The 57,294-nt window shown below is 64.9% G+C and carries 49 protein-coding genes and 1 pseudogene (1 of these 50 cut by a window edge); 18 read left to right on the top strand and 32 right to left on the bottom strand.

Annotated elements, in window-relative coordinates:
* Nucleotides 1–476: the 3' portion of a hypothetical protein gene (locus AC0L30_RS25845; protein ID WP_473405553.1), read on the top strand. The gene continues 637 nt to the left of window position 1, outside the view; the window shows 476 of its 1,113 coding nt (coding positions 638–1,113); its start codon lies off the left edge, out of view; the stop codon is at nt 474–476.
* Nucleotides 477–584: 108 nt separating this feature from the next.
* On the opposite strand, the gene AC0L30_RS25840 is transcribed toward AC0L30_RS25845, so the two are convergent.
* The 3 genes from AC0L30_RS25840 to AC0L30_RS25830 all read right to left on the bottom strand — a co-directional run bounded on the left by AC0L30_RS25840 (nt 585) and on the right by AC0L30_RS25830 (nt 4,560).
* Nucleotides 585–1,772 carry a pyridoxal-phosphate-dependent aminotransferase family protein gene (locus tag AC0L30_RS25840; RefSeq protein ID WP_473405552.1) on the bottom strand — a complete coding sequence of 396 codons (1,188 nt, stop codon included), beginning with the start codon at nt 1,770–1,772 and terminating at the stop codon, nt 585–587.
* A gap of 107 nt (nt 1,773–1,879) precedes the next feature.
* The gene (locus AC0L30_RS25835) at nt 1,880–2,620 is read right to left on the bottom strand and encodes a thermonuclease family protein (protein WP_219683391.1); all 741 of its coding nucleotides are present in this window, start codon (nt 2,618–2,620) and stop codon (nt 1,880–1,882) included.
* A 212-nt stretch (nt 2,621–2,832) separates the two neighbouring features.
* Nucleotides 2,833–4,560: a hypothetical protein gene (locus tag AC0L30_RS25830; protein ID WP_473405551.1), complete on the bottom strand. Its 1,728-nt coding sequence runs from the start codon at nt 4,558–4,560 to the stop codon at nt 2,833–2,835.
* Between the two features lie 426 nt (nt 4,561–4,986).
* Between AC0L30_RS25830 and AC0L30_RS25825 the strand changes: the two genes are divergently transcribed.
* Nucleotides 4,987–5,835 (top strand): caspase family protein, encoded by an 849-nt coding sequence (locus AC0L30_RS25825; RefSeq protein WP_007598997.1) that lies wholly within the window; start codon nt 4,987–4,989, stop codon nt 5,833–5,835.
* Nucleotides 5,836–6,087: 252 nt separating this feature from the next.
* Here AC0L30_RS25825 and AC0L30_RS25820 read toward each other — a convergent pair whose 3' ends face one another.
* From AC0L30_RS25820 to AC0L30_RS25810, 3 genes are all read right to left on the bottom strand, one after another.
* Nucleotides 6,088–6,975 (bottom strand): efflux RND transporter periplasmic adaptor subunit, encoded by an 888-nt coding sequence (locus AC0L30_RS25820; protein WP_354170276.1) that lies wholly within the window; start codon nt 6,973–6,975, stop codon nt 6,088–6,090.
* A 323-nt stretch (nt 6,976–7,298) separates the two neighbouring features.
* Nucleotides 7,299–8,423: a lactonase family protein gene (locus AC0L30_RS25815; RefSeq protein WP_473405550.1), complete on the bottom strand. Its 1,125-nt coding sequence runs from the start codon at nt 8,421–8,423 to the stop codon at nt 7,299–7,301.
* A 121-nt stretch (nt 8,424–8,544) separates the two neighbouring features.
* Entirely contained in the window at nt 8,545–8,676 is a 132-nt protein-coding gene (locus AC0L30_RS25810; RefSeq protein ID WP_354127119.1) for a hypothetical protein, read from the bottom strand.
* Between the two features lie 138 nt (nt 8,677–8,814).
* Here AC0L30_RS25810 and AC0L30_RS25805 point away from each other — a divergent pair, with 138 nt between their 5' ends.
* Nucleotides 8,815–8,991, top strand: a complete 177-nt coding sequence (locus AC0L30_RS25805) for a hypothetical protein (RefSeq protein WP_473405549.1) — start codon at nt 8,815–8,817, stop codon at nt 8,989–8,991.
* Nucleotides 8,992–9,087: 96 nt separating this feature from the next.
* Nucleotides 9,088–9,210 (top strand): hypothetical protein, encoded by a 123-nt coding sequence (locus AC0L30_RS25800; RefSeq protein WP_007599008.1) that lies wholly within the window; start codon nt 9,088–9,090, stop codon nt 9,208–9,210.
* 70 nt (nt 9,211–9,280) lie between these two features.
* Here AC0L30_RS25800 and AC0L30_RS25795 read toward each other — a convergent pair whose 3' ends face one another.
* The 10 genes and pseudogenes from AC0L30_RS25795 to AC0L30_RS25750 form a co-directional block, all read right to left on the bottom strand.
* Nucleotides 9,281–9,640, bottom strand: a complete 360-nt coding sequence (locus AC0L30_RS25795; protein ID WP_219683375.1) for a hypothetical protein — start codon at nt 9,638–9,640, stop codon at nt 9,281–9,283.
* Between the two features lie 201 nt (nt 9,641–9,841).
* Nucleotides 9,842–10,759, bottom strand: coding sequence for an MBL fold metallo-hydrolase (locus tag AC0L30_RS25790; protein WP_473405548.1), 918 nt, complete (start codon nt 10,757–10,759; stop codon nt 9,842–9,844).
* Between the two features lie 127 nt (nt 10,760–10,886).
* Nucleotides 10,887–11,668: pseudogene (locus AC0L30_RS25785) on the bottom strand (3-hydroxybutyrate dehydrogenase).
* Between the two features lie 34 nt (nt 11,669–11,702).
* Nucleotides 11,703–12,875: a patatin-like phospholipase family protein gene (locus AC0L30_RS25780; RefSeq protein WP_473405547.1), complete on the bottom strand. Its 1,173-nt coding sequence runs from the start codon at nt 12,873–12,875 to the stop codon at nt 11,703–11,705.
* A 32-nt stretch (nt 12,876–12,907) separates the two neighbouring features.
* The gene (locus AC0L30_RS25775; RefSeq protein WP_473405546.1) at nt 12,908–13,705 is read right to left on the bottom strand and encodes an acetoacetate decarboxylase; all 798 of its coding nucleotides are present in this window, start codon (nt 13,703–13,705) and stop codon (nt 12,908–12,910) included.
* Between the two features lie 78 nt (nt 13,706–13,783).
* Complete coding sequence (locus tag AC0L30_RS25770) at nt 13,784–14,989, bottom strand: NAD(P)/FAD-dependent oxidoreductase (RefSeq protein ID WP_473405545.1); 1,206 nt, start codon at nt 14,987–14,989, stop codon at nt 13,784–13,786.
* A gap of 104 nt (nt 14,990–15,093) precedes the next feature.
* A complete protein-coding gene (locus AC0L30_RS25765) occupies nt 15,094–15,384 on the bottom strand; it encodes a hypothetical protein (protein ID WP_007599017.1) in 291 nt (96 codons plus the stop codon).
* A 98-nt stretch (nt 15,385–15,482) separates the two neighbouring features.
* Nucleotides 15,483–16,442 carry a helix-turn-helix domain-containing protein gene (locus AC0L30_RS25760; protein WP_473405544.1) on the bottom strand — a complete coding sequence of 320 codons (960 nt, stop codon included), beginning with the start codon at nt 16,440–16,442 and terminating at the stop codon, nt 15,483–15,485.
* Between the two features lie 342 nt (nt 16,443–16,784).
* On the bottom strand, nt 16,785–19,448 hold the full coding sequence (locus tag AC0L30_RS25755; protein WP_473405543.1) for a bifunctional diguanylate cyclase/phosphodiesterase: 2,664 nt from the start codon (nt 19,446–19,448) through the stop codon (nt 16,785–16,787).
* Nucleotides 19,449–19,587: 139 nt separating this feature from the next.
* Nucleotides 19,588–20,289: a hypothetical protein gene (locus AC0L30_RS25750; RefSeq protein ID WP_473405542.1), complete on the bottom strand. Its 702-nt coding sequence runs from the start codon at nt 20,287–20,289 to the stop codon at nt 19,588–19,590.
* Nucleotides 20,290–20,472: 183 nt separating this feature from the next.
* On the opposite strand from AC0L30_RS25750, the gene AC0L30_RS25745 reads away from it, so the two are divergent.
* Nucleotides 20,473–21,456 carry a LysM peptidoglycan-binding domain-containing protein gene (locus AC0L30_RS25745; RefSeq protein WP_473405541.1) on the top strand — a complete coding sequence of 328 codons (984 nt, stop codon included), beginning with the start codon at nt 20,473–20,475 and terminating at the stop codon, nt 21,454–21,456.
* A 314-nt stretch (nt 21,457–21,770) separates the two neighbouring features.
* Nucleotides 21,771–23,054, top strand: coding sequence for a Spy/CpxP family protein refolding chaperone (locus tag AC0L30_RS25740; protein WP_473405540.1), 1,284 nt, complete (start codon nt 21,771–21,773; stop codon nt 23,052–23,054).
* 102 nt (nt 23,055–23,156) lie between these two features.
* Here AC0L30_RS25740 and AC0L30_RS25735 read toward each other — a convergent pair whose 3' ends face one another.
* Both AC0L30_RS25735 and AC0L30_RS25730 read right to left on the bottom strand, forming a co-directional pair.
* Nucleotides 23,157–25,604: an adenylate/guanylate cyclase domain-containing protein gene (locus tag AC0L30_RS25735; RefSeq protein ID WP_473405539.1), complete on the bottom strand. Its 2,448-nt coding sequence runs from the start codon at nt 25,602–25,604 to the stop codon at nt 23,157–23,159.
* A 286-nt stretch (nt 25,605–25,890) separates the two neighbouring features.
* Nucleotides 25,891–27,969, bottom strand: a complete 2,079-nt coding sequence (locus AC0L30_RS25730; RefSeq protein ID WP_473405538.1) for an AsmA family protein — start codon at nt 27,967–27,969, stop codon at nt 25,891–25,893.
* A gap of 235 nt (nt 27,970–28,204) precedes the next feature.
* Here AC0L30_RS25730 and AC0L30_RS25725 point away from each other — a divergent pair, with 235 nt between their 5' ends.
* Entirely contained in the window at nt 28,205–28,879 is a 675-nt protein-coding gene (locus AC0L30_RS25725) for a Crp/Fnr family transcriptional regulator (RefSeq protein ID WP_007599026.1), read from the top strand.
* A 5-nt stretch (nt 28,880–28,884) separates the two neighbouring features.
* Here AC0L30_RS25725 and AC0L30_RS25720 read toward each other — a convergent pair whose 3' ends face one another.
* The 6 genes from AC0L30_RS25720 to AC0L30_RS25695 form a co-directional block, all read right to left on the bottom strand.
* The gene (locus AC0L30_RS25720; RefSeq protein WP_473405537.1) at nt 28,885–29,229 is read right to left on the bottom strand and encodes a type II toxin-antitoxin system RelE/ParE family toxin; all 345 of its coding nucleotides are present in this window, start codon (nt 29,227–29,229) and stop codon (nt 28,885–28,887) included.
* Entirely contained in the window at nt 29,166–29,453 is a 288-nt protein-coding gene (locus tag AC0L30_RS25715; protein ID WP_219683390.1) for a hypothetical protein, read from the bottom strand. Before AC0L30_RS25715 ends, AC0L30_RS25720 begins: the two co-directional genes overlap by 64 nt.
* Before the next feature lie 56 nt (nt 29,454–29,509).
* The gene (locus AC0L30_RS25710) at nt 29,510–32,659 is read right to left on the bottom strand and encodes an efflux RND transporter permease subunit (RefSeq protein ID WP_219683364.1); all 3,150 of its coding nucleotides are present in this window, start codon (nt 32,657–32,659) and stop codon (nt 29,510–29,512) included.
* On the bottom strand, nt 32,659–33,588 hold the full coding sequence (locus tag AC0L30_RS25705; RefSeq protein WP_007599035.1) for an efflux RND transporter periplasmic adaptor subunit: 930 nt from the start codon (nt 33,586–33,588) through the stop codon (nt 32,659–32,661). The genes AC0L30_RS25710 and AC0L30_RS25705 overlap by 1 nt, the downstream gene beginning before the upstream one ends.
* 158 nt (nt 33,589–33,746) lie before the next feature.
* Nucleotides 33,747–34,418, bottom strand: a complete 672-nt coding sequence (locus AC0L30_RS25700) for an OmpA family protein (protein WP_007599036.1) — start codon at nt 34,416–34,418, stop codon at nt 33,747–33,749.
* A 145-nt stretch (nt 34,419–34,563) separates the two neighbouring features.
* The gene (locus AC0L30_RS25695) at nt 34,564–36,072 is read right to left on the bottom strand and encodes a caspase family protein (protein WP_473405536.1); all 1,509 of its coding nucleotides are present in this window, start codon (nt 36,070–36,072) and stop codon (nt 34,564–34,566) included.
* A 374-nt stretch (nt 36,073–36,446) separates the two neighbouring features.
* Between AC0L30_RS25695 and AC0L30_RS25690 the strand changes: the two genes are divergently transcribed.
* Nucleotides 36,447–37,253: an N-acyl homoserine lactonase family protein gene (locus AC0L30_RS25690; protein ID WP_473405535.1), complete on the top strand. Its 807-nt coding sequence runs from the start codon at nt 36,447–36,449 to the stop codon at nt 37,251–37,253.
* On the opposite strand, the gene AC0L30_RS25685 is transcribed toward AC0L30_RS25690, so the two are convergent.
* Nucleotides 37,254–37,796 carry a MarR family winged helix-turn-helix transcriptional regulator gene (locus AC0L30_RS25685; protein ID WP_007599039.1) on the bottom strand — a complete coding sequence of 181 codons (543 nt, stop codon included), beginning with the start codon at nt 37,794–37,796 and terminating at the stop codon, nt 37,254–37,256.
* Nucleotides 37,797–37,906: 110 nt separating this feature from the next.
* On the opposite strand from AC0L30_RS25685, the gene AC0L30_RS25680 reads away from it, so the two are divergent.
* From AC0L30_RS25680 to fahA, 5 genes are all read left to right on the top strand, one after another.
* Entirely contained in the window at nt 37,907–39,535 is a 1,629-nt protein-coding gene (locus tag AC0L30_RS25680; RefSeq protein WP_473405534.1) for an FAD-dependent oxidoreductase, read from the top strand.
* A gap of 8 nt (nt 39,536–39,543) precedes the next feature.
* Nucleotides 39,544–39,783, top strand: a complete 240-nt coding sequence (locus tag AC0L30_RS25675) for a DUF2783 domain-containing protein (protein ID WP_354170315.1) — start codon at nt 39,544–39,546, stop codon at nt 39,781–39,783.
* Between the two features lie 25 nt (nt 39,784–39,808).
* The gene (locus tag AC0L30_RS25670; protein WP_473405533.1) at nt 39,809–40,771 is read left to right on the top strand and encodes an MBL fold metallo-hydrolase; all 963 of its coding nucleotides are present in this window, start codon (nt 39,809–39,811) and stop codon (nt 40,769–40,771) included.
* A complete protein-coding gene (hmgA, locus tag AC0L30_RS25665; RefSeq protein WP_473405532.1) occupies nt 40,768–42,114 on the top strand; it encodes a homogentisate 1,2-dioxygenase in 1,347 nt (448 codons plus the stop codon). Before AC0L30_RS25670 ends, hmgA begins: the two co-directional genes overlap by 4 nt.
* Before the next feature lie 231 nt (nt 42,115–42,345).
* Nucleotides 42,346–43,620 (top strand): fumarylacetoacetase, encoded by a 1,275-nt coding sequence (gene fahA / locus AC0L30_RS25660; RefSeq protein WP_473366031.1) that lies wholly within the window; start codon nt 42,346–42,348, stop codon nt 43,618–43,620.
* Nucleotides 43,621–43,743: 123 nt separating this feature from the next.
* On the opposite strand, the gene AC0L30_RS25655 is transcribed toward fahA, so the two are convergent.
* Nucleotides 43,744–44,055 carry a DUF1272 domain-containing protein gene (locus AC0L30_RS25655; RefSeq protein WP_473405531.1) on the bottom strand — a complete coding sequence of 104 codons (312 nt, stop codon included), beginning with the start codon at nt 44,053–44,055 and terminating at the stop codon, nt 43,744–43,746.
* 74 nt (nt 44,056–44,129) lie between these two features.
* A complete protein-coding gene (locus tag AC0L30_RS25650) occupies nt 44,130–44,609 on the bottom strand; it encodes an Lrp/AsnC family transcriptional regulator (RefSeq protein WP_007604464.1) in 480 nt (159 codons plus the stop codon).
* 121 nt (nt 44,610–44,730) lie between these two features.
* Here AC0L30_RS25650 and hppD point away from each other — a divergent pair, with 121 nt between their 5' ends.
* On the top strand, nt 44,731–45,846 hold the full coding sequence (hppD, locus tag AC0L30_RS25645; RefSeq protein WP_473405530.1) for a 4-hydroxyphenylpyruvate dioxygenase: 1,116 nt from the start codon (nt 44,731–44,733) through the stop codon (nt 45,844–45,846).
* A 188-nt stretch (nt 45,847–46,034) separates the two neighbouring features.
* On the opposite strand, the gene AC0L30_RS25640 is transcribed toward hppD, so the two are convergent.
* The 4 genes from AC0L30_RS25640 to AC0L30_RS25625 form a co-directional block, all read right to left on the bottom strand.
* Complete coding sequence (locus AC0L30_RS25640; RefSeq protein ID WP_473405529.1) at nt 46,035–47,144, bottom strand: CaiB/BaiF CoA transferase family protein; 1,110 nt, start codon at nt 47,142–47,144, stop codon at nt 46,035–46,037.
* A 208-nt stretch (nt 47,145–47,352) separates the two neighbouring features.
* On the bottom strand, nt 47,353–48,153 hold the full coding sequence (locus AC0L30_RS25635) for an FAD binding domain-containing protein (RefSeq protein ID WP_473405528.1): 801 nt from the start codon (nt 48,151–48,153) through the stop codon (nt 47,353–47,355).
* Nucleotides 48,154–48,166: 13 nt separating this feature from the next.
* Nucleotides 48,167–50,509, bottom strand: a complete 2,343-nt coding sequence (locus AC0L30_RS25630; protein ID WP_007599057.1) for a xanthine dehydrogenase family protein molybdopterin-binding subunit — start codon at nt 50,507–50,509, stop codon at nt 48,167–48,169.
* 84 nt (nt 50,510–50,593) lie between these two features.
* Complete coding sequence (locus tag AC0L30_RS25625) at nt 50,594–51,079, bottom strand: (2Fe-2S)-binding protein (protein WP_007599059.1); 486 nt, start codon at nt 51,077–51,079, stop codon at nt 50,594–50,596.
* A gap of 980 nt (nt 51,080–52,059) precedes the next feature.
* Between AC0L30_RS25625 and AC0L30_RS25620 the strand changes: the two genes are divergently transcribed.
* The 4 genes from AC0L30_RS25620 to AC0L30_RS25605 all read left to right on the top strand — a co-directional run bounded on the left by AC0L30_RS25620 (nt 52,060) and on the right by AC0L30_RS25605 (nt 56,747).
* Entirely contained in the window at nt 52,060–53,775 is a 1,716-nt protein-coding gene (locus tag AC0L30_RS25620) for a PQQ-dependent methanol/ethanol family dehydrogenase (RefSeq protein WP_354200614.1), read from the top strand.
* Nucleotides 53,776–53,914: 139 nt separating this feature from the next.
* Entirely contained in the window at nt 53,915–55,084 is a 1,170-nt protein-coding gene (locus tag AC0L30_RS25615) for a c-type cytochrome (RefSeq protein WP_473405527.1), read from the top strand.
* A gap of 138 nt (nt 55,085–55,222) precedes the next feature.
* Nucleotides 55,223–55,906: a response regulator gene (locus AC0L30_RS25610; RefSeq protein ID WP_035995389.1), complete on the top strand. Its 684-nt coding sequence runs from the start codon at nt 55,223–55,225 to the stop codon at nt 55,904–55,906.
* A gap of 136 nt (nt 55,907–56,042) precedes the next feature.
* Nucleotides 56,043–56,747: a response regulator gene (locus AC0L30_RS25605; RefSeq protein WP_007599066.1), complete on the top strand. Its 705-nt coding sequence runs from the start codon at nt 56,043–56,045 to the stop codon at nt 56,745–56,747.
* Here the strand turns inward: AC0L30_RS25605 and AC0L30_RS25600 are convergent.
* Nucleotides 56,744–57,154 carry a response regulator gene (locus AC0L30_RS25600; RefSeq protein WP_473405526.1) on the bottom strand — a complete coding sequence of 137 codons (411 nt, stop codon included), beginning with the start codon at nt 57,152–57,154 and terminating at the stop codon, nt 56,744–56,746. The genes AC0L30_RS25605 and AC0L30_RS25600 overlap by 4 nt on opposite strands.
* Nucleotides 57,155–57,294 lie beyond the last annotated feature (140 nt).

The following is a 57,294-nucleotide window of genomic DNA, read 5'->3' as shown; positions in this document are numbered from 1 at the left end:
GGACGCTCGCGGCCTTCGCCTATATCACCGATCCCGTACGCAGCCGCTTTCTCGGTGAAGGCTATCGTTACGATGCCATGATAACGCATTTCGAACGCGACGCCGTCGGCCTGATCGCGCGCCATCCGGACGTGACCTTCGACATCTACTTCCCGCCCTATTCGATCCTGCAGTTCGTCGCGATGCGCGACGCTTCGCCTCCGACGCTGAAGATCGTCACCGACCTCACCGCCGTCATTGCGCAGCGCCTGACGCAGCTTCCCAATGTGCGCCTGTACGATTTCCGGGCGATCAAGGACGTGACGCATAACCTCGACAATTACGGCGACGTCATCCACCATTCGCCGATCGTCGATGCGAAGGTGCTGTCGTGGCTGGCGCGTGGGGAATATCGGGTGGATCCGAAGGCGCCGCTTGCCTCGCTGGAGGAACTGAAGGCGCAGGTCGAGGCGTATCGGATCCCGCCGCTGCCGTAGCCCGCATGAGCGAAGCGACATGCGGGGACTCACGCAAGAATCCCGGGTGTCGCTTCGCTCACCCGGGCTACAAGATTGCTCCCCCAAGGGGAGAAGGAAAAAAGACGCTTACGCCGCCACCTCTTCGCCGAGATACGCAACCGCTACCTCGAGCCCGCCTTTGCCGTGCGGGATCTTCAGCGCGTTCAGCCCGACCTCGATCACCCCCAACGTGCCGAGCAGCATCGGGGCGTTGACGTGGCCCATATGGGCGATGCGGAAGGCTTGTCCCGAGAGATCGCCGATGCCGGTGCCGAGCACGACGCCGCACTTCTCCTTGCAATAGCGTTGCAGGATTGCCGGATCGTGGCCGTTGCTCATGGTCACCGTGGTCACGGTGTTGGAGCGTTCGCTGGCTTCGGCGATGTTGAAGCCGAGCACCTGGCCTTCCGACCATGCGCCGACCGCGCGGCGCGCGGCTTCGCCGAGCAGGCTGTGGCGGCGGAAGGCGTTCTCCAGCCCTTCCTCGTGCAAGAGGTCGATCGCCTGACGCAGCGCGAACAGCAGATGAACCGGCGCGGTGCCGGCATATTTGCGGTAATGCTCGCTGCCTTCGCGCTCGCTCCAGCTCCAATAGGGCGTCGCCATATTGGCCTTCTTGTGGACCTCGAGCGCACGCGCATTGGCCGTGACGAAGCCGAGGCCGGGCGGCGTCATCAGGCCCTTCTGCGAGCCCGACATCGCGACGTCGATGCCCCATTTGTCCATCTCGAACGGCATGCAGCCGAGTGAGGCGACAGTGTCGACCATGTACAGCGCCGGATGGCCGCTCGCCTTGATCGCCTTGCCGATCGCCTCGATGTCGTTCTGCACGCCTGAGGCGGTGTCGACCTGGACGACGACGACGGCCTTGATGGTGTGCTCCTTGTCGCGGCGCAGGCGCTCCTCGACTTCGTGCGGCCGCACCGCGCGGCGCCAGTCACCCTTGAGCACCTCCACCTCGGCACCCATCAGCGCCGCGGCATGGCCCCAGCCGATCGCGAACCGCCCGCTTTCGAGCACCAGCACCTTGTCGCCGCGCGACAGCACGTTGCTCAATGCTGCTTCCCAGGCGCCGTGACCGTTGGCGATGTAGATGTAGGACTTGCCCTTGGTGGCAAACAGTTTCGAGATGTCGCTGAGCAGGCTCTCGGTCAGATCGGTCATCTGCTTGGAGTAGATGTCGATCGCCGGACGATGCATCGCCCGCAGCACCTCGTCGGGCATATTGGTGGGCCCGGGGATGGCCAGAAATTCCCGGCCCGCGCGAACGGTCATTGCTGTTGGTCCTTGTTGCCTGAGAACAGGATGGTGGGTCGCTGATTCACACTTTTACGCCGCGCTGCGGTGCAAGAAAAGGCCGGAAAACGCAGGTCTGACGTGGGTTATCTCTTAGTCTCGCGGCAGCCCGCATCTTCCGCTTCCTCCACCGAGCAGAACCAGCGCGTGCCCTTGCTGATCTTCATCTTGATCTGCGCATACCAGCGGCTGGTCGGCCGGTGATAGATGCACTCGCCGGCGGTGTTGACGTTGCCCTTGATGGTGCAGTCCGGCGAGGGCGCGACGGGCCCCGAGGCCGAAGCGAGCAGGATCGCATGCGCGCCGTCGGGCGGCTTGGTGGCGCCGAGGATGGTGGTCTTCTTGTTGCGCACGCGCCAGTCCCAGGGCGCGATGAAGGCGCCCTGCCACATGCCGGCCTTGGCCTCCCGCGCGGCCTTCTCGTCCGCCTCATAGTCGTGCGACATGCGGGTGTAGGCCAGCGCCCAGCCTGCGCGCACCAGCCATTTCTGGATATCCTCGCCGCCGACATCGCAACGCGCCACGGTGCGGCCGCGCCGGTCGATTGATCTGGCATGGCAGACCCAATTCTTGCCGTCGGCGTATTTGGCGAGCTCGTCGCGGGCCGCGATGCCGCAGGTCCAGCGCTCGCCCTTGTTGTTGAGGCAGAGCTGGTCGACCGCGGGCGCGTCGATGCCGCCGAGCCTGATCCGTGTGTTGCCGATCATCACTGCGTCGCCGGCGCGAACCTTTGCGGTGCCGGTGAGGTCGGCGGCCTCAGCCGGCGACGCCAGGCCGGGCAAGGACAAGGCGAGCAATGACAGCGCAATCAGGAATTTTCGCAACATGCCGGTCCGCGTGTGATGAAAATTGCGATAGACCTCGCAATTGTGGTCGGCTTTTGTCCGCGCGGCCAGCATATGCCTGGCACTTGGGCTTTCAACTTCCCGTCATCGAGCGAAGTTTTGTAGGGTGGGTTAGCCGAAGGCGTAACCCACCTCTTTCGTCTCCACGGCGGCAGAAGTGGTGGGTTACGCTTCGCTAATCCACCCTACGAAACCTATCCCCGCGTCATCGCCCGCTTGGCCACCGCCAGCGCCATCAGCACGAACGCCGACGTCACCTCCGGACCGCCGACCAAAATCCGCGTCGGCGTCTTCATCTTGTTCCATTCATAGGCACGGAACGGGCCGCGGCGGCCGCCTTCGCCGAGGCTCGCGACGATCACGTTCAGCGCCGGCGCAAAGGCGCGCGGGTCCGCACCGAGATGGCCGAGCGCGATCAGCGCGAGCGCTGCGTCGAACACGTTCATCTCGGCGGCCATCAGCTCGCCCTTGACGTAAGACAGCACGCGGTGGCGGATGAAATCGAAATCGCCGTCGGGATCGATGATCGCCTGCGCCGCCAGCGGCAGCGCCAGGAAGGCGGCGTAGCAGCGGCCGAAATAGGCGCTGTAGAGCTCCGGCAAATAATAGATGTGCGAGCGCGGATTGGCGAAGGCGCCGCTTGCCGCCAGCCGCTTCTGGAAGCCGAGGATGCGATGCACGGTGGCGAGCCGCGCCGGCGTTTCCAATACTTTCCAGCGCGCGAGGTTGCGGAAGCTGACCTCGAGAATGTCGAGATTGAGCGTCGGATCGAGATCGTTGCCGTAGGGACGCTCGCCCTTGAGGTTGTCGATCCAGGTCGCAACCCCGCCCTCGTAGTCGATATTGTCGTTGATCGGCACGGTCACGCGCGGCTCGTTGACGCCGGCGCGCACCTGATAGCCTGCATAGAAATCCAGCAGCGGCTGGTCGAGGATCGGATCGGTGCAGCCGGCCTGCGTCGCCGCGGAGATCGAGCACGCCGTGGTGTCGCAATCCGGCACGTAGACGCCGAAACCGAGGTCCTGCTTGATCTGGGCGAAATAGCGTGAGAAGCGCGGATGCGGCGCCGGCGCGAGCGCGGTGATGACGTTGAACCGCGCCCCGTCGATGCCCTCGACCTCTTCGCGGCTGATGTTGACGCAGAAATCGACCATGTCGGCAACCGCGCGCTTCGCCGCCGTCATCTCGGTAGGCGAGGCGAGACCGCTCTCGACATAGCCGAGCAGCGCCTCGATGAAGAACGCGTCGTAATAGGCCGAGCGGTGGCGGATCTGCACCGGCTCCCACATCGGTTCGGCAACCCCTCGCCAGGGCGGATTGACGACAGCGCGCGCCGGCGATCGCGCGATGAAGACACGGGCGAGGTTGAACAGCAGCGAGGAGTTCTTGTAGCCGCGCGCGTTGAGACCCGAGAGCGCGATGGTCAGCTCGCGGCCGCGGAAATCGGGGTCGCCGATCAGGTTGAACGCAGCGTAGGTCGGCAGAAAGCCATTCTTGCGGTACGAGCCCAGCAGATGCTGCGCGCAGTCGCGGATCACGCCGTCGATCTGCGATTGTTGCGGCATGGCGCCGGTGAACATGGCCGGCGGCGGCTTGGGATGATCCAGCGCGATGCTGTCGACGAGGTCGGCAACGGGCTGGCCGACCGCCGCCCAATCGGGCTCGGCCTCGTCGCGGGCGCGCACCAGCGCGTGGCGCAGCCGGGCCAGTTTGCCTTCATCGCGCAGTTCGGGCAGACCGGCCCGGCGGAGCAGCACCCGCAATGCGGGATTGCCGAGGGCGGTCTTGTAGAACTTGGCCAGATGCGGATCGCCGCTGGCCGCAACGGACAATACGGGATCGCAGACGTCGTAAAGCGAGGGGCCGTCCTTCCGCGCCGTCAGCGCCCGGCAGGTGGCGCCGGCAAAATATTGAAAGCTCATGAAATACCTGGTCGCGGGAATTTGGCCGAGGGCGCCGGCCGGCACGCTCCCAGCCGCGTGCCACCCCCTGCAAGTCGTTGAAAAAGCTACCCGGATTCGCAGGAAATACAAATGTGATGACAGTCACAGAAAAAGCCGGCACGAAGCCTGCATAATCAGGCTCCGGAAGGCTACGGGGACGCAAAAAAATCACACTTTTGGCGGTGCAAATTAGCGCGTACTTCCAGTGACTTAGCTCAAATTTTCGGCGATCTATTGCGGGGGAGGCGATATCCGGTTAAGGCTTTGTTTGGTGCGGCGCCGCAAATTGCGCGCAATTCGGGGGCACACCCCCGGCCAATCCCTCAAACCCAAAGACGCTATCGCGCTACTCAAACAGTGTGCGCGTGCTTGGCTGGTCTTTGGCAGTGACAGGAATGACGCGAGATGAATGTAACGCAGCTCGACATTTCCCGACGCACGATCGCGCTGGCCGCAGCCCTCATCGGCACGGTCTCGCTCGTGATCGGCGCCCATGCTGCCCTCAACATGCGGGCGCTCGATGCCGCCAAGGCCGTTTCGACCGACCAGGTCACCGGCTCGATCGGCCAGGCCTCGCGTCTCGCCCTCGTCATCGGCAATGGGCACTACCCCGACGCCAATGCGCCGCTGACGCAGTCGATCAACGACGCCCGCGCGCTGTCTTCGTCGCTGCGCAAGAACGGGTTTGACGTCGACATGGTGGAAGACGCGACCAAGGACGACATGGTCCGCGCCGTCAATCGCCTGAAGTCCCGGATCAAGCGCGACACCGTCGTCATGCTGTTCTTCGGCGGCTACGGCGTGCAGGCCGGCCGCGAGAGCTACATGCTGCCGGTCGATGCCGTGATCTGGAAGGAAAACGATGTCCGTCGTCAGGGAGTCTCCATCGAAGGCGTGCTCGACATGATGAAGGAGCAGGGCGCCAAGGCCAAGCTCGTCGTGGTCGACGCCTCCCGCCGCAATCCCTATGAGCGCCGCTTCCGCTCCTACAGCCACGGCCTCGCGCCGATCAGCGCCACGGACAATGCGCTGATCCTCTCCTCGGCTTCGCCCGGCAAGGTCGTCGACGACGGCAAGGGCGAGCACAGCGTGCTTGTCAGCGAGTTCCTCAACAACCTCAATGCGCAGGGCAGCGCCGAGAGCGTCTTCAACAAGACCCGCCTCGCCATCTCCCGCGCCAGCGAAGGCGACCAGGTCCCGTCCGTCTCCTCCTCGCTGCTTGAGGACGTCCATTTCGGCGAAGCCGGCGGCTAGTTTTTCTTAGGTCTTGTAGGATGGGCAAAGGCGCAACGCGCCGTGCCCACCATCTCTCCAACATTTCGATAGAAGACGCGCTCTATAGAAGACGTGGGCACGCTTCGCTTTGCACACCCTACGATGTGCGTGTTTAACGCACATCTGCCTCTCCATCGTTATTGCGAGCGGAGCGAAGCAATCCAGAATCTTCCCGCGGAAAGATTCTGGATTGCTTCGTCGCTTTGCTCCTCGCAATGACGGTGGCGAGATCTACTTCGCCGCTTCCGCGGCCATCACCGTGCGCACCGGATCGCCTTCGCGCAGCAGCGCGCCGGCGCGGGCCACGACGATATCGCCTTCGTTGAGGCCGTCGCGGATCTCGATATTGCCGCCCGACATCAGTCCGACCTCGACGCGCTTGGTCTCGACGCGGTTGCGGCGGATCACCTGCACGACGGTGCCGGCGGAGGAATACTGCACCGATGTCAGCGGCACCGCGACGTTGCAGCTCTGGCCCGACTTGATCAGCGCGCGGCCGCTCGCATTCAGCAACAGCCGCTTCTGCGCGGAAATGCCGATATAGACCATGCCTTGCTGGATGTTCGGCTCGACCGTCGGGCCGATGCGGCGCACCTTGCCGTCGATGTCGCCGGCGCCGGCGATGCGCACCGTCGCCACCTGGTTGACCGCGAGCTTGCGCATATCGCTGGTCGCGACGAGGGCGACGAGATCGTACTCGCTGCGCGCCACGATCGTGAACAGCGCCTCGCCCTTGGCGGAGGCGAGATTACCGATCTGCGCTGTCGACGTCGCGATCACGCCTGCGACGGGGGCGGTGACCTGAAGCGTGCCGCCCTCGGGCAGTGCGAGCCGCGCCAGCACCTGGCCGGCGGTGGTGGTGTCGCCGGCTTCCGCCAGCACCTCCGTCACCTTCAGGCCGGGCCGCTCCGGCCGCACCGAGCTTGCCTCGCGCGCGAGGATGGTGCCGGTGCCCTCGACGATGTCGGAGAAACAGGATTTTGCGACCTTCAGCACCGTGACCGCCGGCCCCTTGGGCGCGTCGTCATCGGCGGCGGCAGCGGGCTGGGCCGACAGCAACAGCAGTCCGGTGAGCGCAACGAGATGTCTGGAAACAGAACGCGCAGGCAATGAACGCATGGGTCATTCCGGTTGGGCCTTGACGGCCTTATCGTTAGCAGAAGCGATCGCTGCGAGCCAAGGGCACATCAGGGCCGGCCGAATGAGAATGCCGCAGCAGCACGGGCGGCGCGATGCCGCCCGTTGATTTAGTCTTCGGGACCGGCGCCAAGGTTCGCTGTCTTCCACTGTCCCTGCGGCCATCCTTCGAGACGCCCGCCTGCGGCGGGCCCTCAGGATGAGGTCATGCTTCGCGGCGGGATGTCAGACCCTCATGGTGAGGAGCCCGCCAAAGCGGGCGTCTCGCACCATGCAGGCCGAACTCATCCCGCAGCGGAGCAATCTCACGGCAGGCTCAAGAACTCCACCCAGTTCGGCTTCTTGCCGGTGGCATAGGACTTCAGCTTGGCGAGCGCGCCGCTGCTCTGGTCGATGGCATAGACCGTCATGCTGTCGGAGAGCTCGCCGACTGCGGCGAGGTAGCGCCCGCTGGGATTGATGTGAAAGCCGCGCGGCTGCTTCTCGGTCGGCACGCTGCCGATGGTGGTCAGCTTGCCGGTGGTTGCATCGACCTTGTAGGCGGTGAGCGTGCTGGTAGTACGCTCGGAGGCGTACAGGAAACGGCCGTCGGGGGTAATGTGGATGTCGGCGGCCCAGGGCTTTCCGGTAAATCCTTCCGGCAGCGCGCTGGTGCGCTGGATCTCGTCCCATGCGCCGCCCTTGGCCTCATAGGCGAACGCCGCGACGTCGCCGTTCAGCTCGTGGAGGAGATAGACGAACTTGCCGTTGGGGTGGAACACGAAATGCCGCGGCCCCGATTTCTCTGGCACCTTGTGAGCCGGCGGATCGCTCGGCGTGAGCGTGCCGGTCGTGGCGTCGAACGCGAAGGCAAGAATCTGGTCGGAGCCGAGATTGGTCGCGAACGCGAAGCGGTTGTCGGGCGAGGGCAGGAAGGCGTGCGCGTTCAGTCCGGTCGGGATCACCTGCTTCGGCTCGCCCGCGACGCGGTTGGCGAGCAGCGGATTCAGTGCGACCTTGTTGCCGCCATAGGAGGCGCTGAACAGGAATTTGCCGCCGGGGTCGATGGCGATATTGGCCATGCTGTCGGCGAGCGGGCCGTTGCCGATATGGCTGAGCTGGCCCGTCTTGGGATCGATCGCAAAGCTCACCGCAACGAACGGCTGCGAGCGGACACCGGCGATCAGCACGCGATGATCGGGCGTGATCGCGAGCGGCGTCGAGGAGCCGGGCTTTTCGACGCCGGTGAAGGCGGCCTTCTGCACGGGCGTCATCTCGCCGCTCTCGGCCATTTTGAACACGCTGATGCCGTTACTGTCGGCATTGCCGACATAGGCGAAGGTCTCGGCCATGCCGGCGCGGACTCCAGAAATGAGAGCGAGGAAAGCAAGCATGGTGGCGATCGCGGCGCGGGGTACGCCGGATCTGATGCGTCGGGTCGGTCTCAGCATGGGGTCCCTCCTGGATGCCGGTGCGGCATTTGTCGTTTTGCCGGGAGGATAGCGGCAGCCGCCCCGCCGCACCAAATTCCAATTGGGATCGATTGATGCCGAAATGGTATCGGTGGGAGGCTTACCGTATCGCCGCTGTGCGGGAGGGCAGATGGGGCCCGGGCGGGGTGTGGGGCGGCCCGAGCACGGTCCACACGGTGACCGCGAGCAGCGCGCAGGTCAGGATCGTCCAGGCGACAAGTCGTTTCCGCATCAGGCCGAATCCGTCAGTCATATGAATGAGAATGCTCCCGGGGGTGGGCCTGGCGATCGTGCGCTGCAAATCGCGGCGATCCTATGAACTCGTTCACAGGCGAACCGAACCAATGCCGCGCGAGCGCATTGAACCGGCATGCACCGTGAAAACGATCTCGAAGGTAAGCCCGACATGGGCGGCAAGCATGGCGGTCAGGCGGGCCAGCCCAAGTCGCCGCCGCGCCCGCGTCAGGCCGAGCGCGATGAGGACGTCGTGGCAAAGCGCCACACCGGCCAAACCGATACCAACGCCGCGCCGACCAAACCAAAATAGCACCTCGCCCGCGCCGCTCGCGGACTGGGAACGGCAGCCTCGCCTTGCCGTTACCCTGATCCCGCGGGCGGAGCAGATCGAAACGGAGGCTGGCACGTGTTTTGGATTTATTGGGACACCGCCTGGTCGCTCATCATCAGTGGCATCATGTTCGCCACCATCGTCGCCCATCCCGACGCCGAGTTCGTCGAGATCCACGCGGCCAAGCAAATCAAGTGAGCCCGCGCCGTCCGGTTCAAGGCGCATCGTTGCATGCTGCGCCGCGCCCGGGACATTAGAATTCAAAATCTCAAATCATGCTGCCGGGCATGAAGCAGCGGATCTTGGCGCGGCCGTTGACGTAATACGGCCAGACCATGGTGCGGCCGGCGCGGTTCGGCTCGGTGATCACGGTGTCGTCGGGCACCTCGATCCAGTCGCCCAGGAGTCTCACGCGATAATGTCCGTTGCTCGTGTCCCAGTCGACATCGTCCAGCGCCGTGCCGTCGGCGTCGGCACAGCAGGGACCTCCGCCCTTGCTGTGCAGGCTCTCGAACCAGCCCTTGAGGGGAGAGTTCGCGTAGCGACCGTCGTCGCGGGCCTGCACGGATGGGCCGATCATGGCAGCAACCGCTACGAGAGTGATCATCCTGAATGCCGCGATCGCCATATCTCCTCGCTCGATCTCGCGCGCGCAAGAGCGCAGACGAGGAGCCGCCTGCGCTGCACGTGACGCAATGCCGGCTGGCGCCCGCTGATCGGGTTCCAGCCGTCTCAGCAGGGCAACCGCGAGGATCGATGTTTGATCCTATTTTCAAGGGCGCGGACTTATCGAGTCCGCGCCCTGCTTCAGCTCTAACCCGGCAAGCGGTCAGTAGTCCCAGAACACCGGCACCCAACGGAAGGCCTCGCCGTCGGCTGCCACCCGGCCCACGGACGGGAACGGCAGGTGCGTCGCCACCAGCATTTCGCCGGTCTCGGCAAGCTGTCGCAACAGATGAACGCGAACGCGCGCGGCCTCCTCGGGGTCGTGTTCGAAACCGTTAAACCAGTCGGGTTGCTCGAACCCGACGGCAAACACGGCATCGCCGGCGAATGTCAGCGCGTCATCGCCGGACGCCATGCGAACCACGCTGTGTCCGGGGGTGTGACCGCCAGTGCGGCGAGCGATGACGCCAGGCGCAATCTCCTGCTCGTCATCGAACAGCCGCAGCTGAGGGCCGTACTCCTTCAGGAACTGCTTGGCGGTCGATCGCAGCGCGTCCGGGAAACCTTCCGGCATGGCAGTGCGAGAGAAATCAGGCTTTTCCCAGAATTTGACCTCGGCGGCCGCAACGTGGATCCGCAGGTCCTTGCGCAGCTGCTCCTTCACGCCGTCGACCAGCAGGCCGCCAATGTGGTCCATGTGCAGATGGGTCAACACCAGATCGGTCACCGCCGAAAGATCGATGCCGGCGGCCGCCAGTCGCCTGATCAACTGTCCGGCGCGCGGCAAGTTCAGGTTCGGGTCCGAGCCCAATCCGGCGTCGATGAGGATGGTCTTGCCGCCGCTGCGAACCATGACGGCGTTCAGCGCCCAGTCGAAAGCGTCCTGCGGCAGGAACATGTCGTGCAGCCAGGTCGCCCGCACCGCCGGGTCAGCGTTGTGCGCGAGCATCTTGGTCGGCAGCGGCAGCACGCCGTCGCTGACCACCAGCACGTCGATCTCGCCGATCTTCAGCGCGTAGCGCGACGGAACGAGCTCTTCGGGTCCCGATGACACGGGATATGAGGTATTGTGCAGATTCATGTTGGTCTCCTGTTCGAGCGTTGGGCGCTTGGTTGGTGTTGACTCTGGCTGGTCCTGGTTGAGCAGGCCGCGCCGCCAGGGAGAGCGCGGCCGTCATCGCTTGGTGGATTAGAGGCTCGTCACGCGTTCATCGCGCGGTCCAGCCGCCATCGACGGAGATCGTCGTCCCGGTGATCTGGTCGGCCGCGGCCGAGCACAAGAAGGCGACGGTGCCACCGATCTGCTTCGGGGAGGCGAAGTCCAGCGACGGCTGCTTTTCGGCGAGAAGCTCTTCGGCTGCTTGCTTCTGGCTGATGCCTTTCTCCGCCGCGATGTCGCTAATCTGTTTCTCCACGAGCGGCGTGCGCACCCAGCCGGGACAGACCGCGTTGCAAGTGACGCCACTGCCGGCGGTTTCAAGGCCTACCACCTTGGTAAGGCCGACGAGGCCATGCTTGGCCGCGACATAGGCTGCCTTGTGGGTGGATGCGACGAGACCGTGCGTGGAAGCGATGTTGACGATGCGACCCCATCGCTGCTTTTTCATCTGGGGCACGGCCGCAGCGATGCCGTGAAATGCCGCCGACAGATTGATGTCGAGAATGGTCTTCCACTTGGCGGGCGGAAACTCCTCGACTGGTGCGGTGAACTGGATGCCGGCATTATTGACGAGGATGTCGAGCCGTCCGAATTTTTCGATGGTCGCCTCGATCATTCCGCGCACGGCGTCGCCATCCGACATGTCGGTGCCGTCATACGCGACGCGCACGCCGTCCTCGCGTTCGATGCCGGCCCTGATGTTCTCGATCGCTCCGGTTCGCCAAAGCCGTTCAGGACGATATCGGCGCCGAGGCTGGCCAGCTCTCTTGCGATCCCGAGGCCAATGCCGCTGGTCGATCCGGTGACGATCGCTACTTTGCCTTTCAACATGAAAAACTCCTTTCGATGATGGTTGCCGGCGACGTCAATCGCGGCGGTGAATGTCGTGGGTGACGATGCCGAGTTCGGAAGGCGGCGGCTCGAGTCGCCGTCCGTCGGCAAGCGTGCGGCGGATGTCGTCCCGTCCACTTTGCCAGTGCGCCCGCATCGCCTTCGGTCCGAACTCGTAGTCCTTGGAGTGACCCTCATGGAGCTTGGACTGGTAGATCAGGTGGATGATGTTGTGGGAGCGGTGACGGGCGAGCTCGGCGATGGCGCGCATCTCGGGATCGTTTCTTGCAGCCTCCGGCAATCTGTCGATCGTCCGCTGCAGCGCCTGACGCATCTTCTGTATCCGCAGCGCCTGGTCGGTGACGGCGCGGGTGCGACTGGAATACTGAATGTCCTTCTGTCGGCTCGAAACCTCCATCATGTCGTGCGGCACGCGGCCCCGCGCCGACCAGAGATCGATCTGGAACGTCAGCGTGTCTTTCGCATCGCCCGACAGTACGCGGGAGAGAGGCGTGTTGGAGACCACGCCGCCATCCCAGTAATGCTCGGAATCGATTTCGACGGCGGGAAATCCGGGCGGCAGCGCGCCCGAAGCCATGAAGTGTTTCGGACCGAGCCGCCGCTCGGCTGTGTCGAAATAGGTGAGATTGCCGGTGCGGACGTTGACCGCGCCGACGCTGACGCGCACTTCGCCCGAGTTCAGCCGGTCGAAATCGACCAGCTGTTCCAGCGTCCGCTGCAACGGCGCCGTGTCATAGAAGCTGGTCGACGCGTCGCCCGAGAAGGGCGACCACAAGGGCGAGGGGAAGCGCGGCCTGAAGAAGCCGGGCTGGCCCTGGAACAGCGCGCGCATCGCGGCAAGCGTGTTGTGCAGGGAGTTGAAGTCGAACGCGAAGGGTAGCGCGCCGGCCAGTCCCTCGCCGGCAGGCCATTCCACCGGGGTTGCGCAGATCGTCTCCCAGAACTCGCGCAGCCGCGCCACGCGCTCGTCTTCCGGGGAGCCCGCGATGATGGCGGCGTTGAGCGCGCCGATCGAGATGCCCGCCAGCCAGTTCGGCCGGATCCCGGCCTCGTGCAAGCCTTCGTAGACGCCTGCCTGGTAGGCGCCGAGCGCGCCGCCACCCTGCAGCACCAGCGCAACGACATCGTAGGGCAGCGGATTGACCGGTCGTGCGGAATCGATTTGTTCGCGCGTCACGTTGAACATGGCGACTACTCCTTGCAATGCGACCCGTTCGGTCAGCCGGCCTGTGTTTCGGTCAGGATTTCAGCTTCGGCTCCACGCGATCGCGCCACCGCGGACCGCTCCAGATAGTCGTGCACCACGGTGCCTAATCCGAGCGTCAGGTCGGCAACGATATGCTTGGCCGAGAGCACCTGAAGAACCGGCAGCTCGGCGACCGGCGCGAGCGCGTGGGAGAAGAGATCGAGCGCGGCGGGCCCCGTCCACGCGCCCTTCACCGTCACGTCTTCGAGATGGAAGCGCACCAGCTCGCAAATGCGCGCGGTGCCGTCGACATGCGGAATGATCTTCAGCAGGAAATTTGGCGCGATGAGCTTCCGTGCTTCGGTGGAAAGATCGAGGGCGCGATGCTTGTAGCCCATGGTGCCGGTGGCGATGCGCACCGAACCGTAGTCCAGCGTGCCGACCAGGGTATCGGTCTCGACGGCCAGCTTCGGTTGGGCCAGCTTCTTGGGAAAGCCCCACAGCTCGCGGCCACCGGCGATCGGCGGATGATCGTTGAGGAACATCTGGTGGACGAAGCTGCCGGTCTGGCCGCGGAAGGACACCGGGATGATCTGGCCGCTTTCCGTGTAGTCGCCGAAGCCGGTGGAATCGGGCATGCGAATGAATTCGTAATTCACCACAGGCTCGGCCAGCTCCAGCGGTTCCGGCACGATCCGGCGCAATGCCTCCGGGTCGGTCCGGTACTGGATGATGAAATATTCGCGATTGATGAAGCGATACGGGCCGGGCGGGAAAGCCGGGTTCGTCAGCGGCATCGCGAACGCGAGGTTGCGGATCTGCTGGTTCATGCTGTGGGCTCCTGAATGATCGGTCTGCAGTGGCGGCCGCGCGCCCCGCGGGAGCGCGGCCATCATCACGTGAGGCGTCTAGACGTCGGTCACCCGTTCCGGATCGGCCGACGCGAGTGCCAGGGCGCGCTCCGCCTTCGGCGGATAGATCCAGACGGTGTTGATCTCACGCTTGGTCTTCTTGGCGACGTCGCCGACCAGCTCGACCTTGCGCTCCCATCCGCGTGTGAACAGCGCACCGGCTTCGCCGAGGTCGAGGCACGTGACATAGGCCTTCTGGTGGTAGGGCCTGGTCGGAACGCCGAGCAATTCGGCCGCGGCGTTGTTGCCGGCAAAGGCACCCATCCGCGTGGCGTGCTGGCACGACATCAGCGCGTAATTGCCCTCGTCGTCGCAGGCGGCGCGTGCTGCGTCGCCGGCCGCGAAGACACCCTGAACGCCTGGCACCTGCAAGCAGCGATCGACCAGCAACCGTCCGAAATTGTCGCGCTCGGCGGGAATCTGCCCGGTCAACGGCGCCGCACGAATGCCCGCCGCCCAGATCACCGTCTCGGTTTCGATGTGCTCACCGCTGGACAAGGTGACGCCGCTCTCGTCGAGCGCGGCGACGCCGGCGCCGAGCCGTGTCTCTACGCCAACCTTGCGCAAGGCTTCCTCGATGACGGGGCGGGCGCCTGCACCCATGTCGGGTGCGATCGCAGTGTTGCGATCGACGATGACGACGCGCGTCCTGGCATTGGGGCCCAGGATTTCGCGCAGCCGCGCCGGTATTTCGGTGGCCGCCTCGATCCCGGTGAAGCCGCCGCCGGCGACGACGACCGTGTCGCGTCCGTTCACGGCAGGCCGCTTCGCGAGACCATGCAGATGCTTGTCGAGCGCAACGGCATCGTCGAGCGAATCGACGCTGAAACCATGCTCGGCGAGGCCCGGAATGTTCGGACGGAACAGCCGGCTGCCGGTGGTCACGACGAGGCGGTCGTAGGACAGCATCTTTCGCGCGCCCTTCGCGGGCGTGATCTGCACCGTTCGGGCCTCGGTGTTGATCGTCTCGGCGCTGCCCTGGATGTAGTCGACGTCGATCGCCTCGAGGACGTCGAGCAGCGGGGCCGTCAGGGTTTCCGGCTTCGGCTCGTAGAGCCGCGGACGGACCACCAGCGTCGGCTCCGGTGAGACGAGCGCGATCTGCAGATCTTGCGGCGAGACGCCTCGGATGTCGCGCAGCCGGGCTGCGGAAAGGGCGGCGTACATGCCGGCGAAGCCGGCGCCGATGATGATGAGTCGCATGGATTCTCTCCTTGGTTGCTGTTCGAAAGACCGCGCGCGACCGCGCTGCTGCGTTGGGGGCAGCGTCCGGCGTCGGCGCGTGGAGGTGGGTTGGGTCGCTGGTCTTAAGGCGCGATGCAGCGTGCCTGCAGCGAATTCGGTGGCCGGCCGTAGCCTAGGACAACGGGCTGAAGCTCACTTCGACTCCAGTCCTGATAGGGAAGGCCGGGGCCATTTCGGATCATGATGGAAACGGGCGGCTGTGCCGGGTGCATGGTGTAAGCTGGAATTTCCACTTCCTCGCCCGTCGCCGACGTGAAGCGAACGGCCAGCGAGAGTCCGTACAAGGTCGCGGTCGCAAGGCTTCGGCGGCGTGAGGCAATCAGCCGTCGGTTGACGAAGTTTTTCCAGGTCATCTTTGGTCTCCCTCGATTGGTCTGGACATGGAGATGATGTAGCTGACCCGATTTGCCGGTGCCCCAGCGCGATTGCCGTCGTTGTCGAGAGATTGCTGCTAACGCATGCGCCTGCGCCAATCGCTCGGCGTCTCGCCCGTCAGCTTCTTGAATGCCGCGGCGAAGGCGGTCTGCGAGGAGTAACCAAGCGCCGCGGCGACCGAGACGATCGATTCGTCGCTCTCCCGCAGCATGTTCATGGCCTGCTCGAGCCGGTGCTGGCGCAGCCAGGCATGCGGCGACAGCCCGGTGCTCTCCTTGAAGGACCGGCAGAAATGGAAGCGCGATAGCCCGGCATCGGACGCCAGCGCATCGAGCGAGACGTCCGCTTCGCTATCGGAGCGCAATCGTTCGATTGCACGGAGCAGGACCTTCGGCGCCAGTCCGCCCATGGTCGGCTGGAACGTGGTTGGCGAGCCTGCATGCGCAGCCAAAAGGCGCGTGGCCAGAAGATCCGTGAGCTGATGCCGGAACAGCGTATCAAGCACGCCATGGCTCTCCAGCGAATCCGCCGCGCTCAGGAGCAGTCGGGACGTGATCGTGTCGGGATGCGCCGTTCGCTCAATCAATTCGGCGGGCCCCGCGGTTCCGGCCTCGCCGGCGATGCGCTGCAGCGTTGCGTCGGGAAGGTAAAGCTGCACGACGTCGACGGGCTTCGGAATGTCCCATCGGGAGCTCGACCCTTCCGGAACGATGTTCACGACCCCTGGACGAAACGTGCCGATCGAGATCGATTTTCCCGAGCGCCGCTCCATGCGCTGCATCACGCCTTTATGCGCCATGACCACGTGGTGGCGCATGGGCTCGACGACGTCGTGCAGCGGATCATGCTTCCAGTGCGCGATACCGGCACCCGAGGAGTCCAGCGCCACGCGAAACGGCTCGGTCCGGAGCACACGCGCCATCTCCGCGTCGGCGGCGCGCCGATCGGAGGTCGAATTGTCGTCGGGTTGTGCGCCAGGGGCCGGCGGCAAGCTCTTGTGCGAGGGATTGCGCATGAGTGCAGTGTTCCCGGTCATGGTGTGGCTCCTCCTGATCAGCTCGGGCTCTCGATCAGTCGTCCGCATTTGTACGGAACGGCGCGTGTTCTATGCGCCGCGATTGCGGTGCGTATTTCCTGAACCCGGCATGCTTTGTCCGATCCTGCTCCAAGCCGGCCCGCGCTTTCGCGAACGCACGGCGGGCGGGCGGGGAGGGGAAGTGCTTGTAAGAAAAGGGGGGCAGGCCGCCACACGGCCGTCACATCGACGTCGCGATTGGGCACGCTTGTGGCGCGGGATGGCCGGATTTCGAAGCGGACAAGCCTTGTCCGATTCCGCGACACATCCTCCAAACGGCGGGACCGGATGACCGGGGCGCCGCTACGCCGCGGCCGCCTGTGCCGACAACAGCTGCTTCAGTTTCGCCGCCGGCACGGCAGGGCTGAACAGCCAGCCTTGCATCTGGCTGCATCCGAGCTGGAGCAGCACCGCGCGCTGCGCTTCGGTCTCGACGCCTTCGGCGGTCGTCGCCATGTGGCGGGCGGCGGCCATGTGCACCACCGCCTGCACGATCGGCGAGGAATCCTCGGGTTCGCCGATGTCGCTGATGAAGCTGCGGTCGATCTTGATCTTGTCGAACGGAAAACGATGCAAATAGCTCAGCGACGAATAGCCGGTGCCGAAATCGTCGAGCGCGATGCGCACCCCGAGTTCGCGCAACTGCTGCAGGATCGTCAGCGCCTCCTGGTCATCGCGGATCAGGACGGTCTCGGTGATCTCGAGCTCGAGCCGTCCGGGCGCGAGCCCCGACTCGGCGAGCGCGGCTGCCACCTTCAGCGCCAATGTCCGCGAGCGGAACTGCACCGGCGAGACGTTGACCGCGATGTCGATGTCGCCGGGCCAGCTGGCGGCCTCGAGGCAGGCCTGCCTCAGCACCCATTCGCCGATCTCGCTGATCAATCCGGTCTCTTCTGCAACCGGGATGAAATCGGCGGGCGAGACCATGCCGCGCTCCGGATGATGCCAGCGCAGCAGCGCTTCGCAGCCGGTGACAACGTTGGCCGCGAGATCGACCAGCGGCTGGTAGTGCACCTCGAATTCGCCGCGGGCCAGCGCCTGCCGCAGATCGAACTCGAGCTGGCGGCGCAGCCGCGCCTTGGCGTCGTATTCGGGCGCGAAGACGCGGAAGGTGCGGCGGCCCTCGGATTTTGCCGCATACATCGCGAGATCGGCGCGCTTGAGCAGATCATCGGGATTGTCGCCGTGGTCGGGTGCGATCGCGATGCCGATGCTGGCATCGGTCGGGATGTCCTGGCCGTTGCAGTCCACGGGCGCGCGCAGCGCCTTCAGGATCTGCTCGGCGAGGGCCGTCAGCTCGGCGTCGTCGCGGGTGCCGGCCTTGACGATGGCGAATTCGTCACCGCCCAGCCGCGCGACCATGTCGTTGCCGCTGACGCAGGCGCGCAGGCGGTTCGCGACCTGGCGCAGCAACTCGTCGCCGACCTCGTGTCCCAGCGAATCGTTGACGCCCTTGAACTCGTCGACGTCGATATAGAGGATCGCGAACGGCTTGCCCTGGGCAAGCTCGGCGACGCGCCGCTCCAGATGGCCGCGCATCAGCACGCGGTTGGGCAGGTCGGTCAGCGCGTCGTAATGCGCCATATGCGCGATGCGCTCGTCGGCGCGGATGCGCTCGGTGACGTCGTCATGGGTCGCGAGCCAGCCGCCGGCGGCGCCGGGCTGGTTCTTGATCTCGATCAGGCGGCCATCGGAGGTCTCGACGATCGTGCTCTGCGTCTGCCCGGCATCGCCCAAAATGCGGTCGCAATAGGAATCGACGTCGCCGTGGAACGAGCCGGTGTCGTGGCGATGCCGGATCACCTGGCGGAAATATGCGCCCGGCTTCACCACATCGGCCGATAGCCCATACATCTCGATGTAGCGCCGGTTGCAGACGATCAGCCGCTCGTCCTGGTCGAACATCAGGAGGCCCTGCGTCATCGTGTTCATCGCGGTGTCGAGCTGCTGCTTCTCCGCGGCGAGCCGGCGCGTCATCTGGCGGAAGATGAAATAGAGCGTCAGCACGAGCAGGCCGATCGACAGCACGGCGACGGCCACGAAGAATTTCGTTTGCGTGTGCCATGTCGCCAGCGCCGCATCCAGCGACTTGGTCGCGACCACGACCAGCGGCTCGCCGGTCAGGAGGCGTGCGGCGACGATGCGATCCTTGCCGTCGATCGGGCTTGCGAGCTGCATCGTGACGAAGGTTCGCTCGAACACCGCCATCTGCTCGCGCGTGCCGTTGCGGAAATTCTGCCCGATCATCGCCTCCACATGCGGAACGCGCGCGAGCAACTGGCCGTTCTGGTGATGCATCGCGATCGAGGAATCCTCGCCGAGCCCGCTCGAGGCGAAGAAGGATTCGAGTTGCTCCGGCGCGACCGCCCGCGAGACCAGCCCGAGGAATTCGCCGTGGGGGCCGGAGACGCGGCGCGCGAATACGATGACCGGTCCGCTGCCCAACCGTCCGGGCACGACCTCGACCTCCTCCTGCGAAGCCGGATCGTTCTTGAGGCGATCGAAATAGCCGCGGTCGGCGACCGAAACATCGGCGACCGGCCAGCGCCGCGACGAGTTGATCAGCACGCCCTTGGCGTCGAACACGTTGGCACCGGCGACGTCGGACCAGCCGCTGGCTTTGGCGCGCAACACCTCGTGCATGGCGAGCGTGCCCATCTCGCTGCGGAAGACGTCTGCGGATTCGATGCCATGGCTTTCGAGTTCCGCGATGATGCTCTTCTGCAGCACCGCAAAATCCTCGAACTCGCGGTCGAAATGGCGGGCGAGCAACCGGACCGCGCTCTCCACGCTGCCACGGCCGCTTTCAATTGCATTCTGCCGGAAGCGGTCGACAGTGAGCGCGGTGCCCACAGCCATTGCGGCCATCAGCACGAAGCCGCCTGCGATCAGCCATGTCAGCGGCGCTCCGCGCCAACGGCGCAGCAACGCGCGCATGCGCGCGCTCCATCGGATCGATGTGCCCATGCAGCCCTCCCGTGGGATGCAAGATGCGGCAAAACCGACAAGAGCGCGTTACCAGTGAGGGTTAGAAAAGCATGAATCGGAACGGAATCAGAGGGTTGGTTCCCTCGCTTGTCTGAAGGCGCGGTGGACCACGGTTCCCTCAGCGTCGGATTTCCCATCTCAACGCTTCCGCATTGGTCTTGGCGAACATCGCCGGCACGTCGAAGGTCCCGGTCTTGAGATCATAGCGGCAGCGCCAGTCGGCCAATCCCTTCACGGCGACGTTCTTCGGGTGCTTGTCCATTTCGCCCGACAACGAGATCACGAGGTAACGGTTGTCCGGCCAGTGCACGCCGAGCCCGCGATAGGCCTCTTCGGTGCCTTTCACGAGATCGGCCGAGATGTGGTAGTCGAGCTTCATCTTCCCAGTTTCCGGCCGGCCGTGGAAATAGGCCCAGGCCAAGTCGCTGAGCGAGGTCTTCGTCGCGCTGACGAAGGCACCCTTCTCGGCATGGTAGAGATAGAGGTCCTGCTCGCCGGAACCGGTCTTCTGCATCCGCACCAGCCATTGCGAGTCGGGGGTGAAGCGGAAGCCGGCCCCGTAGCCCTGCTCGGGCTTGAGCTCCGTCATCTGTTCGCCACGCCTCGTCCAGGCCTGCCATTTGACGTCGAAATCGCCGCCGTCCTTCATGTACTGCTCGATCCCCGTGGCGCCGTCGGGTGAGGTGAAGGCGAGATCGGCATTGTCGGTGAGGATGTAATCCGGCGGCGGGCCGGACGCGGCGAGCCCTGGAGTTGCGGCCATTGTCAGGGCAAGCACCAGCCCAACAGGCCATTGTGCGGGACGGCAAAATGCGTTCACGGGACAATTCCTCGAGAAAAATGCCGCGATGCGGCCTTGAGCATTTGACACCGGCGGGGGTGCGTCGGTTCATCGCCGTGCCGGCTCATCATCCTATCGACCGTCTTGCTGCCGTGACCAAAACGGCGCACCTTGCCGGGCCGATTGATTTGCAAAATTCTTCCTGATCAGGGTTCGTTTCCGATGTTGACCGCATCCAAGGCCTTCATTGCATTCTGTCTGTTCGCGGTGGGCGGCACCGTGCTGGTGATCGGCCCCACCGAGCTGCGTCGCCTGTTGCCGATGGGGGCGAAGACCGACATCGCCGCCAAGCCGGAACCCAAGGTCGAGCCCAAGCCGGAAGAGCCCAAGCTCGCCGCGGTCGCGCCGCCGGCGCCAGCTACGTCTCCGGCACCGGCCCCCGAGCCGAAGGCGGGTGCGCTGGCCGAGACGCAAAAGCAGGTCACGGCCGCGCTTGCCGATCTTGCACCGGTCAAGCCGCCGCCGGCGGTTGCCGATAGCGGCCCCCGCTTCGACGTCGCACGCGTCGACGATCACGGCGAGGCGGCGGTGATCGCGGGCCAGGCGACGCCGGGCGCCAAGGTCGAGCTGTTGCGCGACGGCAAGCCGATCGACACGGTGGTGGCGGATGCCTCGGGCCAATTCGTCATGACGCCGCCGCAGCTTCCCGCCGGTTCCTATGAGCTGACCCTGCGGGCAAAATCGCTTGACGGCACCGTCACGCAATCCGGCCGCAGCATGCCGGTGACGATCGCCGAAGCCGCGCCGCCGCCCGCGCGCCCTGCACCGGCCGCAAGGCAAGAGGCGAAACAGGAGCCGAAGGCCGAGAAGCCCGACGACAAGTCGGATGTTGTGGCATCTTTATCGGACAGGCCTGCGGCCCGCCCCCGACTGATGGGCGCACCGAAACCCAAGGTTATGGCGCGGGCGCCCGCGGCCACGACCGTCGCATCGGCCTCACCGGCGGATGCCATCAGCGGTGCACCGGCGGAAACAGGCGGCAGCCGGGTGATCTCCCGCGGCGACAGCCTGTGGGCGCTCAGCCGGCTCGCTTACGGCGACGGCGCCCGCTTTGCCGTGATCTACAACGCCAACCGCGCCAAGATCCACAATCCCAATTTGATCTATCCCGGCCAAACCTTCGTGCTGCCGCAGAAGGCGGAGTGAGGACAGCGCTTCGCCGCGCGCCTGCGGCCATCCTTCGAGACGCCCGCCTGCGGCGGGCCCTCAGGATGAGGCATGAGTATGCGGCAGCATTTCAACGCAGATGGATGCAGCTGAGCCTCATCCTGAGGAGGCCGCGAAGCGGTCGTCTCGAAGAACGAGGCGCTCGCTCAGGCGCCGCCGAGACGTCCTAAGCAAATACCGCGACGCTTTGCCCTGTGCGCTTCCGGAACATTTGGTTCCCTCGCGCGTCATTGGGATGCGACGCGATGCGCGCTTGGCGCCGGAGGAGGGCCAAGGTGGACAGGTTAGTGGTCATGTCGAGATCACGCTTGCGGCCCAGGCTGGGGATGGCGCTAACGGGCGCAACCCTCGTGATTCTGGCGGTGCTGCTGCCAAGCCGCGCCGAGGCGCAGTTCGGCTTCCGCGGCGGCCCGCTCGGTGTCGCGCGCTTTGCCGTCGGCCACATGATCGGCATGTCTCGCTTGCGCCATACCCGCATGGCGGTGCGGGGCAGCCGATACCGCTCCGCAGCGTTGAGGTCGCAAGATCCTCGCGGCGCAGAGCGCGGCCAGCCTGCCAATCCTTACGTCCTCCGTGCCGCGATGACGGCGCAAGCTGCGCTGTCGGGCTGGCGCGGCGGCCGCCGTCCGCAGGGCTGGTGGCGCCATCCCGACGGCAGCTACGGCTGGGTCGGCCCGGTGTTCTGGCCGTTCGCGCATGACGACCTCACCACCGCAATCATCCTCGGCGATGCGACCAGCCTCTCGCTCTATGGCTATGGCGACATCTATGCCGCGATCTTCGCGCCCTATGCGGCCACCGAGCTTGCGGCCTACACCACGCCGCAAGGCCGTCGCGGCCGGCGAGTCCCGACTGCGGAGGCCGTCTGCGATGCCAGCGACACCGGCGGCCTGCCGGTCGAACGCATCGCCGCTGCCGTGCAGCCGAACGAATTGCAGCGCACAGCGCTCGACGAGCTCGCCACCGCGTGGGCAGCCGCGCGCGACACCATCCGCGCCGCCTGTCCAACGCAGGTCCCTGCGACGGCGATGGAGCGCCTCGGCCTGATGCGCGAGCGCATCGAGGCCATGATCAAGGCAACGGACGGCGTCGCACCTTCGCTCGCCAAATTCGTCGATCTCCTCGATGACGACCAGAAGGCCAAGCTCGATGGCCTGGCCAAGGACCGCCGCGCCGCGCTTGCAGCGGTCCAGCAAAAGAATCCCCAGGCGGCATCGGCCTGCCAGGCGGACAGCGATCCCCGCTACGACGAGAAACTGCAGCGCCAATACGAGCAGCTCGTGCAGCAGCAATGGCCCGCGGCCGAGATCGCCTCCACGCTCAAGCTCGACGACACCGGCCGCGCCCGCCTCGACGTGCTCCAGGACACCACGCTGCGCACCATGGAAACGCTCAGCGCCTGTCCGTCACAGGCCGGACCGACACCACAGGCCCGCCTCATCGCCGCGAAGGCGCGGCTGGAGACCATGCTGCAGGCGGTGAACGGCGTCAGTGACGCGCTCGATGATTTCGAGGCGGACCTGAGCGACGAGCAGAAGGCCGGGTTCGAGGCGATGGGGCCGAAGCGCGGGGCGTGATCACCCGCACCGCTTCCACCCAATTCCGTGCCCGCGTAAGCCATTGATCTTGCAGGCCCCGGCTACTGTGCATGGGGTTGTTTTCGCAGTTTTTTGTTTTGGCTAGCCGCGCCGCCTTGCCGCGGCGGCGTCCACCACGTTCTCGACCTCCTCGCGCCACGACAGAATCTCCATCGCGAGCACGGGGTGGTTAAAACCCTTGAGCACGAGATCGTCGAGCGCGCGGGCTTCGACCCAGGGCTCGACCATGCCGTAGACGCGGCGGCTGACGACGACCTGGCCGGCCTTGGCTTCGTCGCAGAGGCGGGAGGAGAGATTGGTGACGCTCCCGATCGCGGCATATTCGAGCCGCTGCTCGAAGCCGATCTGGCCGAGCGTGGCGTAGCCCATGGCGACGCCGACGCCGAATCCGAGCGAGTGGCCGCGGTTCTTCCATTTCTCGGTCAGGGCGCCGATCGTGTCGCGCATCTCGACGGCCATCTTCACCGCGCGCTTGGTATGATCGGCGAACTGGATGGGCGCGTTGAACAGGATCATGACGCCGTCGCCGGCAAAGCGGTCGAGCGTGCCTTCATAGCGGTGGATCAGCTCGCCGAGCGCGGCGTGATATTCGCGCAGCACGTTCATCGCCTCTTCCGGCTCGGTCGCCTCCGTGAACGAGGTGAAGCCGCGCAAATCACAGAACACGACGGTGACCTCGCGGCGGTGGCTGTCGAGCAGCGCATCGTGGCCGTCGGACGAGGCGATCAGTTGCGCCACTTGCGGCGCGAGGAAACGTTCGAGCCGCTTAATGCGGCCGATCTCGCCGAGTTGTTTCTCGACCCGCTCTTCCAGCGAGCGGTTCCAGTTGCGCAGCTGCTCGGTCTGCTCCTGGAGCTTGGCGGCCTGCTGCTGCACGGTTTCGTGCGCAGCCGCGAGCTCACGGCCCTTGTGGTCGACCTCGGTGAACAGCCGCGCATTGCGCATCGCCAGCACGGCCTGGTTGGCGAAGGTGCGCATCAGGCCGATGATGCTTGGGGCGAACTCGCCGCTGGCTCGGCGCAGCACCACCAGCGAGCCGAGCGTGCCCTGCTGGTCGACTAGCGGCACCACCAGCACCGAATGGAAGCCGGCTTCGATCGCGACGTCGCGCAGCGGCTGCTCGGAGGCCTGGTCGAGATCTGAAATCGCGATCGGTTCGCCGCTGCCGGCCGCATCGCTCAGGATATCCTGGCTCTCATCAATCGTGACATGGGCGCCGTCGGCGGATTTGTCGATGCCGTTGGCCTCGACCAGATTGAAGCGGCGCGCCTGCGCGTCATAGCCGTAGATCAGCACTGCGTCGGCATGGGTGATCTCGATCGCGCGCGCGGCGATCGTCGGCAGCACGGCGTTGAGATCGAGCGAGGCGGCGACCGCGCGGCCGACCTCTTCCAGCACCTTGAGCTCGTTGATCGACTGCGCGAGATCGCGGGTGCGCTCCTCGACCTTGGTCTCCAGATCCGAATAGGTTTCCTGGATCTGGCTGGCCATGCGGTTGAACTGGCCGGCGAGATCTTCCAGCTCGTCCGCGGTGTGCACCTCGATGCGATGGCTGAAATCGCCCTCACCGAGCTTATGCGCGCCGTCGCGCAGCGCCGTGATCGGAATGATCATGCGGCGCGCCAGAAGCGTGCCGGCAAGGATTGCGACCAGCAGGCCCATGCCGATCAGCAGCGCAATGCGCACCAGCTGGTCGCGGATCGGCATCAAGGCTTGCGTAGTCGGCTGCTCGAACATCACGCTCCAGCCGAGCTTCGGCACGGTGCTCGCGGCGCTCATCACCGCATGGCCGTTGAAGTCGGTGCCCGAATTGTCGGGCGCGTGGCCGGGCGCAACCGCAGCCGCAACCTGCGGCAGCTTCGACAGGTCCTTGCCGACTTCGGGCCCTTTCGAGGACGTCGCCAGCACGCGGCCGCGCGGATCGACCACATAGGCGAAGGCGGCCTTGCCGACCTGGGCGTCGGAGAGGTACTCGGAGAGAAAGCTGAGATCGAGCTCGGCCACGGTGACGCCGGCGTTGAAACCGGAATGCGCCACCGAGATCGACATGAACGGTGTCCGGTCGGAGAACCAGGCCGGTGCGTAGCTGACGCCGCGGGCGACGGTGTCGGTGAAGCGCATGTCGCGGGAGAGGTCGGCATTGCTGCCGGTCGTGGTCGACTGGCGCGAGACGCGGAGCACCTCGCGGCCGTCGCCGTTGAGCTGGAACAGCTGAGTGACGACCGAGACCTGGTGCAGCAGCTGGGCATAGTCGGCGCGGCGCTTCTCGAGCGTGTCCTGGCTCGCCCGGGTCACCCAGCTGATCTGGCGCTCGAGCTCGGAGATCGACTGCTCGATCCGCCGGGCGGCTGCCTGCGCCTTGTCCTCGAGACCGTCGGTCAGCTGTGTCTTGGTGGCGCGGTAGGAGATCCAGCTCTCCATCGCGCCGTTGACGGCGAGCACGAACACGACGAGGCCGACAAGAGAGACGACGTATTTGGCGAACAGACCCTCGCGCAGAAACCGTGTCTTGTCGTTCGCTCCTGCCATCCCGATCCTCTCGCGCCGCCATCGGCGCCGGCGCTACGGGCCGCACGGACCCTGCGAGTCTTCTAGCACAATTTGGTCCAGGGGACTGTGAAGGGACTGGTCAAGGGCCGGCCGAGCAGCCGGCGTGGTTACCCGTCTTGGTTATCCGCCTTGGACGCTGGGCAGGCGCAAGCATGGTGAATTGTCGCAGTCTCGTCCGTTTGGAGGAAGCCGCTGCCGGGCAAGCCGATGTAAGGGGATGGGCTTGGCAAGGGAGGGCTGGGAGTCCAGCGCTTTGGTCCTGCAATCATCGATTAAAGAGCTGTCGCAGCACGTCGTTCATCGGCTGGCTGTCCTGCTGCGCCGCCGGCGGGTCCTCCAGGGCGGGGGACGCCGGCGAGGCTTGCGGCGTCAATGGGGATGGCGCCGCAGGCAGGCTGCGGCTGCGGCCGGTGCCAGTGCCGGTGCCAGTCCCAGGCGCCGTGCCGTTTCCCGCGCCACCGGAAAGCCCCTGCTGGATCAGATTGCCGATCGCCTCGCCCAAGGGGCCGCCGAGCGGGTTGTTCTGTCCGGGCTGCTGGGTTTGCGGATTGGCATTGCCGGTCAAATTGCCGCCACCCGGCGCGGTGGCTCCCCCGAGGCCAAGGCTGCCCAAAATATTGCCGAGTCCGGCCCCATCAGCGCCGAACAGCCCCTTGCCCATCTCGCGCAGCTTGGCATAGGCGGCATCCGGATTGTCCAGCATGCCGGCCATGTCAGGATAGATCCGTGGCTGCGACCAGGTGCCCTGGATCATCACGGGAATGCCGAAGCCGACCGGCTCGGCGGCGCGACCCTGGCCTTCGGTCGTCATCACCAGCTTCGGCTCGACGCGGAAGCCCATCATCTTGGTGTCGAGTGCGATCGTGCCGGCGCCGGTCACGCGGACCAGCGGTCCGGTCAGGTTGAGATCGGTGGTCACCGCCTGGCCCTTGTCGATCCGGAACGACGCCGAGAGCTGCGACAAATCCGTGCTCTGCTCCCGACTGCTGTCTCCGTTTTCCTGCCAGCCGGACAGCGTGCCCGATGTCAGCGAGCGGATCATCTGTGCGACGTTGATGCCGCGAATGGCGCCGTCCTGGAAATTGACGAAGGCCGTGCCTTGCATGTTCGCCATCAGCGCGCGCTGGCTGGTGCCGGCGCTGCGCAGCGCGAGCTTGGCCTGCAGCTTGCCGTCGATCCGGTCGAATTCGGCGAGGCCCTGCAGCAGCGGCAGCGCGCGCACGCCGGCGAGGTCGGAATGCATGGCAAAGCTCGGCGCGCCGCTGGTGGCATCCAGGATCAATTCGCCCGTGACCTGGCCGCCATAGGCGCCGAGATTGGCGGTGCCGGCCTTCAGCACGCCGCCGGCGAGTTTTGCATCGACCGCCAGCGGCGCGAGGCGTGCCTCGCCGATCACCGCCTCATGCGCGGAGATCCTGATTTGCGCATCGACATAGTTGAGCGCGGACACATCGATCGGCGCATCGCTCCAGGGCTGGCCGGACGCGCCTTCCGGCGATTTCGCCAGCGGGATCGCGAGCCGCTGGAAGTCGAGATCGAGCTTGACCAGAGGCTTGCTCGCGATATCGACCGAGGCCCAGCCGTTGAACGCGCCGTCGCCGAGCGTGCCGCTCACGCCGTTGATCATCACGACGTCGCCGCTCAGCCGCATCTCGGCATGACCTGCGAGCCGGGACTTCAGCACGTCCGGCATGTCGATGGCGAAATCCACCGGAATGGTCGGCCGGTCGGCCGGCGGCGCCGGCGTGGTTGCCTTGATGTCGAACTTGGTCGGATGCTCGCCGACCCGTGCGGTGCCGGTGATGTTGACCTTGCGGTCGCGACCGACGATGGCATCGGCATTGACGGCGCTGATGCGGCTCTCGACACGATCGCGCATGCGCGCGAATGCGATCTCGCCATCGGTGACCTTGACGCGGTCGATGGCGGCGCCGTCGGTATCGAGCGCGACCGGCTTCGACGTGCCGCCGGCATTCGGCAGGCGTTCACGCAGCAGCGGCTGGTAGAGCACGGGATGGGTGACGACGAGTTCGCTGATCTTCGGGCGGCCCGACCAGACGCTCGAGAGCGACATGTCGGCCTGCACGCTGTCGATGGTCAGGCGCGTGATGCCGCTGCGGTCCTTGGGGTCGGCAAGCGTGAGGTCGTTCAGCGTTACGTTCAGCGTCGGCCACAGGCTGATTCTGGTCGTGCCGTCGATCGACAGGCGATAGCCGGTCGCGCTCTCAACACGCGAGGCAATCGTCGACGTCAGGAAGCCCGAGGGGATCCCGACCACCAGCAGGAGTGCGATCACGATGACGACGGCGGCCACCGCCGCGCCGGCGAATTTCACTGCTCTCATGTCGACTTTCCAGCGGCGGACGATCGGCGTCGAATCCGGCAGATGACCGTCATTTGCGCGCGTCCTTTGCGCCTGAGTTTATCCCGGGACGGGAAGCGGCTCCAAGCACGGAAAAATAGTCTGGGGGTGCTGCAAAGTTATGTGACTTATGGCACACTTCCCCGGCGCGGTTTTACGCGATCCTGATGTTGATGGTTCCAAGCGATTTGCCAACGAAATTCACAAGGACATTGAAATGAGCAAGCAGGCCGAATTTGCGGTCATCCTCAAGATGAATGCGATGTTCGCCGATCTCGGCGCAGACGAGCTCCAGCGGCTGGCGAATCTCTGCCACACCCAGCATCTGGGGAACGGCGAGGTGCTGTTCCAGAAGGGCGACGCGGGCGATGCGCTGTTCGGCGTGCGCCGAGGCCAGGTCCGTATCGAGACCGGCGCCTCCGACGGCAGCCGCCTGACGCTGAACTTCATGGGGCCGGGCGACCTGTTCGGAGAGGTTGCGGTGCTGGACGGCCAGAGCCGCACTGCGGACGCCACCGCGGGCGAAGCCAGCGAGTTGTTCGTGCTGCGGCGCGAAGACTTTCTGGCTTTCCTCGAACGCGAGCCGAAAGTCGGGATCAAGATCATCGCGCTGCTGTGCCAGCGCATCCGCTGGCAGAGCGAGCGCATGGAAGAGTCCATGCTCCAGCCGCTGCCGGTTCGCCTCGCGCGGCGCCTCTGCGCGCTCGCCGCCGATTTCGGCTCGGAGGTGCACATCTCGCAGGAGCAACTCGGCGTCTTCGTCGGCGCCGCCCGCGAGAGCGTCAACCGCCAGCTTCAGGCATGGCGCAAGGAAGCGATCCTCGATCTCCAGCGCGGCCGCATCCTGCTGCGGAACATGACCAAGCTGACGGCGATCGCGCGGAACGAGTAGGGGCGTCAGGTCCGTGCCTCACGGCCATGCCAGATTCTCGTAATGAGAATATCGCCTGTCTCGGGAGCGATGACATATCGCACGATGTAAGCTGACGAGCCGAAGCGGACGATGATTTGGCGGATGACGGCATCCTCAGTCGGTTTGCCCAGCGCCGGCAATTCCGGCAGCCGATCGATTGCCTTCCAGATCGAGGCCAAGGCGCGTTTCGCGGCGCCAGGATTAACAGTATCGAGGAAAGTTCGCAGCCGCTCGATGTCTTCGACCGCGGCTGGCGAAAGGTGGATCATTTCACCTTGCGCGGCTGGGGACTGGGCAGCTCGTCTGCCGAATCCCAGCTTGCCACCCACGCTTTAACGTCGTCGAGTGGGACAGCCAGGCCGGTGCGCTTGAAGTCGTCGTAACGACTGCGGTCCTCTGCGAGATCTGGACTGGAAACGTCGATCACTGAATCGAGCAATGCGACGGCCTCTGCGAGAACCGTTGCGATGTCCTTTCCCCGCTCGGACGCGATCTCCCGGAGACGGGCATCAGTGTCGGCGTCGATCTCAAGCGTTCGGCTTATGAGGTTCATTCCCGAAAGATAGCACTTCACTTACCGATGTCGAGCCCGAGATCTGGGGCCAATAGCTACTCCGCCGCAGGGTGCACGATGTTCTTCGGCCCCGGCATGGCGTCGGCCGGCGCCGCTCCGTGATGACCGGCGCCCTCCGCATCTTCGCTGTGCACGACCAGCCGCTTGGCGAAGCGCCAGATCAGGGCGCCGAGATCGTCCATCACCATGAACATCGCGGGCACGAACACCAGTGACAGGATGGTCGAGAAGATCAGGCCGCCGATCACCGCGAGCGCCATCGGCGAGCGGAATTCGCCGCCCGCGCCGACCGCGAGCGCGCTTGGCATCATGCCCGCGGCCATCGCGATCGTGGTCATCACGATCGGGCGTGCGCGTTTCATGCCTGCGTCGATCATGGCTTCTTCGCGCGGTGTGCCGGCGTGAATGGACTCGATGGCGAATTCCACCAGCATGATCGCATTCTTGGTGACGATGCCCATCAGCATTAGGATGCCGATCCACACCGGTGTCGTGAGCTGCTTGCCGGTGATCAGCAGGGCCGCGATCGCGCCGCCGATCGAGAGCGGCAGCGAGAACAGAATGGTGATCGGCTGCAGGAAGGTGCCGAACAGCAGCACCAGCACGGCGTAGACCATCATCAGGCCCGCCGTGATCGCGGTGGCAAAGCCTTCGGATAGTTCGTTCAGGCTTTCGGCGTCGCCGGAGGGGGAGACCTTCACGCCCTTCGGCCGGCTCTTCATGACCGGCAAGTCGTAGATCTTCTTGGTGGCGTCGCCCAGCGCGGCGGAGCCGACGAGATCGGCCGCGACGGTCGCCTGTCGCTCGCGATCGTAACGGTTGATGCTGGTCGGACCCTGGTCGAGCTTGACGTCGGCGATGACGGAGAGCGGCACGCCGCCCTTCTCGCCGTGCTCGCCGAGCGGGACGCGCAACTGTTCGAGCGTCTTCAGATTGCCGCGCGCGGCATCCTCGAGCTGCACGCGGATCGGTACCAGACGGTCGCCAACGTCGAACTTGGCGAGTGCGGGGCCGACGTCGCCGATGGTGGCGACGCGGATGGTCTGCGACAGGCTTTCGGTCGACACGCCGAGCCTTGCGGCGAGATCGGCGCGCGGTTCGACGCGCAGCTCGGGCCGCTCCAGCGTGGTTTCCGAGATCACGTTGGAGATGGTGGGAATCCGCTTCATCTGCGTCGCGAGTTCGCTGGCGACGTTGTTGACGATGTTGGCGTCTGCGCCGGTCACGACCAGCGAGATGGCGCGCAGGCCGTTCTCGTCGAGGAACCAGAAGCGGATGTCCGGAATGTTCTCCAGTTCCTGGCTGATCGAGAATTCGAGCTCGCGCTGCGTGATATCGCGGCTGTCCTTGGGCGTGTAGTTGATGATCAAGGCGGCGCGCCGGACTTCCTGGGTCCCTGGTGGAACGCGGCCGCCATCGACGAAGATGCTCTTCACCTCAGGGCGCTTGCGCAGGCGCGCCACGATGTCTTCGGTGACTTTTTCGGTGTAAGCGAGCTGCGTGCCCGGCGGCAGCTCGAGGGCAACCAGCGAGCGCGAGCTGTCCTGCGCCGGCAGGAAACCCTGCGGCAGCAGCGTGATGCTCCAGATCGAGGCGGCGAAGACGCCGAAGCCGGCCAGCACCGTGATGAAATAGTGCTTCACCGACCAGCCCACGATCCTGTGATAGGAGCGCAGCACGCGGCCGGGCGGCGGCTCTTCGTGATTGCCATGTTTGAGGAAGTAGGCGGCGAGCACCGGCGTGACGAAGCGCGCCGCGAGCAGCGAGAAAAACACCTGCACCGAGACGGTGATGCCGAACTGCTTGAAGAACTGTCCGGCGATGCCCGACATGAAGCTCGCGGGTGCGAAGATCGCGATGATCGTCAGCGAGATCGCGATCACCGCGAGGCCGATCTCGTCGGCGGCTTCCAGGGCGGCACGATAGGGCGACTTGCCCATGTTCATGTGCCTGACGATGTTCTCGATCTCGACAATGGCGTCGTCGACCAGAATACCCGTCGACAACGTGATGGCGAGGAAGCTGACGAGGTTGAGCGAGAAGCCGAGCAGGTCCATCGCCCAGAATGCCGGGAAGATCGACAACGGCAGCGAGATCGCGGCGATGATGGTAGCGCGCAGGTCGCGCAGGAACAACAGCACGATGACGACGGCGAGGATGGCGCCCTCGAACAGGGTCGAGATCGCCGCGTGGTAATTGCCGTTGGTATATTCGACCGAGGTGTCGATCACCTTCAGGTCGACGTCGGGATAGGTGGCCTTGAGCGTGTCGATGCGCTTCTGCACGGCCTCGGCGACCTTCACGTCGCTGGCACCCTTGGAGCGTTTGATGCCGAGCGCGACGATGGGCTCGCCGTTGAAGCGGGCGAAGGTACGGCGGTCGGCGATGGTGTCGGTGACGGTGCCGAGATCGTCGAGCCGGACCTCGCCGCCGCCGAACAGCGGAATCATGGTGCCGGCGAGGTCGCTCAGCGTCTTGGCGCCGGCGAGGGTGCGGATCGCCTGGTCGTTCTTGCCGATCTCGGCGCGACCGCCGGCGACGTCGACATTGGTACCGCGCAGGCTCTGGCTGACATTGACGGCCGTCAGCCCCATCGACTGCAGGCGGTCGGGATCGAGCGAGACCAGGATCTCGCGCTCGACACCGCCGATGCGCTCGACCTGGGCGACGCCGCGCACGCCCTGCAGCGCGCGCTTGACCACGTCGTCGACGAAATAGGAGAGCTGCTCCGGCGTCTTGCCGGGCGAGATCGCGGCGTAGGTGACGATCGGCAGGCCGATGACGTCGACGCGCTGGATCAGCGGCTCGGTGACGTTCTGCGGCAGGTTGGAGCGCACGCGCGTCACCGCGTCCTTGACGTCGTTGAGCGCGCGGTCGGTGTTGGTCTCCAGCGCGAACTGGATCGTCGTCACCGACAGGCCGTCGGTGATCTGCGAGGTGATGTGCCTGACGCCTTCGACACCGGAGACGGCGTCTTCAACCGTCTTGGTGACCTGGGATTCGAGCTCGGCGGGTGCCGCGCCGAATTGCGATACCGCGACCGAAATCACGGGAATGTCGGCCGAGGGTAGCCGCGTCACTGCGAGCTTGGTGAAGGACACCCAGCCGAGGATCAGGAGGATGATGGAAAAAACCACCGATGGCAGCGGATTGCGGATCGACCATGCCGAGATATTGAGAGCCATCAGCGTACCCGCGTGCGATCGAGTTCATCGGCGAACATGGTCTTGATCTGGTCGCCGTCATGCAGCGAAGAGCCGGCGTCGGCGACGACGATCTCGCCGACGTTGAGGCCTTCCAGGATTTCCGTCGCGCTGTCCGATGACAGCCCGACCCGTACCTTGCGCGTCTCGACAATGTTGCTCTTGACGACCTGCACGGTGAGATGGTCGATCGCGGTCTTGGGAACCGCGACGCCGCAGCTTCGCTTGGCGTCGATCGAGGCGCGGGCGAACACGCCGACTTTCAGCGAGGGATTGTTGGTGACGCTGATGCGCACGCGGCCGAGCTGGGTGGCGCGATCGATTTCGGGCGCGACCAGCCTGACCCGCCCGATCAGATCGGGCGCGTCGTCGCGGCTGATGCGCACGGTCGCGCCGGAGCTGAGCTTGGCCATGTGCACCGCCGGGACCTGCGCGTCCAGCTCGATCTCGTTGTTGACGGCGATACGGAACATCGGGCCGGCCTGTGGCGAGGCCGGTGCGCCGACGATGGTGCGGACCTCGGTGACGAGGCCCGGCGCAGGGGCTTTCAGCGAGACCGGTCCTTGCGGGCCGGGCCGCTGCGGCTGGCCCGGGATCTGGGGCGGTGCGGTCAGGCGCGCCAGCTCCTGATTGTCGGTGACGAGGGTGCCCTCGGTGACGAAGAGGTCGGTGACCCTGGATCCCTCCTGGTCGGCGACGACCACGGCTTCGCGGCGCGGCACGAAGAAGCCGGTCACCCGGACCAGGTCGGAGAAGCAGGCATTGGTCGACTTGGTCACGATGACCAGCGCCTCGCTCGGCGTTTCCTTGGGCTCGGCGCGGTGCCGATGCTCGAACAGATAATAGCCGACGCCGAGCACGACGACGAAGACCACCGTTCCGGCCGGCTTGAGATATTCGGAGAGGTTCATTGCCGGATCGTCCTGGCCTGGCTCGCGGCCGTCCGCGCGCGGCCCATGGTGAGCGTTTCCCTGAAATAAAGCAGCGTCCCGCAAGCCTGCGGGACGCGTGCTGGAAGCGAGACTTTACACCACATCACGACTTGTCACTTCAAAGGATTACGTCGTGCTCACTTCGATGCGGTGGTCTTGTTTTCCATGTTGACGACCTGCACGCGACGGTTGACCTCCGCCATCGGCTGGGCCGGGTCCTTCAGCTTGCTCTTGCCATAGCCGACCGTGACGAGGTCGGTCGCGGAGATGCTGTATTTGTCGACCAAATAGCGCTTGATCGAATCCGCGCGGCGCTCCGACAGATCCTGATTATAGCTCTCGCCGCCGGCGGCGTCAGTATGTCCGGCGACCACGAAGGTCGAGCCCTTCAGGTCGGGGCTGGTCAGCGCGCGGCCGAGCGCCTGGACCGAGGCAAGCGATTTGGCGCTGATATTGGCCGAGTTGTAGTCGAACGTGATTTCGAGATCGATGTTCGGCTTGTCCTTGGCCGCCGACGCGATTTCTTCACGCTCGGTCGATGAAAGCGACCTTGTCGAGCGGCCGCGCACGGACTGGATCAGCTTGGTCTCCGTCGCACTCGGTGCGGGATCGGCCTGCGGAGCGATCGAGAGGCCGCGGGTCAGCGGCTTCTTCGGCGGCGGCGCCAGCGCGCGGACGATCTCGTCCTCGGTGACGTTCTTGCTGTTGCCGTCGTCGCCCGCGAATGCCGGCGGGATCGTCAGCGACAGCGCGGCGCCAACGGTGATGATGGACAGGATTGCGGTAAGTCCCTTTGCAGCCAATCTCATAGCCAGTCCCTCCTGCGCAGCCAGCTCGCGTCGTTCCAAAATCCCTGCAATAAGCCCCCGAAGGGACGGCCTGCGGCATCCGTTCGATTAGTCTTCGCGGGGCCGCCGCGGGTTCGAGGCACACCGGCCTCGATTCAAAAAAATATCAACGCACTCCGTAGCTTGCGAATTCCTGAACAATGTTCGGGTCCATCGCCTTGGCATTGGCGATGTCGAGTGCACCTTCCTGGGCCGAGCCGTTGCGCTGCTTGGCGATCCCGCGTCCGAACAGCGAGGAGGTCAGGCGCGGATTGATCCTCAGGGCTGCCTCGAAATCGGCGATGGCGTTCTTGACCGCCCCCGATTTCAGATTGACGAGCCCCCGGCTGTCCAGCGCGTCGACGAAGTTCGGCCGCAGCCGCAGGGCCTCGTTGCAATCCTTCAGCGCGCCCTGGAGGTCGCCGACCACGGTGCGGGTCCAGCAGCGATTGTTCAGCGCCTCGACGTCCTTCGGGTTGATCCGGAGCGTCTCGTCAAAATCCTTGATGGCCAAGCTGTAGGCGCCCTTGCTGGCATAGACCTGGCCGCGCCGGTAAAGCGCGTTCACGTCGTCCGGATTGGCCGCGATCTTGGCGGTCAGCCCCTTGATGGTGGGGTCCTCGGCCAGGACGGCCGCACTCGGCCCGCTCTCCATGCTCGGAGCGGTGACGGGGTCGGCCGGAATCACGGGCGGAGGCGGCGGCGGTGCAGGAGGCAAGGCAGCCTCGACCTGCGGCTTCGGTGACGGAGCCGGTGCTGCGACTGTGTCGGCCGGTTTCGGCGGCACAGGCGATGGTGCGGGCGGAGCCGGCGGCGGGTTATTGGCGACGACCGGCGGCGCGGGAGGCGGGGGTGGCGGGGTCATTGTCGGGCGCGACCCGCCAGCCCCTGGAATGAACGAGAAATCCTCGGCCAATGAAGAGGATATCCACGGCACCTGCTCGCCGCGGGAGGCGCGGGTGACGCCCATCTTGGTGCGGTTCAGCGTCTCCTCGGCCATCAGGTCGGGGACGCGGATTTCCTTGAGGAGTTCCTGGACGAACAGGCTGTGCTCGCCGCCGGCGTCCGAGACTACTGACGCCAGCGCCGCCGAATACATCACCAGCGTGCCGTTCGGCGCGATGACGGGGGTGAGGCCGGCCGAGAAGCTGCGGAACCGGCGCTCGAACGGGTTGCGCCTGGAGGCGTCGACCAGCGCGATCTTGACGCCGGCGCCGCGGGTGTTGAGCTCGCCGAGCACGGTTTCGAGGCTGATGCCGTCGCGGCGCACATCGGATTCGGTCCAGATCTGCGCATCGATCGGCAGCAAATAGCTCTGCCGCGCGGACTGGATGCCGAAGCCGCTGAAGAACACCAGTGCCACAGACCCCGGCTTGATCTTGCCGTAGAGCTTGTCGAAGGCGCGGCGCATGCCGTCGCCGGTCAGGTTCTCACCGATCTCGACGGAAAAGCCGTCGCGCTTGAGCTCGTCTGCGACGTCGCGCGCGTCGTTGAGCGGTTCCTTCAGGGGAGCGTCCGCGTCCGGATATTTGGCATTGCCGATGACCAGCGCAAATCGATCGCCGGCCGCAAGTGACGGAGCGGTCGGGACGAGCGACACGAGCAAGGACAGAACGAAAAGCAGGCGAATTTTCATAATTAGCGCGATCCAGCCAAAAAGGCGCCGTTTCCAGCTTGCGCCGCGGCGACCTTAACTTACGCAATGTGCATTATCAAACCGGGGAAGGGGGGGCGTCAACCGCTTGCGGATTCGGCGCTATCGCGACAATTGACCGCGACGCATGGGCATGTTGCGGGGGGAATAAACGGGCGGTCACGATTGCACGCGATGCATTCTGGTTGTCATTGCGGCTGCACGTTAGGGCAGCCGTGGCTACAACAATGTGATTGGTCTCACATTGCGGACGGGCCTGCTTCGCAACCTCCGGTGTTTGACCTTTGCGGTGGACGATGGCTTGGTGCGGTCGATCGCCCCTGAAGGTGCATCCACAAAAGAGCAAGATCAAAATCATGGGAAACGCCTACGAAATCTACGCACTGCGCTATGCGACGATGTCGCCGCGCACGCCCAATATGAACTTCCTCGCGCCCGACCCGCACGACAGCGCGGCGCAGGACCTCGACTATTTCGTCTGGCTGATCCGCGGCAACGGCCGCGACATTCTGGTCGATACCGGCTTCAATGCCGAGGAAGCGTCCGCGCGGGCGCGCAAGCTGACGCTCAATCCGGTCGACGCGCTGGAGCGCTTTGGTGTCGCGGCGTCGAGCATTCGCGATATCATCGTGACGCATCTGCATTACGACCACGCCGGCAATCTGGACCGTTTCCCGCACGCGCGCTTCCATATCCAGGAGCGCGAGATGGCCTACGCGACGGGGCGCTGCATGTGCAACGGACTGCTGCGACATCCGTTCTCGGTCGAGCACGTCACCCAGATGGTCCGCCATGTCTATGGCGAGCGCGTCAATTTCTATTCCGGCGACGGCGAGGTCGCGCCCGGCGTCACCGTGCACCGCGTCGGCGGCCATTCGGACGGCCTGCAGGTGGTGAAGGTCGAGACCGCCCGCGGACCGGTGGTGCTGGCGTCGGATGCCGCGCATTATTACGCCAATCTCCAGCGCCGAAGCCCATTCCCGATCGTCTACAATGTCGGCGACATGGCGGTTGGCTGGGAGACGATCGAGCGTCTCGCCGGCCATCCTGACCGGTTCATTCCCGGGCATGATCCGATCGTGACGGAGATCTATCCGCGCGCCAGCGACAAGGTCGATGTTTGGGCGCTGCATTTGCCGCCGTCGCGATCGCTTGCGAAGTGATCAATACGCCTGCTTGGCGTCGGCCTCTTCGCTGGTCTGGATCAAATCGAGGCTCTGTTCGATCTTGCCGAGCAGCGTCGATAGCTGTTTGCGCTCCTGCGCCGAGAGGCAGGCGAGGATCTCGTCTTCCCGCCGCAGCAATTGCGGAAACAGCTCCTCGTAGAGCGTGCGGCCTTTCCTTGTCAATCGCAGGCGGAATTCGCGGCGATCGGCTTCGTTCTCGACGCGCTCGATCAAACCCTGGTGCAGCAACATGGTCACCGCGCGGCTGATGGTGGATTTGTGCGTGCGGGTGCATTGCGCGACGTACTGCGCGCTGCAGGCATCGTTGCGGAAGCCGAGCGTCGCGATCACGCGCCAGGCCGGGATGTCGAGGCCGTGACGTTCCTGATATTCGACCGCGAGCGCGGAACTCACCTCCGCGGCGAGCCGGTTGAGGCGGAACGGCACGAACCTGAATAGGTCGAGCCGTGTTTTTGGCCGCGCTGAGGCCTCATCGGCCTCGCGTGTCTTCAGCGCGATGTCGCTGGATGTCCTCGCCAAGGGAGAGCGCTCCGAATTCCAGTTGACGGCCGGCCGGCTCCGGTCCAAAATAGTTGCACGTGAGACTATTAGCAGATCAGGCCTCTCCTGACCAGAGCCGAGGTTAGCGCATGGCGAAGGCCAATACGCATCAGGCCAAAACCCAGTTCGGCTATCGCCGCCACCCCGATCAGGATCGTCCCGGCCAGAGCGCGGCCGAGCATCCCGTGGTGGTCGTCGGCGCGGGCCCGGTCGGGCTGTCGCTTGCGATCGACCTTGCCCAGCGCGGCCAGCACGTCGTCCTTCTGGATGATGCCGACCGTATCGGAGAGGGCTCCCGTGCGATCTGCTTCTCGAAACGGTCGCTGGAATATTGGGACCGGCTCGGCGTCGGCGACCGCATGGTCGATAAGGGCGTGGTCTGGAGCGTCGGCCGCATCTTCCACGGCGAGCAGCAGCTCTACCAGTTCAATCTGCTGCCGGAGGACGGTCACAAGCGGCCGGCCTTCATCAATCTCCAGCAGTACTACGCCGAAGCCTATCTGGTCGACCGCATCGGCGATCTGCCCGAGATCAACCTGCGCTGGCGCAACAAGGTGACGGCGCTGGAGCGCCGCAACGATTCCGTTGCGCTGACAATCGAGACGCCGGAGGGCGCCTATCGCCTGCACGCGCAATATGTCGTCGCCTGCGACGGCGCGCGCTCTTCGCTGCGGCAGATGGTCGGCGCCGACTTCGCGGGACAGGTGTTCGAGGACCAGTTCCTGATCGCCGACGTCAAGATGACCGCGGAATTCCCGACGGAGCGCTGGTTCTGGTTCGATCCGCCGTTTCATGCGGGACGTTCGGCGCTGTTGCACCGACAGCCTGATGATGTCTGGCGCATCGACCTTCAGCTCAATCGCTATGCCGACCCCATCGTCGAGAAGAAGCCCGAGAACGTGCGGCCGCGGATTGAGCGCATGCTCGGCCACGACAAGTTCGAGTTCGAGTGGATATCGCTCTACAAATTCCAGTGCCGACGGATGGACCGCTTCGTCCATGGCCGCGTGATCTTTGCAGGCGATTCCGCGCATCAGGTGTCGCCTTTCGGCGCGCGCGGCGCCAACTCGGGACTTGAGGACGCCGAGAATCTCTCCTGGAAGCTCGACCGCGTGCTGCGCGGCGCTTCACCCGCGAGCCTGCTCGAGAGCTATCATGTCGAGCGCAGCCTGGCTGCCGACGAGAACATTCGCGAATCCACCCGCTCGACCGACTTCATGGCACCGAACTCGCATCAGGAAGCGCGGCTGCGTAAGGCGGTGCTGTCGCTGGCCAAGGAAACGGAGTTCGGCCAGCGCATGGTCAATGGCGGGCGGCTCTCGGTGCCGTGCAGCTATGACTCGCCGCTGTCATCGCCGGATGCGGATGCGTGGCGCGGTGGTCCGCTCCCGGGTTGTTCGATGCTCGATGCTCCCGTTGCGACGCCCACGGGCGAGCAAGCCTATTTGACGGACGCGTTCCGCAAGGGTGGAACGGACTTCACCTTGCTGTCATTCAGCAATGGCGCGCCGATTGAGGCGCCGGTTGGTGTGAAGGATATCCGCATCGGCGGGAAGGACGGGCTCGCAGATCCGGCAGCGCTCACCGCAAAGCGCTATGATGCGGAACCAGGCTCAGCCTACTTACTCAGGCCGGACGGCTACGTTGCGGCGCGCTTCCGGCGTCCAACGCGCGAAGCGATTGCGACCGCGCTGTCGCGGTCTCAAGGCTTGAATTGAGGATTCGCATGCCGCTCTCCACCAGCTCCAACTTCGCGCGACCCGACGACGCCTTTCGTGCCATCGTGGAGGCGCATCGTGGCTTCACCGACGAGCAAAGCGCCGACTTCGACGCGGCGCTGGTGCTGATCCTCGCCAATCACATCGGCGATATCGACGTGCTGCGGGAGGCGATCCTCCTCGCCAGGCGGCGCATGATCGACGGCCAGCAGCAGCAACAGCAGCAACAACAACAGCAACAACAATAACCCCAAAGACTTGAAGGATGAATTGATGGCGAAGAACTTCGCATCCACCGGCGACCTCTCCGAGAAGAAGATCACTTTCTCCGAGATCGGCACCGATCTCTACGCCTTCACCGCCGAGGGCGATCCGAACACCGCGATCATCGTCGGCGACGACGGCTGCCTGGTGTTCGACGCGCAATCGACGCCGGCGATGGCCAACAAGGTGATCGAGCGCGTCCGTACCGTCACCGACAAGCCGATCAAATATGTCGTGCTGTCGCATTATCACGCCGTGCGCGTGCTCGGTGCCTCCGCCTACAAGGCGCAGGGCATCGTCGCCTCGCAGGAGACCTATCGTCTGATCGAGGAGCGTGGCCAGCAGGATTGGGATTCCGAGTATGGCCGCTTCCCGCGGCTGTTTCAGGACGCATCGAGCATTCCCGGCCTGACCTGGCCGACGCTGACCTTCGAAGGCGAGATGTCGATCTATCTCGGCAAGCGCGAGGTGCGCCTGATGCAGCTCGGCGCCGGCCACACCTCCGGCGACATCGTCGCCTGGGTGCCCGATGCCGAGGTGATGTTCTCCGGCGACCTGATCGAATACCACTCGGCCTGCTATTGCGGCGACGCGCATTTGCGCGAATGGCCGCTGACGCTGAACGAAATCCGCAACTTCAATCCCAAGGCGATCGCGCCGGGCCGCGGCGATGCGCTCAAGGGTGTCGCCACGGTGCGCGAAGCCATCGCGATGACGCGCGACTTCGTCACCTCGCTCTACGGCGCCGCTGAAATCTCGGTCGCCAAGGGCCGCACGCTGAAGCAATCGATGGCCGCGACGCGCGAGGTGATGGATCCGAAATTTTCGAGCTTCGCCATCTACGAGCACTGTCTGCCGTTCAACGTGTCGCGCGCCTTCGACGAGGCGTCGGGAATCGACGACCCCGTGATCTGGACCGACAAGCGCGACCAGGAGATGTGGGCCGCCCTGCAAGGAGGAGGATCATCATGAACATCAATACCTCGCCCGATCAGATCATTCGCAGCACGGCCCAGGTCACGCCGGGCTACATGTCCGGCTTTGGCAACAGTTTTGAGACCGAGGCGCTGCCGGGCGCGCTGCCGATCGGGCGCAACTCGCCGCAGCGCTGTGCCTACGGCCTCTATGCCGAGCAGCTTTCCGGTTCTCCCTTCACGGCGCCGCGCGGCTCCAATGAGCGCTCATGGCTCTATCGCATTCGCCCGTCGGTGAAACATTCGGGCCGTTTCGAGAAGGCCGACGGCGGCCTGTGGCGTTCGGCACCGTGCCATGAAAACGATCTGCCGATCGCGCAATTGCGCTGGGATCCGGCGCCGATCCCGAAGGAGGACATGACTTTCCTTCAGGGCGTGCAGACCATGACCACCGCCGGCGACGTCAACGCGCAGGCCGGCATGGCCGCTCATGTCTATCTCATCACCAAGTCGATGGTGGACCAGCACTTCTACAATGCGGACGGCGAGCTGATGTTCGTGCTGCAGCAGGGCAATCTTCGCATCGTCACCGAGTTCGGTCAGATCGATGCCGAGCCCGGCGAGATCGTGGTGATCCCGCGCGGCGTCAAGTTCCGGGTGGAGATTCCGAGCGGACCGGCGCGGGGCTATCTCTGCGAAAACTACGGCGGCGCCTTCACGCTGCCGGAGCGCGGGCCGATCGGCGCCAACTGCCTCGCCAATGCCCGCGACTTCCTGACGCCGGTCGCGCACTACGAGGACAAGGACACACCGACCGAGCTATTCGTGAAATGGGGCGGCGCACTGTTCAAGACGACGTTGCCGCACTCGCCGATCGACGTCGTCGCCTGGCACGGCAATTATGCGCCGTATAAATATGATCTGCGCAGCTTCTCGCCGGTCGGCGCGATCGGCTTCGATCATCCCGATCCCTCGATCTTCACCGTGCTGACCTCGCCGTCGGAGACCCCAGGCACGGCGAATATCGACTTCGTGATCTTCCCCGAGCGCTGGATGGTCGCCGACAACACCTTCCGCCCGCCGTGGTATCACATGAACATCATGAGCGAGTTCATGGGCCTGATCTACGGCGTCTACGACGCCAAGCCGCAAGGTTTCGTGCCGGGCGGAATGAGCCTGCACAATTGCATGCTGCCGCACGGCCCCGATCGCGACGCTTTCGAGCACGCCAGTAATGGCGAGCTGAAGCCGGTCAAGCTAACTGGCACCATGGCCTTCATGTTCGAGACCCGCTACGCGCAGCGCGTCACCGCGCACGCCGCGAATTCCGCGACGTTGCAGGACGACTACGCGGATTGCTGGAAGGGCCTGGAAAAGCGGTTCGATCCGAGCAAGCCGTAGCGATCTTCCCCTCTCCCCTTGTGGGAGAGGGTGGCTCGCCGCGTAGCGGCGAGACGGGTGAGGGGTCTGTCTCCGCGAACAAGCCTCTCTCATTCGGACACGCAGATACAACCCCTCATCCGGCGCCAAAGCCGAAGCTTGGCTTCGGCGTTCTCTTAAGTAACGGCGGCCAAAGGCCGCCTATGCCACCTTCTCCTGCAAGGGGAGAAGGAAAAAGGACCGAGTGAAAAAGTGACAACCCACCCCAACGATCCCAGCCTCCGCTCTTTCATCGACGTCGATCCCGCCTCCGACTTCCCGATCCAGAACCTGCCTTACGGCGTGTTCTCGACCGCGGCCAATCCGACTCAGCGCGTCGGCGTGGCGATCGGCGACTATGTGCTCGATCTCTGGGAACTCGAGCAGGATTCGCGGCTCGACGTCGGGCCGCTCGGCGTGTTCTCGACGCCGTCGCTCAATGCTTTCATGACGCTGGGACCAAAGGTCTGGGCGAAGACGCGGGCGCGGATCAGCGAGCTGTTGCGCCACGATCATCCCGAGCTGCGCGACAACGAGGAGCTGCGCAAGCAGGCTCTGGTGCCGATGCGCGATGCGAAACTGCATCTGCCATTCGCAGTCTCCGGCTACACCGATTTCTATTCGTCCAAGGAGCACGCCACCAACGTCGGCGTGATGTTCCGTGGCAAGGACAATGCGCTGCAGCCGAACTGGCTGCATATGCCGATCGCTTACAACGGCCGTGCCTCGACCGTCGTGGTCTCGGGCACCAAGGTGAAGCGTCCGCGCGGGCAGCTGAAGCCGCCCAATGTCGAGGTGCCGAGCTTCGGACCGTGCAAGCGGCTCGATTTCGAGCTGGAGATGGGTGTCGTGATCGGGCAGCCCTCGCCGATGGGGGGCATGCTCACTGAGCAGCAGGCCGAGGAGATGATCTTCGGCTTCGTGCTACTCAACGACTGGAGCGCGCGCGATATCCAGCAATGGGAATATGTGCCGCTTGGCCCGTTCCTCGCCAAGGCGTTCGCGACCTCGATCAGCCCGTGGGTGGTGACGCGCGAGGCGCTGGAGCCGTTTCGTCTGAGCGGGCCGGAGCAGGAGCCGGTGCCGCTCGACTACCTCAAGCAGGGCAAGCCGCAGAACTACGATCTCGAACTCGACGTCTCCTTGCGTGCCGCCGGAGCCAATGCACCGGCCGGCATCAGCCGAACCAATTTCAAATACATGTACTGGTCGTCGGTGCAGCAGTTGATGCACCACGCCTCCTCCGGCTGCGCCATGAATGTCGGAGACCTCCTGGGCAGCGGCACCATTTCCGGCCCGGAGAAGAACCAGCGCGGCAGCCTGTTGGAGATCAGCTGGAACGGCACCGAGCCGGTCGAATTGCCCGGCGGCATCAAACGGACGTTCCTGGAAGACGGCGACAGCCTCGTCATGCGCGGCTGGTGCCAGGGCAAGGGCTATCGCGTCGGTTTTGGTGATGTCGAAGGGACGATTTTGCCGGCGGAGTAGGGCCGAGCTCTCCCCATATTCTCCGTGATTGCGAGGAGCCCTTGCGACGAAGCAATCCGGACTGCTTCCTCGGAGACAGTCTGGATTGCTTCGCTTCGCTCGCAATGACGGCGGGGAGGCAGCTCACCGCCTCTCCGGCGCCACGTCCTTGACCCGCGCGCAATGCGCCGCGACGTCCTCCAGGCTGTACTTCAGATGCACTCGCTTATCCGACGGCGCCCGCTTCGTCGTGCACACGCCTGACCGCCATTCCTGCGCGGGCCTGATCGGGCGCGGCGCAAAACCGCCGCCGCAGTTCGGGCAGACGTTGGAGAGTTTCGTCTCCACACAGTCCGCGCAGAACGTGCATTCATAGGAGCAGATCCGCGCATCGGTTGCGTTCGGGGGCAGGTCGCGGTCGCAATACTCGCAGTTCGGTCGAAGCTGGAGGGCCATAGTCGAATCTCCGCAGATTGACTGCGATCATCGCAGACGGCGCGTGGCGCGCGAATGCCGTAGTTCCCTCGATTTCAGCCAGCCTTCAATTCCTTCAGCGGCAGCCGCGTGCTCTCCTTCAGCCGGTCGAGCACGATCGAGGAGCGCACATGCGCCACGCTCTGGTGCGGCATCAGCACGTCGTTGACGAGATTGGAGAGACCCTTCAGATCGCGCAGCACGGCCTTGAGCACGTAGTCGGCGTCGCCGGTGAGCGAATACGCCTCCTGGATCTCGTCGATGCGGTTGACCAGAGCCCGAAACCGCTTGGAATTGTCCGGCGAGTGGGTCGCCAGCGTGACCTGGATGAAGGCGATCACGCCGAAGCCGAGCGCCTCGCTGGAGAGATCGGCATGATAGCCCGCGATCACCTTCTCCTCCTCCAGCCGCATCCGCCGCCGCGAGCATTGCGAGGCGGAGAGCCCGGCGAGGTCGGCGAGCTCCTGGTTGGTGAGGCGGCCGTCGTCCTGGAGCGCGGCAAGGATCTTGAGATCGAAGGCGTCCACCGGAATCATGCGTGTTTCATCCACTTCATGCACAGACTGTGCATATGTTAGTCAAAAGCCGTCTCATTTGCACGCCCCTTGCGCGTCCCATGAAGGATAGTTCCTTCCAGCAGCCATTTGGGAGAGCAGCATGGGTCCGTTTCCGCACGATGCACCGCCGGCCACGATCAGCGTCGACAATCCGATGGGCACCGACGGGTTCGAGTTCGTCGAATATGCGCATCCCGATCCGAAAGAGTTGCACGCGCTGTTCAAGCTGATGGGCTATGCGCCCGTCGCGCGTCACAGGACCAAGTCCATCACGGTCTATCGCCAGGGCGACATCAACTATCTCGTCAACGAGGAGCCCGGCACCCACGGCTTCGACTTCGTCGCCGCGCACGGCCCGTGCGCGCCGTCGATGGCGTTCCGCGTCGTCGATGCGAAGGTGGCCTATGGCCGCGCGATTTCGCTCGGCGCCGAACCTGCCGATGTGTCCTCCGCGCAGAAGACGCTCGATGTCCCCGCGATCAAGGGCATCGGCGGCAGCCTGCTCTACTTCGTCGATCGCTATGGCGCCAAGGGATCGGCCTATGACAGCGAGTTCGAATGGCTCGGCGTGCGCGATCCGCGTCCCGCCGGCGCCGGCCTGTTCTATCTCGATCACCTCACCCACAACGTCCATCGCGGCCGTATGGATGTCTGGACCGGCTTCTACGAGAAGCTCTTCAACTTCCGCCAGATCCGCTTCTTCGACATCGAGGGTCGCGCCTCGGGCCTGTTCTCGCGGGCGCTGACGAGCCCCGACGGCAAGATCCGGATTCCGATCAACGAGGACGCCGGCGATTCCGGCCAGATCGAGGAATATCTGAATATCTATCGCGGCGAAGGCATCCAGCACATCGCCTGCGGCTGCCGCGACATCCACCGCACCATCGAGGACTTGCGCGAAGCGGGCCTGCCCTTCATGCCGGCGCCGCCCGCGACCTATTTCGAGCGGATCGACGCGCGGCTGCCGAAGCATGGCGAGGACGTCGCGCGGCTTCAGAAAAACGGCATCCTGATCGACGGGGAGGGCGTGGTCGACGGCGGCCAGACCAAGGTGCTGCTGCAGATCTTCTCGGCCAATGCGATCGGCCCCATCTTCTTCGAGTTCATCCAGCGCAAGGGCGACGACGGTTTTGGCGAGGGTAATTTCAAGGCGCTGTTCGAGTCGATCGAGGAGGATCAGATCCGGCGTGGGGTGTTGAAGGTGGATGCGGCGTAGGCGCGCTACCTATAGGCACGCCGCAGCGTCAAACACAGCCGTCGTCCTGGCGAAAGCCAGGACCCATTACCCCATGGAGCGCTCGGTGGGCGGACTGGTAACTCCGAGTCTTCGTCAAACCACGTTTGGTGGCTATGGGTCCTGGCTTTCGCCAGGACGACCCGGAGTGTGATGCGACAGCGGAGGCCTTAACGCTCCGCCCACGCCCTCGTCACCGCGCCGATCTCGGCCACTTCCGGCTCTCGCACCGCCGATGGGGTCCGCGAAAAGCGTGGCGCCGGCGCCGGCTGCTTCACGCCGTGGCGCTCGACGAAGACGTTGCGGGCGACCATGTGCGGATGCTCGGTCGCTTCCGACATGGTCAGCACCGGCGCAAAGCAGATGTCGGTGCCTTCCATGGTCTTGCACCAGTCCTCGCGCGTCTTGCTCTTGAATACCGTCTTCAATTTTTCCTTCAGCGCGGGCCAGGCCTTGCGGTCCATCTGCGCGTCGAAGTCGGCGTCGGTCAGGCCGGCGTGTTCGCGCAGCAACGCGTAGAACTGCGGCTCGATCGAGCCGATCGAGACGAAATGGCCGCAGGCACATTCGTAGACGCCGTAGAAATGCGCGCCGCCGTCGAGGAAGTTCTCGTTGCGGCCTTCGGTCCAGCGGCCGAGCGTGGTCATGTCGAAGAAGAACGACATCAGCGATGCCGCGCCGTCGCACATCGCGGCATCGACGACCTGGCCCTTGCCTGACCGCGAGCCCTCCAGCAGCGCCGCGAGCACGCCGACCACGAGGTAGAGCGCGCCGCCGCCGAAATCGCCGACCAAATTGAGCGGCGGCACCGGCGCTTCCTTCGTGCCGATCGCGGCGAGCGCGCCGGTGATGGAGATGTAGTTGATGTCGTGGCCGGCGGCGTTGGCGAGCGGGCCTTGCTGGCCCCAGCCGGTCATGCGGCCGTAGACCAGCTTTGGATTGCGCGCGAGCACCACGTCAGGCCCGAGGCCGAGCCGCTCCATCACGCCGGGACGAAAACCCTCGACCAGTGCGTCGGCATTCGCAAGCAGATCGAGCACCTCCGCGATCGCCGCCTTGTCCTTGAGGTCGAGCTCGACCACCTTGCGGCCGCGGCCTGCGACCGACTTCATGTTCTTCCTGGCGCCGACCCGATCGAGCGTGACGATTTCGGCGCCCATGTCGGCCAGCATCATGCAGGCGAACGGGCCTGGTCCAATGCCGGCGAATTCAACGATGCGGAAACCTGCGAGCGGGCCGGAGGTGCGGACGGAGGAGTTTTGGGCTGATTGATCGAGCACGTGTTTGTTTCCTCGGATCCAAGGCGCATATTGCCGATGGTCGGCAAGCGCCGAGGCGTTCCTCTGCGGGGCAAGTTAATTGGCCGATTAACTTTTCTCGCCTCCACGCCAGTGAGGCAAGCGCTTTTCACCCGCACGGCCAAATAAAACGGCGCGCACCGAAGTGCGCGCCGCGGAAAGTTTGTGTTGAGGCGCTAAGGCGCGATGATCAGCGAGCGGCAGCCACCGCGCGCTGCGCCATCACCTTGATGAGGTTGGCGCGGTACTCCGCCGTTCCGTGGATGTCGGCCAGCAGATTGCTCGCCGAAATGCTCACGCTGTCGATAGCCGACGGCGACCAATTCGCCTTCAGCGCCGTTTCGATGGCCGGGACCCGCATCACGCCGCTTTGCGAGGCGCCGGTGGCGGCCACCCGAACCTCGCCCGACTTCGTCTGCGCGACGAATACGCCGGTCAGCGCGAAGCGAGACGCCGGGTGGCGCATCTTTTCGTAGCCTGCCTTCGCCGGAACCGGGAACGACACGGCGGTGATGAGCTCGCCGTCTTCCAGCGCCGTCGTGAACAGGCCCTTGAAGAAGTCATCCGCCGTAATCGACCGCTTGTTGGTCTTCACGGTGGCGCCGAGCGCGAGCAGCGCGGCCGGAAAATCCGCGGCAGGATCGTTGTTGGCGATCGAGCCGCCGATCGTGCCGCGATAGCGCACGGCGGGGTCCCCAAGCACCGAGGTGAGATAGGCGATTGCGGGGATCGCCTTCTTCACATCGGCATTCTGCATGATGTCGAAATAGGTCGTGCCGGCCTTGATGGTCAGCACGTCGCCCGAGAGTTCGACGCCTTGCAGCTCCTTGATCTTGCCGAGGTCGATCACGTCGGACGGACTGGCGAGGCGTTGCTTCATCACCGGCAGCAGCGTCTGGCCGCCGGCGAGGAACTTTGCTTCGCTGCTCTTGGAGAACAGGGCGACGGCCTCGTCGACCGAGGACGCGCGATGATAAACGGTCTGGTACATCTTCGTTCCTCCCTTAAGCCGCGTGGATCGTGCGCCACACCCGGTCCGGGGTTGCGGGCATTTCCAGATTGTTCTTGCCGATCGCATCCGTGATCGCGTTGATCACGGCCGCTGACGCGCCGATCGCGCCGGCCTCACCGCACCCTTTGATGCCGAGCGGATTGCCCGGGCACAGCGTCGTGGTGTGGGAGAGGTTGAACGAGGGAACGTCGTCGGCGCGCGGCATGGCGTAGTCCATGAACGAGGCCGTGACCGGCTGCCCGCTGGCGTCGTAGATCGCGTGCTCGAGCAACGCTTGTCCGATGCCTTGCACGAGACCGCCATGGACCTGGCCCTCGACGATCATCGGGTTGATCAGCCGGCCGAAATCGTCGGCCGCGACAAAGTTGACGAAAGACGTCTTGCCAGTGCCGGGATCGACTTCGAGCTCGCAGATATAGGTGCCGGCCGGGAAGGTGAAATTGGTCGGGTCGTAGAAGGCGCTTTCCTTCAGGCCCGGCTCCATCCCGTCAGGCAGATTGTGCGCGGTGTAGGCCGCGAGCGCGACCATCGGGAAGGCGATCGCCTTGTCGGTTCCGGCCACCTTGAACTCGCCGTTCTCGATGACGATGTCGCCTTCCGAAGCTTCCAGCGCATGCGCGGCGATCTTCTTGGCCTTGGATTCCATCTTCTCCATGGCTTTCAGGATCGCGGTGAGGCCAACGGCGGCCGAGCGCGAGCCGTAGGTGCCCATGCCGAACTGCACCTTGTCGGTGTCGCCATGGACGATCGAGACCTGGCTGATGGGAACGCCGAGCCGCTCCGCGACGAGCTGGCAGAACGTGGTCTCGTGACCCTGGCCGTGGCTGTGCGATCCCGTCAGCACCTCGATGGTGCCGACCGGGTTGACGCGGACTTCGGCGGACTCCCAAAGACCGACGCCGGCGCCCAGGCTGCCGACGGCCTTCGACGGCGCGATGCCGCAGGCCTCGATGTAGCAGGACACGCCGATGCCACGCAGCTTGCCGTCGGCCTTCGCCTTGGCCTTGCGCCCGGCAAAGCCGGCATAGTCGATCGCCTTCATCGCGGCATCGAGCGAGGCATTAAAGTCGCCGGTGTCATAAGCCATGATCACCGGCGTCTGGTGCGGGAACTGGGTGATGAAGTTGGTCCGGCGCAGCGCGGCCGGATCGACCTTCAACTGCCGCGCCGCCGTCTCCATCAGACGTTCGATCAGATAGCTCGCCTCGGGGCGGCCGGCGCCGCGATAGGCGTCGACCGGCGTGGTGTTGGTGTAGACCCCGACCACCTCGGCATGGATCGCCGGGATGTTGTATTGGCCCGACAGCAGCGTCGCGTAGAGATAGGTCGGCACCGAGGACGAGAACAGCGACATGTAGGCGCCGAAATTGGCGTAGGTCTTCACCTTCAATCCGGTGATCTTGTTGTTGGCGTCGAACGCCATCTCGGCATGGGTGACATGGTCGCGGCCATGCGCATCGGTGAGGAAGGCTTCGGTGCGGTCGCCGGTCCATTTGACGGGACGGCCGACCTTCTTCGAGGCCCACAGCGCCACCATCTCTTCGGGATAGATGAAGATCTTCGAGCCGAAGCCGCCGCCGACGTCGGGCGCGATCACCCGCAGCTTGTGCTCGGGTGCGATGTTGTAGAACGCCGACAGCACCAGGCGGGCGACGTGCGGATTCTGCGACGTCGTGTAGAGCGTGAAATGCTCTTCCGCCGAATCGTAGTCGGCGATCGCGGCGCGAGGTTCCATCGCGTTCGGCGCGAGGCGGTTGTTGGTGACGTCGAGCTTCACCACGTTGGCGGCCTTGGCGAAGGCGGCATCGGTGGCGCCCTCGTCGCCGATCACCCAGTCATAAACCTGGTTGCCGGGAGCTTCGGGATGCAGCTGCGGCGCGCCGGACTTGATCGCGGCGTGGACGTCGGCGACCGCGGGCAGCTCTTCGTAATTCACGACCACGGCTTCGGCCGCGTCGCGTGCGAGATTTTTGGTCTCGGCGATCACGACTGCGACGGCCTGGCCGACGAAGCGCACCGTCTCCGGCGCCATCGCCGGCCATGCGCCCATCTTCATCGGGCTGCCGTCCTTGGAGGTGATGGCCCAGCCGCAGATGAGGTTGCCGACCTTGTCGTCGACGATCTCCTGTCCCGTCAGCACCGCGACCACGCCCGGCATCTTCAGCGCGGCGGAGGAATCGATTCCCTTCACCTTGGCATGCGCGTGCGGGCTGCGGATGAAATGGGCATGGGTCATGCCCTGCAATTTGATGTCGTCGACGTAGCGGCCCTTGCCGGTAATGAAACGCTTGTCTTCCTTGCGCACGACGCGCGCGCCAATGCCTTCAACACCCATGTCTGGTCCTCCCGACCGGAATTTGTCTTGACCGCGCTTTCCCTCGAAAGCGGCGGCGATGGTTTTTGTTTCGAGGCGCGCCGATTACTCGGCCGCCTGCGAGACCTTCATGCGGCCTGCCGCGTCCAGTACGGCTTTGACGATGTTGTGGTAGCCGGTGCAGCGGCAGATATTGCCTTCGAGCTCGTGGCGGACGGTGGCCTCGTCGAGCTGGCCGCCATAGCGGTGCACGATGTCGATCGCTGACATGATCATGCCCGGCGTGCAATAGCCGCACTGCAGGCCGTGATTGTCGCGGAAGGCTGCCTGCATCGGGTGCAGCTCGTCGCCCTTGGCGATGCCTTCGATCGTGGTGATACTGGCGCCGTCGGCCTGTCCCGCCAGCATGGTGCAGGATTTGACCGCCTTGCCGTCCATATGGACGACGCAGGCGCCGCACTGGCTGGTGTCGCAGCCGACATGGGTTCCGGTGAGGTTGAGGTGGTCGCGCAGCAGCTGAACCAGCAGCGTGCGGTCCTCGACGTCGACGGCAACAGCCTTGCCGTTCACCGTCAGTTTGACTGTAGACACGTGAGTACCTCCCGAATGTTTATAGTTATTCCAATTAGAGACAGCGCGAACGGAAGTTTGCAACTGGGATTTTACAGGCGGCGCGTCATGGAAAGGTCATCGTGACGGTTGTCGCGGGTGGGCGATTCGGTCGCGATGCCCCGTGCCGCCGCCAGCGCGTGGCGCGACTTTGCAAGGAGCCTTCGAAAACGATGCACGCTTCGGTCAGCGGCGGGCTTAATTCAACCGCCGGTGCGAGGCGCTGGTCCTGGACGTGGGGTCCTCGCGCGTCATGTCTCCCTTTGATGTCTTGTTCGTTGACATGAATAGGAGCACGCGCTTGCGCCATTGTAATCGCGATCTTGGTAGTAGACGGCGGCAAGCTAAGTCATTGATTTTGTTCGTGGCCGTGCAGCGCAGCTGTGCTGGCCCGATGCCGGCGGCGAGCCGTGCCGGCCGGGGCGCCCAGGACTGCGACCGTGGGGCTGAAGGTCGGTCCGGTGAAGGCGCCGCGCGGGCGGCGTCGCGGGCTTTGCCAAGGTCGGGCCACGGTCCGGCTGGAAACGATCGCCCGACGTCACCATCCTGCACGACGAGGCCGACGCGCAGACCGGCGGCAAGCTCGCACATCTCGGCGCGCGGCTGACCGACTCGACCTCGCGAAAACTTGCCGCGAACGTCTTCGAAAAATTTGCGGTGGTGGTAGCGCCATCATCGTGACAGACGGACGCGAAGCCGGATGGGAGTGGCCCGATTGCGGCGCGGTGCGCCTAAATCCGACGGCTCGTTTCGAGCTGCAAGCAGGGGCAAGACGCAAGCCTGAACAACGAGATGAGCGGCGCAACTCGCTAATGATCCGCACTACTACCTTCCGCCTATACTAAGCGCGAAACGGCGATGCTGTAATTTCAAACGATGGCTCGCAGACAAACTGCGCATCACGAGCGCAGCGCGCTCAAGCGCCCAACATGGCGTGCACAACAACATCGCGGAGGGAATACATGACCTTTGGAACGAAGGGCTTCTTGGCTGGCATCTCGATGATTGCGATGCTCGCCGCCGCTACGCCGGGCGTTCGCGCCAACGACTCCCTGCTCAAGGCGCAATCCGATTCGAACCAGTGGGCCGTTGCCGGCCACGACTACGGCAACACGCGCTTCAGCCCGCTGAAGCAGATCAACACCGAGAACGCCGGCAAGCTGACGCTCGCCTATTCGTTCTCGCTGGCGTCGCTGCGTTCGAACGAATCCTCGCCGATCGTCGTCGGCAACACGCTCTTTGTTTCGAGCTCCTGGGGCCCGAAATATGTCTACGCGCTCGATGCCGCCACCGGCGCGCGCAAGTGGACCTACGAGCCCGATATTCCCGAGGACGTGCTGCAATACGCCTGCTGCGATGTGAACAATCGCGGCGTCTCCTATGCCGACGGCAAGATCTTCGTCGGTCGCCTCGACGGCAAGCTGACGGCGCTCGATGCCGCGACCGGCAAGTCGCTGTGGACGACGAAGGTGGTCGACTACAAGCAGGGTTCGGTCATCACCTCGCCGCCGCTCGTCGTGCGCGACAAGGTCATCACCGGGTTCGGCGGCGGCGAATACGGCGTACGCGGCTCGCTCCAGGCCTTCGACATCGGCACCGGCAAGCAGTTGTGGCAGACCTATACCGTTCCGTCGCCGGATGAGCCCGGCGGCGACACCTGGAAGGGCGACTCCGCCCAGCATGGCGGCGGCGCGCCCTGGCTGGTCGGCTCCTACGATCCGAAGACCGACACGGTTTATTGGGGCACCAGCAATCCTGGTCCCTGGAATACGGCGGTGCGCTCGACCGGCGACGGCAATTTCGGCAAGCTGACCAATCTCTACACCGCCTCGACGGTGGCGTTCGATCCCAACACCGGCAAGATCAAGTGGCACATCCAGACCACGCCGGCCGATGCCTGGGACTATGACGGCGTCAACGAAGCCGTGCTCGCGGATCTGAAGATCGGCGGCAGCACCGTTCCGGCGCTGATGAAGGCGGATCGCAACGGCTACTTCTTCGTCGCCAACCGCGAGACCGGCAAGGTGCTTTCGGCGGAGAAATACGTGTTCTCCAACTGGGCCAAGAAGTGGGACGTCGCCACGATGCGCGCGGTCGAGGATCCCGACAAGCGTCCCGGGCCGAATCATCCCGCCAAGGACATCTGCCCGAACCTGATCGGCGGCAAGAACTGGCAGCCGATGTCGTTCAATCCGCAGACCGGTCTCGTCTACATCCCGTCCAACAACGTCTGCATGGACTGGTCGGTCTCGGACGTCGCCTACAAGCGCGGTGTGTTCTATCTCGGCGCCGAATTCCCGACCAAGGAAGGTCCCGGCGGCTTCCTCGGCGAGCTCGTGGCCTGGGACCCGGTGGCGCAGAAGAAGGTCTGGTCGATCAAGGAAGACTTGCCCTTCAACGGCGGCACGCTGACGACCGGCGGTGGCCTCGTGTTTGCCGGCAACATCCATGGCGATTTCCGCGCCATCGATGCGAAGTCCGGCAAGGTGTTGTGGAGCAAGAATCTCGGCTCCGGCATCGGCGCAGGTCCGGTGACCTATCAGGTCGACGGCAAGCAATATGTCGCCATCGTCGTCGGCCGCACCGCTGCGCTGCCGGCGTTCCTGGGCGAGATAGGAAAGAAGATGACGGCCGCAGCCCCCGAGGGCGGTTCGCTCTTCGTGTTCTCCGTCCAGTGAGCACTCGCGCGCGTATCTCGATATGACGGGATACGCGCGCGCCTTTTCCTGACACGAGCTGCGGCATCGGCCGATGCCTGCTGCCGCAGCGCCTGGCTCAACAGAACTCCGGCCCACTCTAGAGCTACGGGAGACGAGAATGCATCCGAATCATTCTGGCATCGGTGCGAGCCGAAATCGCGCCATCGCAGGTCTACTCGCATGTGCCGCCGCGCTGGTGGTTCCCGCCTTGTTGCATGCGGAGGAGGCGCAGCCGCTGCGTCTCTGCGCCGACCCGACCAATCTTCCATTCTCAAGCGATAATCCGTCTCAGCCGGGCTTCTATGTCGAGATCGGGCAGGCCCTGGCGCAGGCGCTCGGCCGGCCGGTCGCCTACGACTGGTACAAATCCTATTTCGGCAAGCGCACCGTGCGTGTCACGCTGCTCGGCAAGCAATGCGACGCCATGATCGGGCTGCCGCGGTCCGAGGATTTCATGGGACCGGCCGTGATCTTCTCCGGCACGGTCGCGAAGGAGGGCTATGGCCTCGTGGCGGCCAAGGGGCAGGTGCTCAACGGCCTCGACAGCCTCCACGGCAAGCGTGTTGCCGTGCAGTTCGCCAGCACGCCGCAAAATTTGCTCGCGAGCCGCACCGACATCCGGATGGTGACGGTGCTGTCGCCCGAGGAAGGCATGCAGGCGCTCGATCAGGGCAAGGCCGACGTCGCCTTCATCTGGGGCCCGGTCGCCGGCTGGCTGAACAAGACCAGCTACAATGATCGCTATCAGATTCAGCTCACCGAGGGCGAAGGCCTGTCATGGGATGCGGCGATCGGCTTTGCGAAGACATCCACCGAGCTGCGTGATCGCGTCGATGCCGTCCTGCCGCAGCTTCAGGCCACGATCGGCGCGCTCGCGGTCAAATATGGCTTGCCGACCGGCCAGCCGGCTCGCTTCGGTGCGGCCCCAGCGATGCCGGCGGGAACGACCATCGGGGCCGGGCCCGGCGCGACGCAGACCGCCAGTGTGGTCGCCACCGAGACCAAGGGCGACGCGCCCGGCACCGAGGCCGTCGGTTCGGGCAAGGAGATATTCAACGGAACCTGTGCGCACTGCCACGGTCCGGACGCGATCCAGAGCGAGCGGAAGATCGACCTGCGGCTGCTGCGTCATCGCTACGGTGACGATATGCGCGAGAAATTCTGGACCACCGTGCATGAGGGGCGGCCGACCAAGGGTATGCCGGCCTGGAAAGAGGTCTTCACCGACGATCAGTTCGACCACATCTTTTCCTTCCTGCTGACGGTCCAATCCGAATCGAACGACTGAGCGATCTTGACCGAGCGCGATCGGGAGGATGTGGTAGCGTCCGTCCGGCATCATCCCGGCGCCGGACGGCGATCGCATGGATGTGCCGCTTCCGCCGCCGCGGCAGGTGCGCGTGCGATGCAGTGTTGGGAAGGCGCCATGACCAGCTTCCTGATCATCGACGATCATCCGCTGTTTCGCGAGGCGCTCGGCAATGCGGTGCGGCTGGCCTTGCCGGAAGCGCGGATCTTCGAAGCGATGTCGATCGCGGATGCGCTGCATATCCTGTCGGCCGAGCAGGGTATCGACCTTGCGCTGCTCGATCTTTCGCTGCCGGACGCGACCGGCTTCTCCGGCTTTCTGCGCTTGCGCGAGGCCTTTCCGCGCCTGCCGGTCGCCATCGTGTCGAGCGAGGAGGACCAGCGCGTCGTCCGCGAGGCGCTGGCGCTGGGTGCCGCCGGATATCTGCCCAAGTCGACGTCGAAGCGTGAGCTGGCGCAATCGATCGAGGGCGTGCTGAGCGGGTCGGTGTCGGTGCCGAAGGATTTCGTGGCGACGCCGCAGCGGCGGGCCGAGGCCAGCAAGGCGCTCGAGGTCAAGCTGCACGAGCTCACGCCGCAGCAGCTTCGCGTGCTCGACCTCCTGCGTCGCGGCTATCCGAACCGCCAGATCGCCCAGGAGCTTCAGCTCGCGGAATCCACGGTGAAGGCGCATATCACCGAGATCCTGCGCAAGCTCGGCCTGTTCAGCCGCAACAAGGCGATCATCGAAATCGGCAAGATGGAGCTGCCCGATCCGCGCAGCCGGCCTTATGCGCGGCCCGATCGCGGCAGGTCGCAATGACGCGCAGTGTCGTTCTTGACCTGGATCAAGCCGGCTTGGCGGTGCCGAGCCATTCTCAACGCGTTCAATTCGACGCCGGCCCTGGCGGCCTCCTGGGCGAGGTCTTCAGCAAGGTCTTCACAATGGCTCTTACGTGATGCGATTTCTGATCGTCGAGGACCATCCGCTGTTTCGCGAGGCGCTCGAAGGCGCGCTCCGGATGGTGGCGCCCGCGGCCGATATCGTTCAGGCGACGTCGATCGACGGCGCGCTGGAGCAGATCGCGGCGAGCACCGAACTCGACCTGATCCTGCTCGATCTGTCGATGCCGGGCACCACGGGTCTTTCGGGCATCATCCGCATCCGCAAGGCGTTTCCAAAAATTCCCGTCGTCATCGTATCCGGACATCAGGATCGGCAGATCGTGTCCGGCGCGTTGTCGCTCGGCGTGTCCGGCTACATCCCCAAATCGTCGTCCAAGCAGGAGCTGGCACAGTCGATCGGCGAGGTGCTGCGCGGCTCGGTCTGTGTTCCCGCCGCCTATCGCGGACGGGCCCGGCCGCAACGGGCGTCCGGCCCCGCGCAGGATCTCCTGAAGCGCCTGCACGAGCTGACGCCGCAGCAATTGCGCGTGCTCGAAATGCTCCAGCGCGGCCTGCAAAACAAGCAGATCGCCTACGAGCTGACGATTTCGGAGACCACGGTGAAGGTCCACGTCTCCGAGATCCTGCGCAAGCTCAACGTGCTCAGCCGCACCAAGGCGATCGTCGAAATGTCCAGGATCGACTTCGCGACGCTGGCAGCCGAGAGCCCCACGGCCCATCGCGAGCGGGCACAGCCCGATCCACCCGCGCGGGACTAGCCCAGCAGGAACGACAGCAGCGCCCGCATCTCGGCGGGCTTGATCGGCTTCTTCAGCACCTCGAGGCCGTGGCGGCTCGCTTCCTTTGCAGCCTTGTCGGAGTAGTCGGCGGTGATGATCATGGCCGGCGTGTCGAGCTTCAGATGCTGGCGGACATCGGCGATGGCCGACAGGCCGCTCTCGCCGTGATCGAGGTGCAGATCGGCGATCACGGCATCCGGCGCACCGCCGAGCTCGCTGAGGCGCAGCAGCGCATCGGCAGCCGAGCGCGTGGTCGCGACGTCGCAGCCCCAACCTTCCAGCAGCGCGGCCATCGCCTCCGAGCCGTTCGGATCGTTCTCGATCAGCAGGATCTTGGCGCCTTCGAGCCCGCTATAGTGCCGCTCGTCGAGCTTGATCTCGTGCACCTCGTCGCCGCCCCCCCCCCGGGGGGGGGGGGGCCCCGCCCCGGGGGAGGGGGGTCCCTTTGCGGGCCGGGGCGCCCACCACCCCCCCGGGCCCCGCCCCGGGGGGCAAACGGGGGCGGAGGGGGGGCCCCGCCCCCAAA

The sequence above is a fragment of the Bradyrhizobium sp. MI1.11 genome (genome assembly GCF_055811255.1).
This window is presented reverse-complemented; position numbering and strand designations above follow the sequence as displayed.

Excerpts from the sequence above, each read along its gene's own strand:
- hmgA (WP_473405532.1), top strand. The coding sequence starts at position 40,768 with ATGAACATCAATACCTCGCCCGATCAGATCATTCGCAGCACGGCCCAG.
- AC0L30_RS25690 (WP_473405535.1), top strand. The coding sequence starts at position 36,447 with ATGGGAAACGCCTACGAAATCTACGCACTGCGCTATGCGACGATGTCG.
- AC0L30_RS25695 (WP_473405536.1), bottom strand. The coding sequence starts at position 36,072 with ATGAAAATTCGCCTGCTTTTCGTTCTGTCCTTGCTCGTGTCGCTCGTC.
- AC0L30_RS25635 (WP_473405528.1), bottom strand. The coding sequence starts at position 48,153 with ATGTACCAGACCGTTTATCATCGCGCGTCCTCGGTCGACGAGGCCGTC.
- hppD (WP_473405530.1), top strand. The coding sequence starts at position 44,731 with ATGGGTCCGTTTCCGCACGATGCACCGCCGGCCACGATCAGCGTCGAC.
- AC0L30_RS25810 (WP_354127119.1), bottom strand. The coding sequence starts at position 8,676 with ATGCGGAAACGACTTGTCGCCTGGACGATCCTGACCTGCGCGCTGCTC.
- AC0L30_RS25760 (WP_473405544.1), bottom strand. The coding sequence starts at position 16,442 with ATGACCGGGAACACTGCACTCATGCGCAATCCCTCGCACAAGAGCTTG.
- AC0L30_RS25630 (WP_007599057.1), bottom strand. The coding sequence starts at position 50,509 with ATGGGTGTTGAAGGCATTGGCGCGCGCGTCGTGCGCAAGGAAGACAAG.
- AC0L30_RS25705 (WP_007599035.1), bottom strand. The coding sequence starts at position 33,588 with ATGAACCTCTCCGAATATCTCAAGCCGGCCGGAACGGTGGTCTTCGTC.
- AC0L30_RS25605 (WP_007599066.1), top strand. The coding sequence starts at position 56,043 with ATGCGATTTCTGATCGTCGAGGACCATCCGCTGTTTCGCGAGGCGCTC.
- AC0L30_RS25680 (WP_473405534.1), top strand. The coding sequence starts at position 37,907 with ATGGCGAAGGCCAATACGCATCAGGCCAAAACCCAGTTCGGCTATCGC.
- AC0L30_RS25770 (WP_473405545.1), bottom strand. The coding sequence starts at position 14,989 with ATGCGACTCATCATCATCGGCGCCGGCTTCGCCGGCATGTACGCCGCC.
- AC0L30_RS25805 (WP_473405549.1), top strand. The coding sequence starts at position 8,815 with ATGCACCGTGAAAACGATCTCGAAGGTAAGCCCGACATGGGCGGCAAG.
- AC0L30_RS25670 (WP_473405533.1), top strand. The coding sequence starts at position 39,809 with ATGGCGAAGAACTTCGCATCCACCGGCGACCTCTCCGAGAAGAAGATC.
- AC0L30_RS25620 (WP_354200614.1), top strand. The coding sequence starts at position 52,060 with ATGACCTTTGGAACGAAGGGCTTCTTGGCTGGCATCTCGATGATTGCG.
- AC0L30_RS25830 (WP_473405551.1), bottom strand. The coding sequence starts at position 4,560 with ATGAGCTTTCAATATTTTGCCGGCGCCACCTGCCGGGCGCTGACGGCG.
- AC0L30_RS25790 (WP_473405548.1), bottom strand. The coding sequence starts at position 10,759 with ATGAATCTGCACAATACCTCATATCCCGTGTCATCGGGACCCGAAGAG.
- AC0L30_RS25735 (WP_473405539.1), bottom strand. The coding sequence starts at position 25,604 with ATGGCAGGAGCGAACGACAAGACACGGTTTCTGCGCGAGGGTCTGTTC.
- AC0L30_RS25725 (WP_007599026.1), top strand. The coding sequence starts at position 28,205 with ATGAGCAAGCAGGCCGAATTTGCGGTCATCCTCAAGATGAATGCGATG.
- AC0L30_RS25715 (WP_219683390.1), bottom strand. The coding sequence starts at position 29,453 with ATGAACCTCATAAGCCGAACGCTTGAGATCGACGCCGACACTGATGCC.
- AC0L30_RS25655 (WP_473405531.1), bottom strand. The coding sequence starts at position 44,055 with ATGGCCCTCCAGCTTCGACCGAACTGCGAGTATTGCGACCGCGACCTG.
- AC0L30_RS25820 (WP_354170276.1), bottom strand. The coding sequence starts at position 6,975 with ATGCGTTCATTGCCTGCGCGTTCTGTTTCCAGACATCTCGTTGCGCTC.
- AC0L30_RS25840 (WP_473405552.1), bottom strand. The coding sequence starts at position 1,772 with ATGACCGTTCGCGCGGGCCGGGAATTTCTGGCCATCCCCGGGCCCACC.
- AC0L30_RS25825 (WP_007598997.1), top strand. The coding sequence starts at position 4,987 with ATGAATGTAACGCAGCTCGACATTTCCCGACGCACGATCGCGCTGGCC.
- AC0L30_RS25610 (WP_035995389.1), top strand. The coding sequence starts at position 55,223 with ATGACCAGCTTCCTGATCATCGACGATCATCCGCTGTTTCGCGAGGCG.
- AC0L30_RS25740 (WP_473405540.1), top strand. The coding sequence starts at position 21,771 with ATGTCGAGATCACGCTTGCGGCCCAGGCTGGGGATGGCGCTAACGGGC.
- AC0L30_RS25710 (WP_219683364.1), bottom strand. The coding sequence starts at position 32,659 with ATGGCTCTCAATATCTCGGCATGGTCGATCCGCAATCCGCTGCCATCG.
- AC0L30_RS25615 (WP_473405527.1), top strand. The coding sequence starts at position 53,915 with ATGCATCCGAATCATTCTGGCATCGGTGCGAGCCGAAATCGCGCCATC.
- AC0L30_RS25815 (WP_473405550.1), bottom strand. The coding sequence starts at position 8,423 with ATGCTGAGACCGACCCGACGCATCAGATCCGGCGTACCCCGCGCCGCG.
- AC0L30_RS25700 (WP_007599036.1), bottom strand. The coding sequence starts at position 34,418 with ATGAGATTGGCTGCAAAGGGACTTACCGCAATCCTGTCCATCATCACC.
- AC0L30_RS25730 (WP_473405538.1), bottom strand. The coding sequence starts at position 27,969 with ATGAGAGCAGTGAAATTCGCCGGCGCGGCGGTGGCCGCCGTCGTCATC.
- AC0L30_RS25780 (WP_473405547.1), bottom strand. The coding sequence starts at position 12,875 with ATGTTCAACGTGACGCGCGAACAAATCGATTCCGCACGACCGGTCAAT.
- AC0L30_RS25795 (WP_219683375.1), bottom strand. The coding sequence starts at position 9,640 with ATGGCGATCGCGGCATTCAGGATGATCACTCTCGTAGCGGTTGCTGCC.
- AC0L30_RS25675 (WP_354170315.1), top strand. The coding sequence starts at position 39,544 with ATGCCGCTCTCCACCAGCTCCAACTTCGCGCGACCCGACGACGCCTTT.
- AC0L30_RS25745 (WP_473405541.1), top strand. The coding sequence starts at position 20,473 with ATGTTGACCGCATCCAAGGCCTTCATTGCATTCTGTCTGTTCGCGGTG.
- AC0L30_RS25775 (WP_473405546.1), bottom strand. The coding sequence starts at position 13,705 with ATGAACCAGCAGATCCGCAACCTCGCGTTCGCGATGCCGCTGACGAAC.
- AC0L30_RS25755 (WP_473405543.1), bottom strand. The coding sequence starts at position 19,448 with ATGGGCACATCGATCCGATGGAGCGCGCGCATGCGCGCGTTGCTGCGC.
- AC0L30_RS25650 (WP_007604464.1), bottom strand. The coding sequence starts at position 44,609 with ATGATTCCGGTGGACGCCTTCGATCTCAAGATCCTTGCCGCGCTCCAG.
- AC0L30_RS25835 (WP_219683391.1), bottom strand. The coding sequence starts at position 2,620 with ATGTTGCGAAAATTCCTGATTGCGCTGTCATTGCTCGCCTTGTCCTTG.
- AC0L30_RS25765 (WP_007599017.1), bottom strand. The coding sequence starts at position 15,384 with ATGACCTGGAAAAACTTCGTCAACCGACGGCTGATTGCCTCACGCCGC.